This is a genomic window from Mycobacterium angelicum (assembly GCF_002086155.1).
Classification (GTDB): Bacteria; Actinomycetota; Actinomycetes; order Mycobacteriales; family Mycobacteriaceae; genus Mycobacterium; species Mycobacterium angelicum.
The window spans coordinates 1-49,985 of the sequence record NZ_MVHE01000039.1; the positions used below are offsets into that span (position 1 = coordinate 1).

General features: G+C 66.4%; 50 protein-coding genes and 2 pseudogenes. 21 read left to right on the forward strand and 31 right to left on the reverse strand.

Annotated features, from left to right (window positions below; all coding sequences use genetic code 11):
- On the reverse strand, positions 1 to 738 hold a 738-nt coding region (locus tag BST12_RS19510), incomplete at its 3' end, for a PE family protein (RefSeq protein WP_139801784.1).
- A 152-nt stretch (positions 739 to 890) separates the two neighbouring features.
- On the opposite strand from BST12_RS19510, the gene BST12_RS19515 reads away from it, so the two are divergent.
- Entirely contained in the window at positions 891 to 1,199 is a 309-nt protein-coding gene (locus BST12_RS19515) for a hypothetical protein (protein WP_083114783.1), read from the forward strand.
- 35 nt (positions 1,200 to 1,234) lie between these two features.
- Positions 1,235 to 1,618: a hypothetical protein gene (locus BST12_RS19520; protein WP_245850442.1), complete on the forward strand. Its 384-nt coding sequence runs from the start codon at positions 1,235 to 1,237 to the stop codon at positions 1,616 to 1,618.
- Positions 1,619 to 1,643: 25 nt separating this feature from the next.
- On the opposite strand, the gene uppS is transcribed toward BST12_RS19520, so the two are convergent.
- The 3 genes from uppS to BST12_RS19535 all read right to left on the reverse strand — a co-directional run bounded on the left by uppS (position 1,644) and on the right by BST12_RS19535 (position 4,496).
- Positions 1,644 to 2,369 carry a polyprenyl diphosphate synthase gene (gene uppS, locus BST12_RS19525; protein ID WP_083114784.1) on the reverse strand — a complete coding sequence of 242 codons (726 nt, stop codon included), beginning with the start codon at positions 2,367 to 2,369 and terminating at the stop codon, positions 1,644 to 1,646.
- A 7-nt stretch (positions 2,370 to 2,376) separates the two neighbouring features.
- A complete protein-coding gene (locus tag BST12_RS19530) occupies positions 2,377 to 3,948 on the reverse strand; it encodes a DHA2 family efflux MFS transporter permease subunit (RefSeq protein ID WP_083114820.1) in 1,572 nt (523 codons plus the stop codon).
- 113 nt (positions 3,949 to 4,061) lie between these two features.
- Positions 4,062 to 4,496 (reverse strand): hypothetical protein, encoded by a 435-nt coding sequence (locus BST12_RS19535; RefSeq protein WP_245847228.1) that lies wholly within the window; start codon positions 4,494 to 4,496, stop codon positions 4,062 to 4,064.
- Positions 4,497 to 4,693: 197 nt separating this feature from the next.
- Here BST12_RS19535 and BST12_RS19540 point away from each other — a divergent pair, with 197 nt between their 5' ends.
- Positions 4,694 to 5,080, forward strand: coding sequence for a hypothetical protein (locus tag BST12_RS19540; protein WP_083114786.1), 387 nt, complete (start codon positions 4,694 to 4,696; stop codon positions 5,078 to 5,080).
- 39 nt (positions 5,081 to 5,119) lie between these two features.
- Positions 5,120 to 5,383 carry a hypothetical protein gene (locus BST12_RS19545; RefSeq protein WP_083114787.1) on the forward strand — a complete coding sequence of 88 codons (264 nt, stop codon included), beginning with the start codon at positions 5,120 to 5,122 and terminating at the stop codon, positions 5,381 to 5,383.
- On the opposite strand, the gene BST12_RS19550 is transcribed toward BST12_RS19545, so the two are convergent.
- The 3 genes from BST12_RS19550 to BST12_RS19555 all read right to left on the reverse strand — a co-directional run bounded on the left by BST12_RS19550 (position 5,380) and on the right by BST12_RS19555 (position 8,689).
- Entirely contained in the window at positions 5,380 to 6,243 is an 864-nt protein-coding gene (locus BST12_RS19550; RefSeq protein WP_211281310.1) for an alpha/beta fold hydrolase, read from the reverse strand. The genes BST12_RS19545 and BST12_RS19550 overlap by 4 nt on opposite strands.
- 34 nt (positions 6,244 to 6,277) lie before the next feature.
- A complete protein-coding gene (locus tag BST12_RS32105) occupies positions 6,278 to 6,439 on the reverse strand; it encodes a hypothetical protein (protein WP_170062159.1) in 162 nt (53 codons plus the stop codon).
- Between the two features lie 222 nt (positions 6,440 to 6,661).
- Positions 6,662 to 8,689 carry a serine/threonine-protein kinase gene (locus BST12_RS19555; protein ID WP_083114788.1) on the reverse strand — a complete coding sequence of 676 codons (2,028 nt, stop codon included), beginning with the start codon at positions 8,687 to 8,689 and terminating at the stop codon, positions 6,662 to 6,664.
- Between the two features lie 182 nt (positions 8,690 to 8,871).
- On the opposite strand from BST12_RS19555, the gene BST12_RS19560 reads away from it, so the two are divergent.
- Positions 8,872 to 11,931: a patatin-like protein gene (locus tag BST12_RS19560; protein WP_083114789.1), complete on the forward strand. Its 3,060-nt coding sequence runs from the start codon at positions 8,872 to 8,874 to the stop codon at positions 11,929 to 11,931.
- Between the two features lie 103 nt (positions 11,932 to 12,034).
- On the opposite strand, the gene BST12_RS19565 is transcribed toward BST12_RS19560, so the two are convergent.
- Positions 12,035 to 12,724 (reverse strand): GAP family protein, encoded by a 690-nt coding sequence (locus BST12_RS19565; RefSeq protein WP_083114790.1) that lies wholly within the window; start codon positions 12,722 to 12,724, stop codon positions 12,035 to 12,037.
- A gap of 93 nt (positions 12,725 to 12,817) precedes the next feature.
- On the reverse strand, positions 12,818 to 13,741 hold the full coding sequence (locus BST12_RS19570) for a DUF3800 domain-containing protein (RefSeq protein WP_083114791.1): 924 nt from the start codon (positions 13,739 to 13,741) through the stop codon (positions 12,818 to 12,820).
- 226 nt (positions 13,742 to 13,967) lie between these two features.
- On the opposite strand from BST12_RS19570, the gene BST12_RS19575 reads away from it, so the two are divergent.
- The 4 genes and pseudogenes from BST12_RS19575 to BST12_RS19585 all read left to right on the forward strand — a co-directional run bounded on the left by BST12_RS19575 (position 13,968) and on the right by BST12_RS19585 (position 17,826).
- Positions 13,968 to 14,153, forward strand: coding sequence for a hypothetical protein (locus BST12_RS19575; protein WP_211281311.1), 186 nt, complete (start codon positions 13,968 to 13,970; stop codon positions 14,151 to 14,153).
- A 145-nt stretch (positions 14,154 to 14,298) separates the two neighbouring features.
- A pseudogene (locus BST12_RS34925) lies at positions 14,299 to 14,852 on the forward strand (IS1 family transposase); the annotation flags it as partial.
- 324 nt (positions 14,853 to 15,176) lie between these two features.
- The gene (locus BST12_RS19580) at positions 15,177 to 16,421 is read left to right on the forward strand and encodes a multidrug effflux MFS transporter (protein WP_139801785.1); all 1,245 of its coding nucleotides are present in this window, start codon (positions 15,177 to 15,179) and stop codon (positions 16,419 to 16,421) included.
- Positions 16,414 to 17,826, forward strand: coding sequence for a guanine deaminase (locus BST12_RS19585; protein WP_083114793.1), 1,413 nt, complete (start codon positions 16,414 to 16,416; stop codon positions 17,824 to 17,826). Before BST12_RS19580 ends, BST12_RS19585 begins: the two co-directional genes overlap by 8 nt.
- Here BST12_RS19585 and BST12_RS19590 read toward each other — a convergent pair whose 3' ends face one another.
- Positions 17,827 to 18,975 (reverse strand): TDT family transporter, encoded by a 1,149-nt coding sequence (locus BST12_RS19590; protein WP_083114794.1) that lies wholly within the window; start codon positions 18,973 to 18,975, stop codon positions 17,827 to 17,829. It lies immediately after the preceding gene.
- A gap of 111 nt (positions 18,976 to 19,086) precedes the next feature.
- Here BST12_RS19590 and BST12_RS19595 point away from each other — a divergent pair, with 111 nt between their 5' ends.
- On the forward strand, positions 19,087 to 19,269 hold the full coding sequence (locus tag BST12_RS19595; RefSeq protein WP_372511104.1) for a hypothetical protein: 183 nt from the start codon (positions 19,087 to 19,089) through the stop codon (positions 19,267 to 19,269).
- 36 nt (positions 19,270 to 19,305) lie between these two features.
- Here the strand turns inward: BST12_RS19595 and BST12_RS19600 are convergent, their stop codons facing one another.
- Positions 19,306 to 20,052, reverse strand: coding sequence for a DUF2510 domain-containing protein (locus BST12_RS19600; RefSeq protein ID WP_083114795.1), 747 nt, complete (start codon positions 20,050 to 20,052; stop codon positions 19,306 to 19,308).
- Positions 20,049 to 20,705, reverse strand: a complete 657-nt coding sequence (locus BST12_RS19605; protein WP_083114796.1) for an LppP/LprE family lipoprotein — start codon at positions 20,703 to 20,705, stop codon at positions 20,049 to 20,051. Before BST12_RS19605 ends, BST12_RS19600 begins: the two co-directional genes overlap by 4 nt.
- A 275-nt stretch (positions 20,706 to 20,980) precedes the next feature.
- Here BST12_RS19605 and BST12_RS19610 point away from each other — a divergent pair, with 275 nt between their 5' ends.
- Entirely contained in the window at positions 20,981 to 22,522 is a 1,542-nt protein-coding gene (locus tag BST12_RS19610; protein WP_083114797.1) for an LCP family protein, read from the forward strand.
- Positions 22,523 to 22,538: 16 nt separating this feature from the next.
- Here the strand turns inward: BST12_RS19610 and BST12_RS19615 are convergent, their stop codons facing one another.
- The gene (locus tag BST12_RS19615) at positions 22,539 to 23,309 is read right to left on the reverse strand and encodes an SDR family NAD(P)-dependent oxidoreductase (RefSeq protein WP_083114798.1); all 771 of its coding nucleotides are present in this window, start codon (positions 23,307 to 23,309) and stop codon (positions 22,539 to 22,541) included.
- 48 nt (positions 23,310 to 23,357) lie between these two features.
- Between BST12_RS19615 and BST12_RS19620 the strand changes: the two genes are divergently transcribed.
- Complete coding sequence (locus BST12_RS19620; RefSeq protein ID WP_083114799.1) at positions 23,358 to 24,257, forward strand: NAD(P)-dependent oxidoreductase; 900 nt, start codon at positions 23,358 to 23,360, stop codon at positions 24,255 to 24,257.
- On the opposite strand, the gene BST12_RS19625 is transcribed toward BST12_RS19620, so the two are convergent.
- The 5 genes from BST12_RS19625 to BST12_RS19645 form a co-directional block, all read right to left on the reverse strand.
- A complete protein-coding gene (locus BST12_RS19625) occupies positions 24,240 to 25,073 on the reverse strand; it encodes an SDR family oxidoreductase (RefSeq protein ID WP_083114800.1) in 834 nt (277 codons plus the stop codon). The genes BST12_RS19620 and BST12_RS19625 overlap by 18 nt on opposite strands.
- 389 nt (positions 25,074 to 25,462) lie before the next feature.
- A complete protein-coding gene (locus BST12_RS19630; RefSeq protein WP_139801786.1) occupies positions 25,463 to 26,347 on the reverse strand; it encodes an enoyl-CoA hydratase in 885 nt (294 codons plus the stop codon).
- Between the two features lie 74 nt (positions 26,348 to 26,421).
- Positions 26,422 to 26,682 carry an acyl carrier protein gene (locus BST12_RS19635; protein WP_083114802.1) on the reverse strand — a complete coding sequence of 87 codons (261 nt, stop codon included), beginning with the start codon at positions 26,680 to 26,682 and terminating at the stop codon, positions 26,422 to 26,424.
- A complete protein-coding gene (locus BST12_RS19640) occupies positions 26,679 to 28,325 on the reverse strand; it encodes a fatty acyl-AMP ligase (protein WP_083114824.1) in 1,647 nt (548 codons plus the stop codon). Before BST12_RS19640 ends, BST12_RS19635 begins: the two co-directional genes overlap by 4 nt.
- 102 nt (positions 28,326 to 28,427) lie before the next feature.
- Complete coding sequence (locus tag BST12_RS19645; protein WP_083114803.1) at positions 28,428 to 29,675, reverse strand: aminotransferase class I/II-fold pyridoxal phosphate-dependent enzyme; 1,248 nt, start codon at positions 29,673 to 29,675, stop codon at positions 28,428 to 28,430.
- A gap of 110 nt (positions 29,676 to 29,785) precedes the next feature.
- Between BST12_RS19645 and BST12_RS19650 the strand changes: the two genes are divergently transcribed.
- The 5 genes from BST12_RS19650 (at position 29,786) to BST12_RS19665 (ending at position 34,756) form a co-directional block, all read left to right on the forward strand.
- Complete coding sequence (locus BST12_RS19650) at positions 29,786 to 30,145, forward strand: FAD-dependent oxidoreductase (protein WP_083114825.1); 360 nt, start codon at positions 29,786 to 29,788, stop codon at positions 30,143 to 30,145.
- Between the two features lie 194 nt (positions 30,146 to 30,339).
- On the forward strand, positions 30,340 to 31,302 hold the full coding sequence (locus tag BST12_RS19655) for a flavin monoamine oxidase family protein (protein WP_170062162.1): 963 nt from the start codon (positions 30,340 to 30,342) through the stop codon (positions 31,300 to 31,302).
- Between the two features lie 23 nt (positions 31,303 to 31,325).
- Entirely contained in the window at positions 31,326 to 31,490 is a 165-nt protein-coding gene (locus BST12_RS31015) for a hypothetical protein (protein WP_139801788.1), read from the forward strand.
- Positions 31,490 to 32,941: an alpha,alpha-trehalose-phosphate synthase (UDP-forming) gene (locus tag BST12_RS19660; protein ID WP_083114805.1), complete on the forward strand. Its 1,452-nt coding sequence runs from the start codon at positions 31,490 to 31,492 to the stop codon at positions 32,939 to 32,941. Before BST12_RS31015 ends, BST12_RS19660 begins: the two co-directional genes overlap by 1 nt.
- Before the next feature lie 114 nt (positions 32,942 to 33,055).
- A complete protein-coding gene (locus BST12_RS19665) occupies positions 33,056 to 34,756 on the forward strand; it encodes a PE family protein (RefSeq protein ID WP_083114806.1) in 1,701 nt (566 codons plus the stop codon).
- Here the strand turns inward: BST12_RS19665 and BST12_RS19670 are convergent.
- Positions 34,753 to 35,541, reverse strand: coding sequence for an ABC transporter permease (locus BST12_RS19670; protein WP_083114826.1), 789 nt, complete (start codon positions 35,539 to 35,541; stop codon positions 34,753 to 34,755). The genes BST12_RS19665 and BST12_RS19670 overlap by 4 nt on opposite strands.
- Positions 35,538 to 36,194 carry an ABC transporter ATP-binding protein gene (locus tag BST12_RS19675; protein WP_083114807.1) on the reverse strand — a complete coding sequence of 219 codons (657 nt, stop codon included), beginning with the start codon at positions 36,192 to 36,194 and terminating at the stop codon, positions 35,538 to 35,540. Before BST12_RS19675 ends, BST12_RS19670 begins: the two co-directional genes overlap by 4 nt.
- A gap of 131 nt (positions 36,195 to 36,325) precedes the next feature.
- Between BST12_RS19675 and BST12_RS19680 the strand changes: the two genes are divergently transcribed.
- On the forward strand, positions 36,326 to 36,754 hold the full coding sequence (locus BST12_RS19680; protein WP_083114827.1) for a DoxX family protein: 429 nt from the start codon (positions 36,326 to 36,328) through the stop codon (positions 36,752 to 36,754).
- On the opposite strand, the gene BST12_RS19685 is transcribed toward BST12_RS19680, so the two are convergent.
- Both BST12_RS19685 and BST12_RS19690 read right to left on the reverse strand, forming a co-directional pair.
- Positions 36,755 to 37,270 carry a hypothetical protein gene (locus BST12_RS19685; RefSeq protein WP_083114808.1) on the reverse strand — a complete coding sequence of 172 codons (516 nt, stop codon included), beginning with the start codon at positions 37,268 to 37,270 and terminating at the stop codon, positions 36,755 to 36,757.
- The gene (locus BST12_RS19690) at positions 37,263 to 37,817 is read right to left on the reverse strand and encodes a TetR/AcrR family transcriptional regulator (protein WP_170062163.1); all 555 of its coding nucleotides are present in this window, start codon (positions 37,815 to 37,817) and stop codon (positions 37,263 to 37,265) included. The genes BST12_RS19685 and BST12_RS19690 overlap by 8 nt, the downstream gene beginning before the upstream one ends.
- A 183-nt stretch (positions 37,818 to 38,000) precedes the next feature.
- On the opposite strand from BST12_RS19690, the gene BST12_RS19695 reads away from it, so the two are divergent.
- The 3 genes from BST12_RS19695 (at position 38,001) to BST12_RS19705 (ending at position 40,990) form a co-directional block, all read left to right on the forward strand.
- A complete protein-coding gene (locus BST12_RS19695) occupies positions 38,001 to 39,443 on the forward strand; it encodes a multicopper oxidase family protein (protein ID WP_083114810.1) in 1,443 nt (480 codons plus the stop codon).
- A gap of 62 nt (positions 39,444 to 39,505) precedes the next feature.
- Positions 39,506 to 39,808, forward strand: coding sequence for an Rv3488 family transcriptional regulator (locus BST12_RS19700; protein ID WP_083114828.1), 303 nt, complete (start codon positions 39,506 to 39,508; stop codon positions 39,806 to 39,808).
- 600 nt (positions 39,809 to 40,408) lie between these two features.
- Complete coding sequence (locus BST12_RS19705) at positions 40,409 to 40,990, forward strand: hypothetical protein (protein WP_083114811.1); 582 nt, start codon at positions 40,409 to 40,411, stop codon at positions 40,988 to 40,990.
- On the opposite strand, the gene BST12_RS19710 is transcribed toward BST12_RS19705, so the two are convergent.
- From BST12_RS19710 to BST12_RS31020, 9 genes and pseudogenes are all read right to left on the reverse strand, one after another.
- Positions 40,987 to 41,481 (reverse strand): mammalian cell entry protein, encoded by a 495-nt coding sequence (locus BST12_RS19710; RefSeq protein WP_083114812.1) that lies wholly within the window; start codon positions 41,479 to 41,481, stop codon positions 40,987 to 40,989. The genes BST12_RS19705 and BST12_RS19710 overlap by 4 nt on opposite strands.
- Positions 41,481 to 42,242 carry a mammalian cell entry protein gene (locus BST12_RS19715; protein ID WP_083114813.1) on the reverse strand — a complete coding sequence of 254 codons (762 nt, stop codon included), beginning with the start codon at positions 42,240 to 42,242 and terminating at the stop codon, positions 41,481 to 41,483. Before BST12_RS19715 ends, BST12_RS19710 begins: the two co-directional genes overlap by 1 nt.
- Positions 42,243 to 42,252: 10 nt before the next feature.
- A complete protein-coding gene (locus tag BST12_RS19720) occupies positions 42,253 to 43,923 on the reverse strand; it encodes a virulence factor Mce family protein (RefSeq protein WP_083114814.1) in 1,671 nt (556 codons plus the stop codon).
- A gap of 21 nt (positions 43,924 to 43,944) precedes the next feature.
- On the reverse strand, positions 43,945 to 45,099 hold the full coding sequence (locus BST12_RS19725; protein ID WP_083114815.1) for an MCE family protein: 1,155 nt from the start codon (positions 45,097 to 45,099) through the stop codon (positions 43,945 to 43,947).
- Complete coding sequence (locus BST12_RS19730; protein ID WP_139801789.1) at positions 45,096 to 46,520, reverse strand: virulence factor Mce family protein; 1,425 nt, start codon at positions 46,518 to 46,520, stop codon at positions 45,096 to 45,098. Before BST12_RS19730 ends, BST12_RS19725 begins: the two co-directional genes overlap by 4 nt.
- Positions 46,517 to 47,581 (reverse strand): virulence factor Mce family protein, encoded by a 1,065-nt coding sequence (locus BST12_RS19735; protein WP_083114816.1) that lies wholly within the window; start codon positions 47,579 to 47,581, stop codon positions 46,517 to 46,519. The genes BST12_RS19730 and BST12_RS19735 overlap by 4 nt, the downstream gene beginning before the upstream one ends.
- Entirely contained in the window at positions 47,571 to 48,623 is a 1,053-nt protein-coding gene (locus BST12_RS19740) for an MCE family protein (RefSeq protein WP_083114817.1), read from the reverse strand. The genes BST12_RS19735 and BST12_RS19740 overlap by 11 nt, the downstream gene beginning before the upstream one ends.
- The gene (locus tag BST12_RS19745; RefSeq protein ID WP_083114818.1) at positions 48,623 to 49,825 is read right to left on the reverse strand and encodes a virulence factor Mce family protein; all 1,203 of its coding nucleotides are present in this window, start codon (positions 49,823 to 49,825) and stop codon (positions 48,623 to 48,625) included. Before BST12_RS19745 ends, BST12_RS19740 begins: the two co-directional genes overlap by 1 nt.
- 35 nt (positions 49,826 to 49,860) lie before the next feature.
- A pseudogene (locus tag BST12_RS31020) lies at positions 49,861 to 49,985 on the reverse strand (ABC transporter permease); the annotation flags it as partial.

Genomic DNA, 49,985 nt, shown 5'->3' on the forward strand with positions numbered 1-49,985 from the left:
CCCACCGGCACCGCCATTGCCCAGGAACAACGCCTGTCCCCCGGTGCCTCCGGTACCGCCGATGCCCCCGATGCCGCCGTTGCCCATCAGCCAGCCGCCGGTGCCGCCCATGCCACCGGTACCGCCGCCGAAGCCGGCACCACCGGCACCGCCATTGCCTATCAGCCCGGCGTTTCCGCCGCTACCGCCGGCCACCGCGCCGCCGCCGGTAGGGCTGTAGCCGGCTCCACCGTCGCCGAACAGGATTCCGCCGGCACCGCCATTGGGGCTGGCCGCCGTTCCCGCAACACCGTTGCCGATCAGTGCCCGGTGGAACACGAAACCGGTGGGCGCATTGATGATCGGGTCGAGCGCCTGGCCGAACGGGCTGCCGATCCATGCTTGGCCGGCCGCGTGAATCGGGCCGTAGACCGCCGTCTGGAACCCGTCGGCAACGGCCGACCCCAGGCCAGCAGCGATGGTCGCCTCGGCACCGGCATACGACGCCGCCGCCGCACCCAGATTGCGTACGAATTGCTCGTGATAGGTCGCCGCCTGCGCCGCCGCCGCCTGGTACTCCGCAGCATGCCCGCCGAACAGCGCCGCGATGGCCGCCGAAACCTCGTCGCCGGCCGCTGCTGCCAGCTCAGTCGTCGGGATGACGGCTGCCAGATTGCCGGCCCGCACCGCCGAACCGATCTGCGCCGCATTCGCCGCTGCCGTCTCCAACAGATCCGGCGTCACCAGCACTAGTGACATCGCCCTACTCCCCGTGTTCTCGAGTCCTAGCAATCATGGCGTCCGAGGCCGCAAAAAGAGCGGAAATCAACCGACGATTTTGAGATCGGTAGCAGTCGCCGCGGCCTTCACTGATTGCAATGTCAACAGGGCGCCACCTGAAGGGAAAAACTATGAACCGGATTTCGCGTTTGGCGGCGACGGCGGTGGTGTCGGCCGGTTTGAGCCTGGCCGGTTTGGCGGTTGGCGCGGGTATCGCGCATGCGGGTGGCCCGCGTCAGTGGTGCCCGGGGGACGACCCGCGCGGTGAGCCCGGTGGCGCGTTCGTGACCAGCCCGCCGGATTGGGACTGGAATGTGTGCCACACCTACTACATAGTTCCGGCGGGGCAGGGCAATGTGAGCCCGGGCATTCTGGCCGACGCTCCCCCGCCCCCGCCGCCGACGGTCTGCTGGACACTCTTCCTCCCGCGGCCCTGCTAGGGGTTTCCGCGAAAAAAGGGGGTATCCGGAAGGCCATGGCGAGCGAACACGAGGTATCCCTGCGGGGCGAGATGGCGGCCGAGCGCGCTGCGGAGTTGCGTGAGCGACACAGCGAACTTGCGACCGGGGAGCCCATTACCGCCGACGACGTCGAACTCGCCGAACACCGCGCCGATTTGGCCCGACAGCGCGCCGCGCATGCTGGGCTTTTGGCCGCGCGCAGCTTCAATGAGTCGGCGCGGATGCACGAAAAGGTCGCACGCACCCAAGATGAGGCGGTCGCCCAGGGCGTCTCGCACACGGCGGAGCACGAGAAGTCGGCGGCATGGCATCGGGAAGCGGCCGAAGTCGATCGCACTTTGGCGAAGCTGAAGATGATTGAGGCCGAAGCCGACCTACGTCCGCAGACCGATCAGTGATGTGCGCCGCGGCGTGGGTGTCTAGTTACAGCAGCACCGAATCGGGGGCGCGGCCGCCCAGCCTGCGCTCGCGCCGCGCGTAATCCGCGAGCGCCAGCTCGAGGGTCTGACGGTTGAAGTCGGGCCACAAGTCGTCGAGGAACAGCAGTTCTGAGTACGACGATTGCCACAGAAAGCAGTTGGACAGCCGACGCTCACCACCGGTACGGATGACGAGGTCGGGGTCGCGCATCTCGGGCGCGTAGAGCAGCTGCCGAAATGCTTCCTCGCCGCCACCGTTGTAGCGCTGTGCAGCGTCGAGCAACTCCTGCCGGCCACCGTAGTTGAACCCGACGAACAGGATCATTCGGGAGTTGTGCGCGGTCAGCGCCTCGGCCCGGTCCACCGCGTCGAGCACCGCTTGCGGCAGACCGTCACGCGACCCGACTATCCGGAGCCGGATGCCGTGCGGCTCCAGCTCTTCGGCGGCGCGAACCAAGTAGTGCGCGAACACCCGCATGATGCTGTCGAGTTCGCCGGCAGAACGTGTCCAGTTCTCCGTCGAAAAGCAATACAACCCCAGCTGTTCGATACCCAGCCCGCAGGCATCGCGGGCAAGCGGGATCACCAGTGCGGCACCGGCAACATGGCCCTCCTCCAGCGACAGCCCCCGCGCCCGGGCCCAGCGTGAGTGGCCGTCGGTCATGATGACGACGTTGCGCGGCAAGCGGTCGGGCTCGAGGCCAGGCAGTCCCTGGGTCAGATCGTCCATGGTGTCCTCATCGGGTCGAAATTCGGATTGCTGGGTCCTGGGTTCTGGTGCTGCCGCGCGACGGCAACACGACGGCGACGGCGATTGCGGCGGCGACTGCGATGCCCGCGCATGCCAGGCAGCTCACCCGGACCCCGTCGAGGAAGGCGGCTTCGACGGCTTGGTGAATGCTCTGGGCCTGCGCTGCGGGCAGTTGGGCGAGCACGTGCTGGGCTTGGGCCATGGACTCACGCATCGAATCGTGGGTGCGGGGCATCGTGTCCAGGACCGCGCTGCTGCCGTCCAGGCTGTGGGTGTAGACGGACGCGAAAACGCTGCCGACGATCGCGACGCCGAAGGCTCCCCCCAATTGGCGGGTCGCGCCGGTCACCGCCGCGCCGACGCCCAAGGTGGCCTGTCGCAACGAGCCCATGATCGCATCGGTCGCGGCGGCCAGTGTGAGCCCGAGGCCGGCGCCCAGCAGGGTCATTGCCGCTCCGATCGCCCAGTACGAAGTGGCGCTGTCGAAGTAGCCCGACCACGCGATGGCTACGGCGAGGCCCGCCAGTCCGCCGGTCACGACGGACGTCGCACCGAACCGCTCGGCGAATCGCGGGGCTAGCACGCTGGCCGCGGCAACCGAAAACGCTAACGGCAATAGGCGCACACCCGTTTGCAGCGGCGTGTATGCGGTGACGAATTGCAGATATTGAGTCGCGACGAAAACGAATCCGCACATTGCCAGAGCGGCCGCCGCGATTGCGATGGTGCCGCCGGTGAACCGTCGATCGGCAAATATCGACAGATCGAGCATCGGGTGCGCGGTACGCAGTTCCCGCCAGATAAACACCCCGAGCAAGATGGCTGCGGCAATGAATCCCGCGCAGGTTCGGGCGCCGCTCCAGCCGATTTTGGGTGCTTCGATAATCGTGTAAGTCAGTAGCGTGATGCCAATCGCGGACAATGCCAGTCCGGCGAAGTCGATCGGCACCCGCTCGGGGTCTTTCGAGGTGGGCACGAATAGCACCGCCCCGACGAGGGCCAGCCCGGCGATGGGGACGTTGACCCAGAAAATCGATCCCAGCGAAAAATGGCCGAGCAGCCAGCCGCCGGTGATGGGGCCGGCAATGACCCCGAGGCCCGTCATCGCCGACCACACCCCAATTGCCTTCGCGCGCTGCGCCGGACCGGGGTAAATGTTGGTGATCAGGGCCAGCGTCGTCGGATAGATGATCGCCGCGCCGAGTCCCATCGCTGCCCGCGCCGCGATGAGGGTTCCCGGCGATGTGGCGGTCGCGGCGACGGCCGACGTCGCGGCGAAGATGGCCAGGCCAATCGTGAGCCAGCCGCGCCTGCCGTACCGGTCGCCGAGGTTGCCCGCCGAAAGCAGCAGCCCGGCGGTGGTTAAGGCATATGCATCGACGATCCATTGCAACTCGCCGTTGTCGGCATTCAAATTGCGCGACAACGTGGGCAGCGCAACGGTGACGATCGTCAGATCAATGCTGGCGACGAAGTTGCCCAGACACATGACGGCAAGGGCGATTTCGGGACGAAACCGCGCCTGCGCGGTTGTTCCAATCGGTTCCGGCCCGCTCATCACCTGAAAAGCGATACCAGATGCCATCCCGATTTTCGGCAAAAGCAGACAACATGAGGGTCCTCAATTGCCGAACTCAGTTGGCCGGCGCTAACCCGCCAGGCGGGGTACAGCTAGCCGGTCTGGGCCGGCGGGTCGTCGACCGACTTGAACCGTGGGTCGACCCCGGCCATCTTGAGGATTGCGTTCGCCACCGGATAGTCGCCGTCCTTGCGGGATTCGATGTACTGCCGAACCCGCTCGTTGGCGAACATCGAAACGCCGGCCTGGTCCATGTACTGCCGCATCTCCTCTAGGTCGAGCAGTACCAACTCGTCGTCACCGCGCCAGCCGAAGGCGATCTGCAACACGCGGGCAGACAGCCCGAACTTCTCCCCGATCGCTATCAGTTCGGCATAGCTGGGGAAATCCTCGGCGTCCTTGCGCCGGGAGTAGGTGGCCTTCGGCAGGTTGAGCGCGGTGGCGATCTCGCCATCTGGAATGTCGCGATTCAGCAGCCACTCCAACACGCGACCGAGGTCCTTCCCGGACCTCGTCAGTCTCGGCATCCCACAAACGGTAGTAGGTGACCGAAAACCAGTCAAACGACTCCACCTTCGGATCTTCAACTCACATCCAGTCCTTTCGAGTTAATTTATGCCCAACTGTTCCATTTGTGAAACAGTTGGCTTACGATACAACGCAACAGCCCTATTTCGGCACAGATGACCGATTCAGGAACGGGCCTTGGACACCGGGAGAAGCCATGACGCACCCACTCACCACCGAGGACCACCCGCGGCCGGCGCGCCGCCGCTCGGCCGCCAAGCTGGCGTGGGCGCTGGCAATCGGCTGCGCACTCGGGGCAGGGTTGGTGGCAACCGGCGTCGCCCAGGCGGACACCGCAGCCCCCAACACCCCGTCCTACGACCTCGGCTTCACCAAGGCGTTCAACGACGGCCAGCTGACGGCCACCCGCATGCGCGCGGAGGGTTTCTCGCTGCAGCACATCGTGGTGTCCAACCGGATCCCCACGATCTGCGCCAAGGAGGCGGCGTCGGTGCAAGCCTTCCCAGGCCTGGACCGGCCCGAATTCATGCAGGGCTGCGCCGACGGAATGAACAGTCTGATCGAAACCGGCGTGGCGTACTGAACGCGGGCTTATCCGCACCAAACCGCCTACGATTCCGACGTGGCCACCCCAGATGATCTCGACGGCACCCTCCGAAATCTCCGCGCGCGCATCGCGGCGTTAGAGGCGTCCCAGTCCGACTTGGCGGCGATGGCCGACGCCATCAAGGCCTTCGGCAGCACCCAGCAAATGCTCGCCGATGTTCTGCGCGGTTTCGGCGGCGGCATGAGAGATACCGCCGACGATTCCAACCAACGGATCCGCGCCATCGAAGCATCGGTCGCCGAGATCAAGGACCTCTTAGGGCGGACAACCGGCCGCTAGCCGACGTGGCGGGCCAGGAAGTCCTGGACGGCCGCGGCGAACACGTCGTTACGGTCGCCGGCGACCATATGTCCCGCGCCGCGCACGTCGGCGAACTCGACCTGCGGGAAGCGCGCGAGAAACTCGTCCGCGCTTTCCTGCCGCACGAGGTCGCTCATCTGGCCCCGAATCAGCAGCATGGGCACACCGTCGCGCAGGATCGCCGCGACCGCCGCGTACAACCGGTCGCGGTCGGTGACCTCGATCGGCGGAAGCGCCGCGGTGCCGCTGATGAACTGCGGATCCCAATGCCAATACCAGCGGTCGCCACGGCGGCGCAGGTTGGTGGTCAAGCCCTCCAGGTCGGTGGGCCGGGGGCGATGCGGGTTGTACTCGGCGATCATGTCCGCGACCTCGTCCAGCGAACTGAACCCCGATTCGACTCGGTCGGCCATGAACGCGTGGATTCGATTCGCCCCGGACTGGTCCATGTTCGGCACGATGTCCACCAGCACCACCGCGCCGGCGATACCCGGCGCGAGTTCCCCGGCCAGCAGCATCGAGGTGAACCCGCCCAACGAGGCGCCCACCAGCACGGGCTTGGGCGGCAGATCGCGGAGCACTTCCTGAATGTCCCGGGCGAAACTGACGACGCGGTAATCGCCGTCGGCCGACCAGTCGGATTCGCCGTGGCCGCGCAGGTCGATGGTGACGGCCTGCCAGCCGCGCTCGGCCACCGCCGCCGCTGCCCGGCCCCATGACCTGCGGGTCTGTCCGCCGCCGTGTAAGAAAACCACGGCCCGGGCCGTCGGATCCCCGAGCCGGTCGGCAACGATGCGCACGCCGCCCGATCCCTGGATCGAGAACAGCTCAGGGGTCATCAGCCGATACTAGAACCGAGTTCAGCTCTCGGGATCAGCCGTCGTCGCGAGAACGGTGCTCGCCCTTCCACAGCTGGGCGAACCGATGGGCGATCCTGCCCAGGCCGCCCCGTCGCGAACTCTTGATCCGGCTCAGCGCCTGTTGTCCCTCGGCGGCGTAGTCCTGGACGGATTCGTCTCCTTCTTCAGCGCGCATGGCACTTCCCCCGTTCTGTCGGTGTGAGCCGTTCGGGTGGTTCCGCGGGCAGCAGCCGTTCCGGCGGTTCGGACGGCGTGAGCCGTTCGGGTGTTTCTGACGGGGTCAGCCGCTCCGGCGACTCGTCGGGGGTGCCGCGCTCGGGCACCGCGGTGGCAAACATGATGTCCTTCCGATCGACTCAGTCCTGGCTACCCGGTCGACCCGAGGACCCAAACGGGCTCAGCCGCCGGTGCGGTTGAACTTCATCTCGTAATTGCCGCCTACGCAGGCACTTCCCGATTCGTCCTTGAAACCTGTTCCGGTGAGCAGCCCGATCGGGTCTTGGGCCGGGTTGGGCAGCGGGAAGGTGCCGTTGATCTTGACGTGCGAGGTGCCGCCGGCCGGACACGATGCGTCGTACTCGTCGTTTCGTGTCCACACGTTGTCGGCGAACGCCAGCAGCTGGGTACCGCTGCTGCCGTCTGTTCTGACGAAGCGGCTTATGCATCGGTCGCCGGTGCGCAGGCACACGGTTTCCACGCTGTAGTCGGCTTCCTGCGGCTTGGGCGGCTGCGCGCCGCTGGTGTAGGTGGTCACCAGGTGGTACGTGCCGTGCAGGGACAGCGCCGGGGTCAGCACCCGAGCCGGCTGGTCAGCGGGGTTGGCCAGCTTCGCGATGTCCGCATCGCCGGTTCGGGTGAACGTCACGTTGCGTTTGCTGTAGCAATTGAGCGAATCCGAGATCCATTCGCCGGCCAGCGAGCCGTCCGGGCGCGGCTGCAACCAGATGAAGTTCCACTTCTCCACGGGTTTGTCGTTGCACTTGGTTCCGGACAGGGCGACCCCGGTCCAGCGGCCACGGACGTCGTCGAAGATCAGACTGGTCGCGTGGATGAAGGTGCCCGACATTCTCGATGCGGTGGCCACACAGCCTTCTCCGCTACAGCTCGACCGGATGACCCAGGTCTCCCGGCCCGGCGGTTCGCCGCCTTGCACTTCCTTGCCCGTCAGCGACAGCTTTGGCCCGAAGTCGGCGGTGAAGGTGCCGGTGAACGGCCCGGAGTTCGGCCCGGCCCGGCTGGGCTGGCTGGTGGGCGGGTGAGCGGGCTGGTCGCCACCGCCGCCGTTGCTCAACACAACCGCGACGACGACGCCGACGACGGTCAGCACCGCCGCCGCACCCCCCAGGATGAAGGGTGTGCGGCTGCGTTTCCTGCGGGTCGGAGTCGCGGGGCCCGACGGCGGAGTCGCGGGCCAGGCGGGCTTGGCGGCCGGGACGGCCGGGACGGCCGGCCATGCGGCGTTCGGCCGGCGATCGCCCGGCGGTGGGCCTGGGGCGGGGCGAGGGCCGCTGTTGTGCGCCGATTGATAGTTCTGCGGCATGGTGGGCGGGAACGCCTGCCGGGTGTCGGGCTGCATGGGCGGCGGCCGGCGCTGGGGATACGGGATCGCGGCCGTTCCCGTGATCGCCTCGCGCGCCGCGACGGCCATCTGCGTGACGGTCGGATAGCGGTGATCGGGGTTCTTGGCCATGGCCGTGGCGATGACGCCGTCGAGTTCGCGCGGCACACCGCGCCGCATGGTCGAGGGCCGCGGCGGCGGCAACGAGAGATGACCGCCGATCTGTTGTTCGAGGCTGTCCCCGGGGAACGGCTGGCTGCCGGTCAGACATTCATGCAGCACACATCCCAGGGCGTAGGTGTCGCCGCGCGGATCGGTCTGGCCGGTGGTCACCCGTTCCGGCGCCATGTAGGCCCACGTCCCGATCACGTTGCCGGTGCCGGTCATGCTCGGTTCCCCGGTGGTGCGGGCGATGCCGAAATCGATCAGGTAAGCGAAGTCGTCCTCGTCGACCAGAATGTTGGACGGCTTGACGTCGCGGTGCACCAGGCCGATCCGGTGCGCGGCGCGCAGCGCGGAGGCCACCTGCTCGATGATCTTGACGGCACGTTCCGGGTCCAGCACCTCGCCGGCCAGGATGGCCTGCAAATCCTTGCCGTTGACCAGCCGCATGTCCACGTAGAGGCGGCCGTCGATTTCGCCGAAATTGTGGATCGGTACCACGTGCGGGTCATTCAGGCCCGCCGCCGCCAGCGCCTCCCGGCGAAATCGCTGCTCGAATACCGGGTCGTGGGCCAGGTTCGCCGGCAATACCTTCACGGCGACCACCCGCTGGGTTTCGGTGTCGTAGGCGCGCCACACTTCGCCCATGCCACCTCGGCCGAGCAACGCGATCAGCCGGTACCGGCCGAAGGGCGTACCTTGCACTTCGCCCCCTGGCGAATGTCGGGTAATACCAGCAAACACATTAGAACCGTGCGGCCGGTCGGCGACAGAAAATCACGATTGTCCCCGGGTCCGCCAGGATGCAGCGCAAATGGGCGGCATTCTGGCAATCTAAGCCGGGGACCCGGCGGTATCTGCGGTCCTCGCTAGGCGAGGGGGTGCGCATGGCATTCGATGAGCCGTCACCGGTGACGGAGTTGACCCAGGAACTGCGACTGGCTACCACCATGACCGGCGGCGTCAGTCTCGCGATCTGGATGGCCGGAGTGGCCCGCGAGATCAACCTGCTGGCCCAGGCGTCGCAGTGGCGCAGAGCCGGTGGCGCCTTTCCAACGGACAACCCGCTCAGCAAGGAGTCGACCGCTTCTCTCAAGCTGTACGCGCAACTGCTCGACCTGCTCGACACGATCGCCGATGTCGACATCCTGTCCGGCACCAGCGCCGGCGGCATCAACGCGGCGTTGCTGGCCCACGCACGCATCGCCGGGGCCGATCTCGGCGGGCTGCGCGACCTGTGGCTCGACCTCGGCGCGTTGACCGACCTGCTGCGCGACCCACGCGATAAGCACACGCCGTCCCTGCTGTATGGCGACGAACAGATGTACGCCGCGCTGGCCAGGCAAATACCCAACCTTCAGATCGGGCCGTTTCCGCCGACGAAGTTCCCGCCGCAGGCCCGCACCCCCTCGACCACCCTCTACGTCACCACCACCCTGCTCACCGGCGAAACCAGCAGGTTCACCGACTCGTTCGGCACCCTGGTGCAAGACGTCGACCGCCGCGGCCTGTTCACCTTCACCCAAGACCAGCTGGCCGAGACCAGCACCGCCGCGGCCCTGGCACTGGCCGCCCGCAGCTCGGCCTCCTTCCCGCTGGCCTTCGAGCCCTCGTTTCTGCCCTTCAACCAGGGCACCCCCGCACACGGCCCCAAGCAGCACGAGGTGCCGGCCCGGCCGCCGATGGAGGCCTTCACCAACATCACCCGCGCGCACTGGGTCGCAGACGGCGGGCTGCTCAACAACCGGCCCCTCGGCGTGCTGCTGCGCCGCATCTTCGACCGTCCCGCCCGGCGAGCGGTGCGCCGCGTGCTGCTCTTCGTCGTGCCGTCTTCGGGGCCGGCGCCGACGCTGGTGGACGCGGTCCCGCCGGACCGGGTCGACGAGCCGCTGGGGCTGGTCGACGCGTTGCTCAAGGACCTCGCCGCGATCACCAACCAGTCGATCGCCACGGATCTGCGCGAGATCCGCATCCACCAGGACCGCATGGAAGCGCGAACCGACACCAAGTTGCGCCTGGCCGAGCTGGCCGCGCGACTGCCCGACGGCGTGCGACTGCTCACCGAGCAGCTGCTGGCCGACTACGCGACACGGGAGGCCACCCGCCACGGGCAGTCCCTCACCGATGCCCTGTTGCGTCAGCTCAGCACGTGGCCGCCGGAGTCGGGACCGTCAACCGAAAGCATCCCGGCGAACTGGCAGCCCGACCTCTCCATCGGCGGCGCCGAGAAGATGTGCCGGCGTCAGGTCACCGCGGCGATCCTGAGCCGGTGGTCGCAGCCACCTGCACAGCCACTGCCGCAGACCGCGGCCGACCTCGGCCGGTACGGGCAACCGGCGTACGACCTGGCGAAGGGATGTGCGCTCAACGTCGTCCTAGCGGCCTACCAGCTGGCGCGCACTGAAGACGATGTCGCCGCCCTGGCCGAACTCACCCAGGCCATCCATCTGGCCTGCCCGCCGCCGGACCCGGTCGGTCTCGCTGAGCTGGTGCGCAGTACGTGCACCAACGAGGCGGTGCGGCGAGGTTCGCTGGCCAATGCCGCCCGCGTACTGGCCGCCGATTATCTGCAGCGGCTGAAGGTGCCCGAGGACGCCTGGGCCAAGCTGGGCGGGGCCCTGGTAGTCGGCTACCGGAAGCTGAGCGGGCTTGGCGCCGGCGTCCCGGCAACCGATCCGCTGAATATCTACCTCGACTACCTGGGGTCCGACGACGATCCACCGACCATGGCGGGCAAGCTGTTCGATCTGGCCGCCACTCAGCGGTCGATGCTTCCGGCCGAGGCGGACATCGAACAATCAGTGGAGCTGGTGCAGGTGAGCGCCGATTCTCGCAGCCTGCTCTCGCCCGATTGGGAGACCGCGCAAAAGAAGCTCACCGGGATGCAGTTCCACCATTTCGGCGCGTTTTACAAACGGTCGTGGCGGGCCAACGACTGGATGTGGGGCCGGCTCGACGGATGCGGCTGGCTGGTCCACGTGCTGCTGGATCCGCGACGGGTGCGCTGGATGGCGCAGGCCCGCACCGCGCCCGACGCAGCGCAAAGCAATGCGCAATGGTTTCTTGAGAAGCTGCAAAGCCTTGCCGCACTTGATCTTCCGGCATCGGAGGAAGCCCGCCAACAGCTACTCGACGAGCTGGCGTTCCTGGACAGCCCGACCACGCCGACCCCGGCGAGCCTGCCCAGTACGTCGATGTGGCTGGCGCAGGCGTGGCAGCAGCGGGTGCTCGACGAGGAACTGGACGGGCTGGCGGAAACGGTGCTCGACCCGCAGCCGGGAAAGCCGCCGGACTGGAGCCCGACGACGTCACGCAGCTGGGCGGCCAAGGTCCTGGCCGCAAATCCGGGCAAGGCCAAATATGCGCTGCTGAACCAGAATCCGGTCGCCGCCGAGACTTTCGCCAGCGACAAGGGATCGCCGCTGATGGCACATACCGTCGCCAAAGCCGCGGCGACGGCCTCCGGTGCGGCCGGCTCGGTGCGGCAACTGCCCAGCGTCCTCAAGCCGCCGGTGGCCACCTTGCGAACATTGACGCTGGGCGGATATCGGGTGGTGTCCTGGACCAAAGGCGTTGCCCGGTCGATCATCATCGCCGGCACCATGCTGCTGTTGCTGGGTATCGCGGCCGCGATTCAATCGGTGACCGTGTTCGGGGTGACGGGCCTGGTCATGGTGGCGACGGGGAGCTATCTCGTCGTCCTGGGGACGTGGCAGATCTCCAGCCGGCTGTTGTTCGCGCTGCTGTCGACAACGCTTGTGGCAGCGCTATTTTTCCTGGCGACGCCCGTGGTACGGCAGTGGTTGTTCGGCGACGAGAAACATCCTGGGCTGGTGAGCGCGCACGTGTACTGGCTGGGCTCCCAGTGGTGGCACCCGCTGATCGTGGTGGGTGCGCTGGCGCTGGGCATCACTGTGATCGCGGTGGCCAAGCCGGGCCGGCGCTAGCAACGCGCTAGTTCGCGGGCATGCGCTGGGCGCGAAAGAAGTTCGTAGCCGAGGGTTGCAGGATCAAGACCAGGATCGGCACCGCGAAAAGCAAACCGATGATTCACAGAGCGCGAATTCCGTTGTAGAGCACCATCAATCCGATCAGCACCAGCACGGCTGCCAGCATCGCCGCGTGGTTTTTCTCCATCCAGTCCTTGAGCCGGGTCAGCGGCTCGTCGAGGCGGTCACCGGCACTGGCGAAGGCCAGGACGGGGATGGCGACCGTGGACGCGGCGACCACGACGAAGATTGCGGCACAGATCAACTTTCCGGCGGACTCCAGGCTGCTGGTACCGATGGCCAGACCACCCGCGACGCAAATGATCGATACCTCGGGCCGCAGCACCGACAGCACCACCGCGGTCACCCCCGCCCGCACCGGAGAGATGGTGGAAAAGGTCCGCATCCAGCGTGGCGATTCGGCGTGGCCGTGACGGGTCGTCCACCGGTACACACCGAACGCGATCAGCAGCGAACCGAGCACCACCCGCACCCAGGAAGCCCACGTCGGCGGACCCTTGTGCAGACCGCCGAGCAGGCCGGAGGCCGCGACGAAGATCGCCGTCAGCGCGGCCAGTCCCAGCACCCAGCCGCCGAGGAAGGCCAGGGCCGTCGGCCGCGGTCGCGGTGCATGCAGTACCAGCACGGCGGGGATGATCGTCAAGGGCGAGACGGCTATCACCAAAGCGAGCGGAATCAACGCGGCCAATACGTGGCCCCAATTTCCTGTCACGGGCAGCAATCTTCGCATTGCCACCGCCGCCGCGGCCGCCAGACGCCCCCTAGTGAGCCATATTGACGGTAGTGGGTCAGTTTCAGCGTGTCGCGAGTGTCGGGATCTGGCCTATCTCAACTTGGTGGCTTGCTTGGCGGATGCGCGTTCCGCCGCTGCTTTGATTCGGCGAAATATCTCTGGGTCGCGGTCTCCGATTAGGTGACCAGCCGTTCGCGGATGCAAGGGGCGCTCGCCCCGGAAGATCTCCACATGGTTCAGGTCTGCCAGCGAACGCTTCCAGAGGTGGACTTTTGACTCGTTCGTGAAGGAGCCACGCACAGCCTGCAACTCCTTGCACGTCGCCACCCATCGGTAGGGCGAGTCCCTGATGAGCTGGTACTCGATGGCCCGGGTGACACAGGCAGCGACCCAGTCGGCGAACTGGATATTGGAACTTAGCTGGCTATCGACATGCATCGGCGGCTCGATGATCCGCTTCATTTCGGGAAAATCAGCTGCGCGGCCAAGAATATGGCTATACATCCTCGGAAGCCGCTCAGCGCGGGTCTTCTCGTTGATCTGGTCGATCATCACCAAGACATTGGCGTCCTGGGAATCTGCGTGCCGCGCAATCCGGTTGAGAGCTTCACGCATTGCATGCGTCTCACGCTCATCGGTATCGAGCCGCGTCTGCTTGGGCGTCCCCAGCGGCTTCTCGTTCGCGTAGTAAAACAGCCACCCTCCGCACTCGCGACGCAGACGCTGGACAAGCCCATTGAATACGCGGACCTGGTTGTCGTAGAGCTCCAAGGACTTGGGCCTGAAGATCTCCGAGCCCTTGCGTTCCCAGCGCCCCGGATGTTCGGCTTCGGCGATCTCCTTGGCGAAAATTTCTCGCTTGCGTTCGGTGAAGATCCGACCGAAGGTTCGCGCCTTGGTAGCCGGCACAATAAACCCCGCATAGCCGAAGGCGGGGCTGGTATTGAAGCGGTTATGGTCCCGCGACACGAACGCACCCGTCTCGCCAACTTCATCGATGTAGGCGAGCAGCACGGAGAGATTATGACCCAAACCACAGAAGCCCACGTCAAGACGTGGGCTTCCCGGATTAGCGCTCGGGGAACTATTCCATCCCTAGCTACTGACACCGAAGCATAGCTACGTATACCCGGGGCGACAAGTGGACATTCCAGGGTGTACAGCGCTGTGAGCGGATGGGTTTATGCCTGAGCGGTCACGCAAGCGTCCACGGGACTCGAACGCGCTCGCCGCAGCCATCGTGAACCAAGCTACCGACGAGACGCCAGAGCCAGAGCCCGACGACGGAAAAGATCCCGCTCTGGTAGCCCTGGGCCGGAAGGGTGGCCTCAAAGGCGGTAAAGCCCGCGCTGAGAAGCTGACGCCCGAGCAGCGATCAGCCGCCGCTAGGAAGGCCGCTGCCGCGCGGTGGCACTCGGAGGCGTGAACCAGCCGCCAATACCGGAGCGCCGCCCGATCAAAGACTGCGGGTTTGCGACTCGCGTTGGCTCGCTCACGAAACCTGACGCTCGCTGGCCCGGCTGATCTGACCTACCTACGCGCTTTCGCGTGGTCGGGGTGAAGCTGCCGTTCAGCATCGCGGCGAGTTCGGTTACGGCGACGTGTGGACCTGGACGGCGCTGTGCGTCGACACCAAGCTTGTGCCGAGCTGGTTGGTTGGTGTGCGCACTGCTCTCGACGCCGAAGTCTTCATGCGCGATTGGCATCTCGACTCGACAACCGGGTCCAGCTCACAACGGACGGGCTGCGTCTCTACGTGAATGCGGTAGAAACGGCTTTCGCTGGCGACATCGACTACGCGGTGCTGCACAAGCTCTACGACGCGCCCGGCGGTGCCGACAACGAGCGTCGCCCGCCGTCTGCACCGGAATCGAGATTCGGAAGATCAACGGCGAGCCCAATATGGATAAGGCCAGTACGTCATACGTGGAGCGCCAAAACCGGGTTCAGCAAAAAGGTGGAGAATCTGGCGCACGCCGTGTCGCCGCACTACATGAACTACAACTTCGCTCGACCCCACGCCACACTCACCAAAGACGCGGGAGGGCATAAGGTTACGCCCGCGATGGCAGCTGGAATCGAAAATCGCCTTTGGACCGCCCATGACATCGCCGCGCTACTCGACTGGGGCGCGTTAGTCTATTCGACTTCGCCTGTGGCGGACTTCCCGATAGGTAGCCAGCATGTCAGCTCACCATCCGTCGCGTTCTTGGCGCGGCTGCGCAATGTGCAAACCACACAAACGGCGAGGTGCCGGTCGCGCCGCGACAGAACCCACCGCAGTGCTACGCAAGCTCGGCAAGAAACGCCGCATCACCCGCCGCAGCCTCGGCACTTAACGCGCCGCGCGGTCGGCCTCCCCGATTCAAGCTGACCTTTCAAACTGACCCACAGCCATATTGACGCAAAAGTAGATCGCGGTCGGTCCGGCGTGCAATGATCCGGCTCTGTGGCGGAACCTCTCGAGAACGAAACGTTCGCGGCGCCGCGGCAGCTGATTGCGATCTTGCTGTTTGTGGTGCCGCTGAGCCAGATTCCGCTCGACCTCTATACACCGGCGTTGCCGCAGATGGCCCTCGACCTGCGCGCCTCATCGGCTGCCATGCAGAACACGGTCACGGCCTACGTCCTGGGCATGAGCCTGGCGTTCTTGCCCGTGGGAATCATCTCCGACGCCCGCGGCCGCAAGCCGGTATTGCTGAGTTGCCTGGGCATCGTCATCGCGATGAGCCTGGTGTGCGCGCTGACCACCAGCGTGCCGCTGCTGCTGGGCGCGCGCTTTGTCCAGGGCGCGGCGGCGTGCGCGTGCATGGTGGTTTCTTTCGCGATCGCCGCGGACTGCTTTCGCGGCAGCCGGCTGACGTCGGTGTCCGGCCTGCTGGGCACCGCGTGGGGGCTGGCGCCGGTGCTGGCGCCCGCAGCCGGGGGCGTGCTGGTCCAGTACCTCTCCTGGCGGCTGGTGTTCGTCGGCATCGCCGTGCTCGCGTTGCTGGCCGCGGTGCTGGTCGCGCTGGCCCTACCCGAAACGCTTGCGCGCGAACACCGTTCACCGATCAATATCGCCGCGACCGGCCGGGTGACGGCCGACGCGCTGCGGCACCCGGTGTTCGTCAGCTTCGTGCTGGTGTTCGGCCTGATCGCCGCCGCACAGCTGGCCTTCGGTGTGGCCGGTCCGTTTCTCTATCAGGAAAACCTCGGGTTCTCCCCCGCGGCCTACGGGATGATGGCGCTGATCGTCGGTGCGGCCAACCTGTGCGGCGAGCTGGCCTGCGGCATCCTGGCCGTGCGGCTGTCGACGCGCCGGCTGGCCATGAGCGCGCTGACGGTGTACGGGATCGGCACCGCGGTGCTGCTCGGTTCGAGTTTGCTGATTGGCAACAACGCCTGGGCGCTCACCGTCGGCGCGTGCCTTGCGCTGTTGGGTTGCGGCGAGCTCTGCCCGCAGATGTACGGCGAAGCCATCGGTCTGTTCACCCGCAACCTCGGGTTGATCGGCGGCCTGGTCAGCGCCGGCAGCTACCTGATCATCACCGTCGGAATGTTGGTCGTCGGCGCCCTGCCCGAGTACTCGCCGGCCCCGATGGGATGGCTGTATTTGGGTTGCGGCGTGATTTCATTCGCGCTGCTCGCCTGGGCCACGGCCAGGCACCAACAGAGCCGGCAACAATCATTGGAAGGGGAATCGAATGGCTAGTCACATTCACCTGGGCCACGTATTCCATATCGCCGGCGCCCCCCTGGTCACCGGCGCCGCCGACGCTCTGGTGTCAATTCCCGACGGCGCGTTGGTCATTGGCGACGACGGCCGCGTCGAGTTCTGCGGCGAACGTGCGGAGATTCCGGCCCGGTATCAATCCGCACCCACCTCCGACCACCGGCCGGGCTTTCTGCTCCCCGGCTTCGTGGACACCCACGTGCATTTCCCCCAGATCTATGCCGGCGACTCCTACGGCGGCGGCCAGCTGCTGGAGTGGCTGACCCAGTGCGTGTATCCGTCCGAAGCCCGCTTCGCCGACCCCGATTTCGCCCGGCAGGCAGCCGTCACCTTCTGCGATCGGCGCATCGCGGTGGGGACCACCGCGGCCATGGTCTTCGGCTCCGCCTTCCCGCACGCGCAAGACGCCTTGTTCACCGAGACGCAGCGCCGCGGACTGCGGATGGTCAGTGGCCGCGGCATCCAGACCACCGGTCCCGACGCCGCGGCACGGCTGATCACCTCCGAGGACGATGCCGTCCGGCTGACCCGCGAGGAGATCGAACGATGGCACGCCGCGGACACCGGTGCGGCGAATACCGCTCGGCTGCACGTGGCGATCGTGCCACGCTTTTCCCTCGCGGTGAGTACCCAAACGCTGAAAAGCCTTGGCGAGCTTTATGATTCGGTGCGCCACCGCGGGGTTTACTTCCACAGCCACCTCAACGAGAACAATCGTCCGGGCACCGGTGAGGTGGACGAAACCAAACAGAGGTTTCAGGTCGACTCGTACCTGGACACCTACGACGGCAAGTTCCTGCCCCGTTCGGCCGTCGGCGGATCCAGCCTGCTCGGGCGGCGCACCATCCTGGCGCACGCGGTGCACTGCCAGGACGTCGAGCTACAGCGCATGGCCGAGACCGGCACTTCGATCGCGCACTGCCCGATCTCGCAGCAGTTCCTGGGATCGGGCACCATGCCCTGGTTGCGCACGGTGGCATCGGGGGTGAACATCGCTGCCGGAACGGATTTCGGCGGCGGCGACGAGTGGCTGATTCCCAAGGTGATCGGCGCGGCGTTCAAGGTACACATCTCCGAACCGGGCGAAGCCGGGGTCTCCATGCACCCGGCCGAGATGCTGTTCCTCGGAACCTTGGCCGGCGCAAGGGCTTTGGATATGGAGGACCGCTTCGGCAATTTCGACGTGGGCAAGGAGGCCGACTTCGTCGTCATCGATCCCAGCCGGACGCCGGCGCTGAAAGCGGCGCTGACGTACGGCGCGCGCTCGGCCGACCCGGTTATGGCCCGCGACCAGACGCTGTTCGGGCTGCTGATGGGAATCCGCGAGACGTCGGTGGCCGAGACTTACGTGCATGGCCGCCGGCTGGAATCCATCGGCGACTGATCAGGGCGCCGCGTCCTTTTTTGACCTGACCGGTTGAGCACTGGGCTGCTGCCGGATCAGGTTGCCGCGCAAGCTTCCTCCCGCGGTTCGGAAGGCCACCAACACCCAAGTGGACAACAGGCCCAGGTAGGCGACGGCCGCGGCCACCTTGAAGGCCGGCAGATGGGTGTGCGCGGCCAGTTGCGAGGTGCCGGTGACGAAGGTGCCGACGGGAAACGTCAGGCTCCACCACGTGAGCGCAAACGGCATCCCGCGGCGCAGGGTCCGCACCGTCAGCGAGGTAGCCAAGGCGATCCACAAGACCGCGAACCCCCACACCGGAACTCCGAACAGGATGGCAAACGCATTCATGTCTTCGGCGATCTTCGGGTCGATCGCCCCGTACGCGGCGGCGGCACCGAGCAGCCCTGCGGCCGTTATCGATTGGCCGAGCGGGCCCAGCACGATCCACAGCGTGGGCACCCGCGCGGTGCCCGAGGTGCCGAAGTGCGTCAGCCGGGACCAGATCATCGCGATGATGTTGAAAGAGGCCACCAGCGACAATCCGAACATCGCGTAACAGCCGTAGAGCATGGTCTCGCGCCCGGTGCCCGGCGGCATGTACGGCAGCAGCAGCGCACCCGTCGCGGCCGACACCATGGGCGGCACCACCGGCATCAGCCAGCCGCCGAAGGCCGCATCGGGCTCCACCTGGTACTGGGTGAACATCAGAAACGGGATGCTCACCGCGGTGAACAGGCCGCCGAGCGTGCCGAGTGTCCACAGCGCCCAATCGAGGTCGACGGCCAAGCGGGTACCGATGAGGTCGCGGCCTATCAGCACCGCTCCCCCGCCGACCGTCATCAGCGCCATGGGGGCGGCGCCGTAGAAGTGGGCCATCTGCGGATTGCGGGCGTGGGTGCGCGCCACGGTGGGGTGGCGCAGCCAGTGCCCGCCGACCATGACGATCAGCACCGCGAGCATGGCGGTGGCGATGACCCACACCATTTCGGCGAATCCGCGCAGCCCCGGCACGTGGACGGGCAGGGCGGCACCTGCGGTGGCCACGATCCCGGTACCCATCACCGAGGCGAACCAGTTGGGACCGATGTTGCCCAGAACCTCGACGCGCGTGTGCGGGGCGGCGCCGTCGGTGCTTGCGGTGGCCATAGTTGACAGACCCTACTGCCGGTCCGGTCGCCTACACTGCCATCCGTGTTGCATCCCAGAGCCCCGCTGGTTATCGGGGTCGCCGTCGTGCTGGTGATCGCCGCGCTGGCCATGCCGATCAAGCAACGCTGCGGCACGCCGGGCCGCACCTGTGCGGCCGCGCTGGACGCGCACGGCTACGCGCATTACTACTACGAAGTGGAACCGCTGGGCGTCTTCATCATCGAAAACGTGTTCGGCTCCGATGTCGGGCTGTACTACACGTCTGGAGAAGAAGTCGTAAAGGTGCGTTAGCAATACATGTATTGCTAACCGGCAGAGCGGTTTTCGTTAACGACACACTTGCTTGGCGAACTCCACGGTAGTGGTCGACGGTGTGTTGAACTGAGATTCGAGGGTCAGCTCCGGCACCACCCGTTGATTCACGACGCCCAGTCGCTTGAGTTCGAGCATGATCTGCAGGGTGTCCGGCGCGATCCGGCGGGCGTTGGTATCGCGGTCCGGGCGCATGGATGCGTCGCCGGTGGCCAGCGTGGCGTTGATGGAAAGGTCGTCGGTGTCCTCTTCGGGTCCCAGCTCGACGAACTTCTTGCCGTTGTTGGCCACGCTGTAGTCCAGGACATAGCCGACGAAGCCCGAGGCGTGCGAACCCGTCGGCGAGTGCGGCAGCGGTTGGGCGAAGCGAATGACGAGCTCCAGCACCCCGGTGCGCGGGTGCTTGACCGCGACGGAGGCCACGGTGATGGCGTCCGGCGGCTTGGGCCCCTCCTGCAGCCGGCAGTTGAGTTGCTTGGGCAGCCGCGCCCAGTCGTCGTCGCGCGGCGACTGCGTCCAGAGCATGAACCCGACTCCGACCACGATCAGCACCAGCGCGATGGGCAACACCAGCCGCAAGGCCGCCGGCAATCCGAACCAGGTCCGCCGCGCCCCGTCAGCAAATGCCGCCAGCCGCGAGCGGGGCACCGACGGGTCGCGGCGGCGATGCTTGGTCCAGCGCTCACCGTCCCAATAGCGCTGGCCCCCGGAGCCGTCCGGATCGGGATACCAAGCCGCCGGGGGCGCGGTCGGCGCGGTCACGGGCCGACACTTTCCGGGAGCGGATCGAGGACCTGAACTCGATCACCCTTCCACTGGAATCCCACCGTCGTGAGCGTGCCGTCGTCGCACGCGTCGCAGCTCTGCCGCGACCGATATGTCAACACCACGAGGTCGACGGTGGAGGCCGGATCCTCGATCTGGGTGAACGGGTAGGCCTTGGGCGTGGCGGTCCCGACGAACGCGCCGCGATGGAACATCAGCGCCTGATCGGGCGAACTGCGGGTGGCGTCCTGCACCGTCACCACCACCGCGGACAGGTCGTCGCACGGGCCGTAGTTACTGGACTCGGGGTTGGGGTTCCACGGCTTGCCGGTTTTGCTGTCCGGAGGAATCTTGGCCAGCGCCGCAGATACCGCGGTCTTCTCGTCGGGTCCGCACCCGGCCGGGTCGGCCGCAGTGGGCGTCGGGGAGGCCGTCGGGGCGGGCGACGTCGCCGCGGGCGGCAGCGGCCGGCCTTCGGGACCCCCGCCGGTGAACATCACAACCACCGCGACGGCTACCGCAATCACCACCGCCGCGGCCAGTATCCAGCGGATAATCCCGGGCTTGCCCGACGGCGGAGTCGTGTCGAGAACATCGGACGGCTCGTAGGCAGGCGGGGGCCAGTTGGGATCGATGTCGTCAGACGCCATGCTTTCCTGAGAGCCTCCCCGTACCTCCCCGGACCGTGCCGGGCCTTGCGAGCATGGCGAATTGTAGCCAGAACATGCTGGTAGCGGAAACGCTCCGGGTGCGTGGCGGGCCGGCTGACCAGGTGCCGGGGCGGGGTGAATCTGCCCACATCACAGGTTCTGGAGTGGGGGCTTCACAGCAATCTGCCGCATACTGGACGGCATGCTACAAGCGACATCACCGCAAACCGCCGGCTGGGTGCCGGCTGGTCGGCTGGTGATCGGTCAGGCTTGTAATGGCAGGTAATCATCGCCTCCGCGCAGAACGTCAGCCGTCGCGGATGCGAAGACGGCTGACGCGCAGCTTCATGACGCTGGTATCGGCCGTCGCCCTGTTGATGACCGGAGCGGGCTACTACGTGGCCCACGGTGCACTGGGCGGGATCACCATTTCGCAGGCGCTGACCGCCGACGATCCGCGGTCCACCGGCAACAACATGAACATCCTGCTGATCGGGCTGGACTCGCGTAAGGACCAGGAGGGCAACGACCTGCCCTGGTCGATTTTGAAGCACCTGCACGCCGGGGATTCGGATCAGGGCGGCTACAACACCAACACGCTGATCCTGGTGCACGTGGGCGCCGACGGGAAGGTTGTCGCGTTTTCGATTCCCCGTGACGACTGGGTGCCCTTCACCGGGGTTCCGGGTTACAACCACGCCAAGATCAAGGAGGCGTACGGGCTCACCAAGCAGTACGTCGCCCAGCAGCTGATCAACCAGGGCGTGAGCTCCCAGCACGAACTCGAGGCCCGGGGCCGCGAAGCCGGCCGGGCCGCCACCCTGCGGGCGGTACGCAGCCTGACCGGGGTGCCGATCGACTACTTCGCCGAGATAAACCTGGCCGGTTTCTACGATCTGGCCCAAACCCTGGGCGGCGTCGACGTGTGCCTCAACCACGCCGTCTACGACTCCTATTCGGGTGCCGACTTCCCGGCCGGACCACAGCGCCTGGACGCCTCTCAGGCACTCGCGTTCGTCCGGCAGCGGCACGGACTGGACAACGGCGACCTGGACCGCACTCACCGCCAGCAGGCCTTCATCTCATCGGTCATGCATGAACTGCAGGATTCGGGCACCTTCACCAACTTCGACCGGCTCAACAGCCTGATGGCCGTGGCGCGCAAAGACGTCGTGTTATCGGCCGGCTGGGACGAGGACCTGTTCCGCCGTATGGGCGAACTGACCGGCGGGAACGTGGAGTTCCGGACGCTGCCGGTGGTGCGCTACGACAACATCGACGGCCAGGACGTCAACATCGTCGACCCGGTCGCGATCAGGGCCGAGGTGGCCGCGGCGATCGGCACCGCTTCTCCGACGACGGCACCCACCACCACCTCGGTCAAGCCGAACCCGTCCACCGTCGTCGACGTGATCAACGCCGGCAGCATCAGCGGCATGGCCACCCAGGTGTCCAGCGCGCTGCGCAAGCGCGGCTTCACCGCGGGTCAGGTTCGCGACCGCGAATACGGCGACCCGTCGGCCACCACGATCGCCTACGGCACCGGCGCGGACACCGACGCCCAGAATGTGGCCACCCTGCTTGGCATCGACGCGCCCGCGCAGCCGAATCCCAACATCGCGCCCGGACACATCCGGGTGGTGGTGGACACCAACTTCTCGTTGCCCTCACCCGAGGAGCTGACGACCACTACGTCGACGACGAGCACGACGTCCAGCAAACCCAACTCGTACTACTACAACGGCACGACCACGACCTACCCCACGCCCGATCGAGGAAAGCCGATCGATGGCGGCGGGGTGCCGTGCGTGAACTAGTGGCGACCCGCTTCGCCTAGGCGTGCGTTCCGCCGTCGATGCGGATTTCGGTGCCGGTGATGAACGCGCCGTCCTGAGACACCAGCATCGCGATCACGCCGGCGACCACCGCCGGGTCGGCAAATCCAGTGCCACTGGTAGGCAGGATCGGCAGCAACCGGGAAAACAGCTTCCAGTCCGCGTCCGGCGGAATGTACCCCGCAGTGGTGTCGGTGATCCCGGACTTGATGCTGCCCGGAGCCACGCACACCGCACGCAGCCCCCGGCTTGCGTACTCGAGCGCCAATGAATGGGTGAAGGCCTGGATCCCGCCCTTGCTCGCGGCATAAGCCGCCATGTATGGATGCGCGAACGTGGCTGAGGTGGAGCTGAAGTTGACGATCGTGCTGCGGGGGTTGTCGAGCAGTGTCGGCAGCGCTTCCCGCACCACCAGAAAGGTGCCGGTCAAGTTCACCGCGATGATCTGATTCCACATCGCGGCGCTGGTCTGGTGGGTGTGCGCGGCGCGCAGCATGCCGGCCGCGTTGACCAGCGAATCCAGGCCGCCGAGCGTGTCGACCGCGCGGCGCACCCCGTCGATCACCTGTTGTTCGTCGGCGACGTCCATCGCCAGCGCCGTGAATTGCGCACCGGCGGGGGCCTTGGCTTGCGTGGTGGCCAGCCCGTCGGCGGCGATGTCGGCGCCCACGACTGCGGCGCCCTCGTCCAGCAGCCGCAGCACGGTGGCCTGGCCGATGCCGGACCCGGCGCCGGTCACCAGAATCCGATCACCCTCAAGTCGTCGCATCCATCACATCTTTCACCAAGGGGTTCCGGACAAGGCAGGGTGAACGCCATGGACATCGGATTCATCGGCCTGGGACAGATGGGCGCGGGCATGGCCGCCAACCTGCTGCGGGCAGGTCACCGCCTCACCGTCTACAACCGCTCGCCGCAGCGGGCACAGCCCCTCGTCGAGCAGGGCGCCACTGCGGCGCGCACCGTAGCCGAGGTCGGGGGCGCCGAGGTGGTGTTCACCATGCTCGCCGACGACCAGGCCGTCTCGGACGTAGCGTTCGGCGACGGCGGTCTCACCACCTGGCTGGCGCCGGGTGCAACGCACGTGTCCGCGAGCACCATCAGCGTGGGCCTGTCCCAGAGTTTGGCCGCGGCGCATGCCGAAGCGGGTCAGCAGTATGTCGCGGCTCCGGTGTTCGGCCGGCCCGCCGCGGCCGCTGCCGCCGAGCTATTCGTTGTCGCCGCCGGCGCGCCGCAGGCGCTGCAGCCGCTGCTGCCGCTCTTCGATGTGGTGGGCCAGCGCACCTTCGTGGTGTCCGACCGGCCGCACGCCGCCAACCTGGTGAAGCTCAGCGGCAACTTCTTGTTGGCGTCTGCCATCGAGTCGATCGGCGAAGCCGTCGCGCTGGTCGGCAAGGCCGGGGTCGACGCGGGGCAGTACGTCGACATTCTCACCTCGACGCTGTTTCCGGCACCGACCTACAAGTCCTACGGCGGGCAGATCGCGCGACGGGATTTCGAGCCGGCCCAGTTCGCGGCGACCCTGGGACTCAAAGACATTCGGCTGGTGCTGGCCGCCGCCGAGGACCTGCAGGTGCCGCTGCCGGCGGCCAGCCTGTTGCGTGATCGCTTGCTGACTTTGGTCGCAACCGGTGGCGGGCAGCTGGACTGGTCGGCGATCGCGACGCTCGCCGAGCGCGACGCCGGTTCCGGTTCAGACTCAGACCACTCCGCGTAGGCCGTCGGCACCGAACACCGGTTCCAGCATCGCCGAGAAGTCCGGTCCCCGGCGGAGCATCTGGCCGCCGTCGACGTTGATGATCTGGCCGGTGATGTAGCCGGCGGCATCGCTGAGCAGGAACATGGCCAGGTTTGCGACGTCTTGGACCTCGCCGTGCCGCGGCAGCGGCGTACAAGCCAGGTAGTCTGCGCTTAACTCTGGCGAATCAGTAACGGGCGCAACAAGTTCCGTGCGGATCAGGCCCGGGCGGATGCTGTTGACCCGGACCCAGGACGCACCGAGTTCGTCGGCGGCCAACTGCATCATGTGGTCGACGGCCGCCTTGGTTACCCCGTAGGCGCCGAACCAGCGGTGAGTGTTACTGGCCGCGATCGACGAGATTCCGACGAATGACCCGCCGCCGCCGCGCACCAGCTCCCGGGCGGCGTGCTTGAGGACGTACATGGTGCCGTTGACGTTGAGGTCGACGGTGCGGCGCCACGCCTCGGAATCGATGCGGGTGATCGGTCCGATGGTCTCCGAGCCACCGGCGCAATGCACCACGCCGTGCAGCCGGCCGTGCCAGGCGGTGACGGCGTCCACCGCCCGCGCGGTCTCGTCCTCGTTGGTGACGTCGGCGGGTTCATAGCGGATGTGGCCGCCGTCGGTCGGTTGCGCTTCGATTTCTTCGACCGCGGCCGCCAGTTTGTCCGGGTTGCGCCCGACGATCATCACCGAGGCGCCGGCGGCGACCAGCCCGGCGGCCACCCCCTTGCCGATTCCACTGCCACCGCCGGTGACGAGGTAAGTCCGGTCTTGGAAGGAAAGCTGCATGGGTGTCATCGAACCACGCGCCCCGACACCGGCCACACTGCGAGGCGGGCAAACAGGCATATCACCTGCACAGAGGCCGGCACAGAAACACGGAAGCTCTTGTGGCAGAAGTGAATTCGCGAGCCCGGGCCCAGAACCGCTGTCACTTCGAGATGCCGAGCGCGCAGCGAACCGCCGCCCCGGGGTGCCGACTTGGCGGTCGGACGCTCAGACATTTTGGCGCTCTAGTCACACCGGCCACACCAGCCTCTGGCAGGAGTGTATGTATTTTTGCCCACCTCACAGCGACACCCTGCGCTGTCGCTGCGAGGTGGGCAAACAGGCATATCACCTGCACAGAGGCCCTAACCCGACGGCAGCGACTTCTAGACCGCGCAGAACAGCGCCGGTTACGGCGTATCCCGGCGGGCAATCTGCGTCGGCCGCGCGGTACGCCAGTCTTCGACATCTGGCGGCAAGCCGACCGGAAACCTGTTCTCGTTGTGCGCCGCCCAGTGCGCATGCCCCAGCTCGTGAACGTGAAACGCGTGCCGCAACGCCTCGGTGAAGCCCATCGCGTCGGACGCGGCGTTGACCGAATCCTTGACCAGCAACGAGGCCATCGTCGGACGCTCGGCGATGCGCCGGGCGAACTCCAGCGTCTTGTCGGCCAGCTCGTCGACCGGAAAAACCTTGGATACCATGCCAAGCCGGTAAGCTTCGTCGGCGTCCAGCGAATCACCGGTCAACAACAGCTCTTTGGCCTTGCGCGGCCCGAATTCCCAAGGGTGGGCGTAATATTCGACGCCGGGCATACCCAGCCGTACCGCCACCACGTCGCTGAACCTCGCATTGTCGGCGGCGACGATCAGGTCGCAGGCCCAGATCAGCATCAGCCCCGCCGAGATCGCGTTGCCCTGCACCGAGGCGATAGTAATCTTGCGCAGATCCCGCCAGCGGCAAGTGTTTTGGAAGAAGAAGTGCCATTCCTGGTGGTACAGCTTCTCCACGATCGGCTCCAGGGTGGCGCCGTGCGATCGATAGGTTGGGTGCTGATCGGGCCCGGGTTTGCGCTCTAATATCGCCGCATCGGAGCCGAGGTCATGGCCGGCCGAGAAGTTCTTGCCCCGCGCGGCCAGAATCACCACCCGCACGGTGTCGTCGGCCTCGGCACGGGCGAACGCCTCGTCAAGCTCAACCAACAGGGTGCGATTCTGCGCGTTGTGCTCGGCGGGCCGATTGAGCCAGATCCGGGCGATGCGCCCCTCGTCGAGGGTTTCGTAGTCCACCGTCATTGCGCCCACCTTGTTCTCCTCAGCTCGGCCGTCTTTACAGATTACGGCCGGTATGTAAGCCATGCGGCGGTGGGCTAGGCGTTATCGCTGACGGTGAGGTTGGCGGTGAGGTTGGCGCTGACCCATTCGATGACCTCACCGACGGTCTCCAGTGGAGAACTCGGGTCGTGCAGCCGCGTCTGCAAATGGGATTCCAGGGTGGCGACCAGCTCCATTTTGCGGGGCGAGTCGTAGCCGAGATCGTCGACGAGGTGGGACTCGACGCTCACCGGCGCCATCCGGTCTGGCGCCAGCCTGGCAACAACGGACAGTACTGATTGTTCGACTGAGTTCACCCGAAAAGTTCCTTCGCTGCGACATGGCGGATTTTGCCCGAGGGCGTTTTGGGGACCTTCCCCTTGCCGACCAGCAGCACGTTCGGGCTCAAACCCGTTGCGCTGCGCACCCGCTGGGTGACCTGCCGGCGTATCTCATGACTGACGTGGCTCGGATACTCCTCGTTGGTTTCGGCGACGATCCTGATCTCCTCGCGTCGGTCCGGCAGCGTGACACCGAAGGCAACCACCCCGCCGCGTCGGATGCCGTCGGCGGATGCGGCCAGGCGCTCGATGTCGGAGGGAAAGATGTTGCGCCCGGCCACGATGATGACATTCTTGCGGCGCCCACACACGACGATTTCGCCGTCGTCGGTGAGGTAGCCGAGGTCACCGGTGCACAACCAGCCCTCGGCGTCAACGGCGGCGACTTCACCTTCGACGGTCAGGTAATACGGGGACACCGCGTCGCCGCGGATCGCGATCTCGCCCATGTGCCGCGCCGGCAGCGTGCCGCCGTTCTCGTCGGCAACCCGAACCTCGATCCCGGACATCGGCGCTCCCAGCAGCACGACGTCGCGCTTCGGCGCCGCGCAGTCGCAGCCCGTCGCCGCCCGGCCATGATTCTCCAGCTCTGCGGTGCACACCGTCTCGACCGCAAGGGGCTGGTGTACGGGGGCAAACGACACCGCCACCGTCGCCTCGGCGAGGCCGTATGCCGCGCCAACCGCCGAATCCCGCAGCCCGAAGCGGGCACCTTGCCGGGAGAACTCGTACATGGTGGCCGGATCGATGGGCTCGGCGCCGGAGACGACGAGTCGCAGCGCGCTGAGATCGTAGGCGCCGTCGGCGACGGCATTGAGCCGGCGGCTGACGATCGAGTAGGCGAAATTGGGGGCCGCGGTGATGGTGGCCCGCTGGTCGCTCAGCACCTGCATCCACTTCAGCGGCGACCTCACGAATTCGGTCGGCGGAATGCACACCGCACTGTTGCCGGCCCACATCGGCGAGATCAGGTAGACGATCAACCCCATGTCGTGCGACAGCGGCAACCAGCTCATCGTGACGTCGACGTCCGGGTCGATCTCCACCACGGCCACCATGGCCTCGACGTCTGCGAACAGATTGCGATGGGTGATCGCCACGGCCTTGGGGTCGCCGGTCGAACCCGACGTCAACTGGTAGAGCGCGACGTCGTCCTCGTCGGTGCACACCTCTGCCGCGTCGGCGGCCGGCTCCACGTCGCGCCAGGTCTCGGGAATTTCGATCACCCGGTACCCCGACGCCCGCAAGGTGTCGGCGAGCGGCAGGAAGGGCTGGCCGACGACGACGCAGTGGGCACCCAGCAGGCTCAGCGCGCGCAACGTGCCGGCATGCCATTCGGCAAGGTCTGCATTAGGGGTCGGCTGCTGCAGCATCGTGACGGCCGCGCCCGCCTTCCAGATGCCCTGCAGGACGGGAGCGACATCCTCGGCGTTGACGGCCAGCACGCTCACCTTGCTGCCGCGGGTGACGCCGTCGGCGGCCAGCCGGGCGGCCACCCTGGATGCCGTCTGATGGATGTCGCCCCAGCTCGCGAAACGCAGCTCGTCCGCGGCGCCGAAACGCAGACCGTTGGAGGAATTCGCGGCCACTTTGGCAATACCGTCGGTAAACCTACTCATTTGATTGACGAGTCCTATCTGCAAAGTCAGCGGCATTGCTGACGGGTCGATAATGGCGCTCGATAATTGAGGGTTTGTTGAACGTGCTCAGCCGTCCGTGCATCAGCCGGGTGATTGCGCGCTGTGCACGGCGGCGGCGATGACGTCGACGGCTCGCTCGATCTGAGCGGGCGTGTGAGTGGCCACTACGCTGCACCGCATCAGGGCCTGGTTCTCCGCGACCGCGGGCGGCAGTGCCAGCGAACAGAACACGCCGTTGTCGAAGGCGTGGTTCCAGGCAGCGATCGCGTGGCTCTCCTGTCCGATCCATACCGACACATGCGGGCACACCGTGTGTGACCCGTCGCCGCGAACGATCGCGCCGCGCACCGTCAGCCCCCGAGAGACCAGGCCGTCCCGCAAGGCCTCGGCGTTGGCCAGTACCGCGGCCGCACGCTGTGCTCCCTCCTGGCTGCGGATGATGCCGATCGCGGTGGCGCTCGACGCTATGGCCGCCGGCGCGGCCGTCGCGGTGAACATATGGGATCCGGAGTACAGCTTGAGCACATCGATCAGATCCCGCGATCCCACGATGTATCCACCGGTGGAGGCGAGCGCTTTCGACATGCCGCCCATCAACACGTCGACGTCTTTCATGCAGCCGAATTCCTCGGCCATACCGGTTCTTTGGGCTCCGAACACCCCTACGCTGTGCGCCTCATCCACGTAGAGGCCGACGTTGTATTTGTTGGCAAGCGCGGCGATCTCCGCCATCGGCGGCACGTCGCCGGACATCGAGTACAGTCCGTCGATCGCGATCAGCTTGTTGCCGCCGCGGTCGGCGGTGCGAATCAGATTGCGTTCCAGCGCGTCCAGGTCATTGTGCGGAAAATATCGAGAACTGGCGCCCGACAGCCGGATGCCGTCGTGGATCGACGCGTGCGCTTCGGCGTCCGGAAAGGCTAGGTCGGCCGCACCCAACAGCGCCGAAAGCGCGCCGAGGTTGGCCATATAGCCGCCGGTGTAGACCAGGGCCGCCTCGGTGCCGTGCCAGGCGGCGAGCAACTCTTCGAGCTCGACCTTGATCTTCAAGGTGCCGCAGAATGGCGGTGCGCCTTCGCACGACGGCCCGTATAGCTCGGTCGCCCGATGCGCGGCCTCCTTCAACCGGGGATCACCGCCCAGGCCCAGCGAATTGTTCGAGCCGAACATTAACCGGGTTTGTCCTTCCATGACCGCGGTCGGTCCCGGAGCGGCCTCCAGTACCCGGAAGAACGGCAATTGATTGCGAGCGCCGTAGGCGCGCAGACTGGCCAGTCGACGGTCGTGTTCTGCCCGGGTGTGAATATTCAGCTTCGACGTGTGCAACACGCGATCATTAGACACCTCGTTTAGGCCCGCTAACAATAGGATTCGCGGAAAGGTTGTCTCAGCGCAACAGTGAATACATCCGAAGTACCGGGCAATCGTCCCAATTCGCCATGCCGGCCGACCCGACGCGCGTAGCGTCCAGATCTTCGAGTCGCCTTGCAAGGAGGACGATCATGGCTCCGATCGAATCCGATTTCTATGTCGTCGGCGCCGGATATGCCGGAATGACCGCCGCGCACCGGCTGCATAGAGCGGGGAACTCGGTGACCGTGCTGGAAGCCGGACCACGCATCGGCGGCCGCACCTGGACGGCGACGATGTCGGATGGCACGCTTTTCGAGATCGGCGGTCAATGGGTGGCCGACGCCGAAGCCCAGCCCGACGTGCGCCGGCTCATGGACGAATTCGGCATCGAGGCCTACGGGCAATGGGATCGGGGCAATACGACGCCCATGATTCGAATCCGCTGAAATCGCTGCCACCGATTTCCATGGGCGCGAAGCTGGATCTGGGCAAAGCCATACTCAGCATGGAAAAGATGTCGGAGGCCGTCGACCCCGAAAAGCCATGGGACGACGTCAAATTCCCGTTCACGGTGAGCTTGGGGCCCAACACCACCCGAGAGGCCGACCGCATAACCGTTCAGTCGTGGTTCGACCTGAACATGATCACCAAGGAAGCCGCAGCACTGCTAGGAGCGGCGATAGTCGGATACACCGGCGTGGAACTCGGGGCCTGCTCGCTGCTGCACTGGCTATTCGTGCTCAAGACCTACCGGAGCAAAATTTTCAACATGAGCGGCCAGGCCGCGGGGCAAGCGCAGCAGTACCGGGTTCGTGGCGGCATGCAGCAAATGGCGGATCGGATCGCCGAGGAGTTGGGTCCCGGCGGCGTACAGCTCAACACGCCGGTCCGCCATATTGCGCAGGACGGCAATGGCGTGACGGTGAGCGCGCAGAACATCATCGTCCGGGCGCGCCGCGCCATCGTCGCGACGAATATCTCCATGACGAACTTCATTCAGTTCGACCCGATCCTGCCGCCCGACCGCGCTCAATTACAGCACCGCGTGCCGACGGGCTCGTTCTGGAAGATTTGGCTCTGCTACGACGAGGCGTTCTGGCGCAAGCGCGGCCTGGTCGGTGAATCCATTTCGATCTACCCCGGCGACTACAGCCCGAACGCCCGCGAATCCGGATTTGACGAAAAAAGTGACAAGCCGGGCCTGATGAGTGTTTTTCTGGCCGGCGATAAGGCTCGCGAATTCAATCAACTGACCCGCGCCGAACGCAAGTTACAGGTGCTCAAAGAGATGTCTCATCGATTTGGTGCCGACGGCGGGCAACTCTCGGAACACATTCACTTCCCCGCTGTTTTGCCGCAGAATCCAGAGCCGGATTCCTACTTCGAATTCAACTGGTCGATGGACGAATGGACCCGCGGCGATTTCGCCGGCTGCATGCCGCCCGGAGTGTGGACCGGTACCGGATTCGGCCCTGCGGTGCGCGAGCCGGTTGGCCGGGTGCACTGGGCGGGCGTGGATACCGCGACGTATGCGTACCACTGCGTCAGCGGCGCCGCGCAATCGGGCGAGCGTGCGGCAAACGAGGTACTGAGCGCGGATTGAGCCGCTTGGCTTACAGTTGTGTAATGCCCACCAAAACTGACCATGGTGAAATCGGCGACGTGGAACCGCTGGCCGACAGCACCGCGAGCCAGGCCAGGCGTGTTGTCGCCGCGTATGCGAACGACGCCGATGAGTGCCGTGTCTTCCTGTCGATGCTTGGTATTGGGCCGGCGAAGCTCGAGAGCTAATGGCTCCCAAGGGGAGCCCCAAAAGCCCTAAAGGGGGCGACTCCGACTTCGTGGTGGTCGCCAACCGTCTGCCCGTCGATCAGGAACGCCTGCCCGACGGCACCACCACCTGGAAACGCAGCCCGGGCGGACTCGTCACGGCGCTCGAGCCGTTGCTGCGCAAACGCCGCGGCGCCTGGGTGGGCTGGCCCGGTGTGGTCGATGCCGACGAGGATCCGATCGATCAGGACGAACTGCGGCTGCAGCCGGTACAGCTATCCGCCGACGACGTCGCCGAGTATTACGAGGGCTTCTCCAACGCCGCGCTGTGGCCGCTCTACCACGACGTCATCGTCAAGCCGATCTATCACCGCGAATGGTGGGACCGCTACGTCGACGTCAACCGCCGATTCGCCGAGGCCACCTCCCGCGCGGCCGCCCAGGGCGGGACGGTCTGGGTGCAGGACTACCAGCTGCAGCTGGTGCCGAAGATGCTGCGCGAGATGCGCCCCGATCTGACGATCGGGTTCTTCCTGCACATTCCGTTCCCACCGGTCGAGCTGTTCATGCAGATGCCGTGGCGCACCGAGATCATCGAAGGCCTGCTGGGCGCCGACCTGGTTGGGTTCCATCTGACCGGCGGAGCCCAGAACTTTCTGTTCCTGGCTCGACAATTGTTGGGCGTCAACACTTCCCGTGCATCCGTGGGCGTTCGGTCCCGATTCGGTGAGGTGGAGCTGGCAACGCGCACGGTTCGGGTGGGCGCCTTCCCGATCTCCATCGACTCCGGCGCGCTCGACCAGGCGGCCCGCGACCGCGACGTCCGGCGCCGGGCCCGGGAGATCCGCGCGGAACTGGGCAATCCGCGCAAGATCCTGCTCGGCGTCGACCGGCTGGACTACACCAAAGGCATCGACGTCCGGCTGAAGGCCTTCAACGAGCTGCTGGCCGAGGGCCGCGCCAAGCGGGACGACACGGTTCTCATCCAGCTGGCCACCCCAAGCCGCGAGCGGGTCGAGAGCTATCAGCTCCTGCGCAACGACATCGAACGTCAGGTCGGCCACATCAACGGCGAGTACGCCGAGGTGGGCCACCCCGTGGTGCACTACCTGCATCGGCCGGTGCCGCGCAACGAACTGATCGCGTTCTTCGTGGCCAGCGACGTCATGCTGGTCACCCCGCTGCGCGACGGGATGAACCTGGTGGCCAAGGAGTACGTCGCCTGCCGCAGCGACCTGGGCGGCGCGCTGGTGCTATCCGAATTCACCGGCGCCGCAGCCGAACTACGTCAGGCCTATCTGGTCAACCCGCACGACACCGAAGGGGTCAAGGACGCCATCGAGGCCGCGCTCACCCAGACGCCCGAGGAGGGCCGGCGCCGGATGCGCGCGATGCGCCGACAGGTGCTGGCCCACGACGTGGACCGCTGGGCGCGGTCATTTCTCGACGCGCTCGGCGAAGCGCATCGCTGAGGACCCGACAAGCCCGTGTGATGGAGTCAAATGACTCTATGGGGACGCCCCATCCGCGAAGACACTTGACGCTGGATTGCGGTGCCGCCGTTCTCCCGAATCTTAGGGAGTCAAATGTCTTTTGTAAGTGCCTCGCCTCAGCTAATGGCAGCTGCGGCTGGGGAATTGACGAGCATCGGTTCCATGATCGAGACAGCGAGCGCGGCGGCCCTGGCACCGACCACCGGCATGTTGGCAGCGGGCGGCGATGAAGTCTCCGCAGCCATCGCGGCGGTGTTCGGCACACACGGGCAGACCTATCAGGCGCTAAGCGCGCAGGCAACGGCGTTCCACAGACAGTTTGTTCAGGCCTTGACCTGGGGAGCGAATGCGTATGCCGCCGCCGAAGCCACGAACGCGTCGCCGTTGCAGAACCTCCAGCAAGGCATCCTCAATGCGGTAAACGCGCCCACGGAGTTTGCGTTGGGCAGGCCCTTGATCGGCGACGGCGCCGCCGGAGGGCCCGGACAGAACGGTGGCGCGGGGGGACTGCTCTACGGCAACGGCGGGGCCGGCGGAGCCGGCACAGCCAGCCATCCCGACGGCGGCAACGGCGGGACCGCCGGGCTATGGGGCAACGGCGGCGCCGGCGGGACCGGTTACACGTCCACCGTCGCCGGCCACACCGGCGGCAACGGCGGACACGGGGGCGGCGCCGGGCTGCTGAACGGCAACGGCGGCGCCGGCGGTCTGGGCGGCAATGGCGGCCCGAGCGGCGGCCACGGCGGCAACGGCGGCGCCGGCGGAAGTGCCGGGCTGGTTGGCAACGGCGGCCTCGGCGGCAATGGCGGCCAGGGCACTATCGGTAGCAGCGGCAACCCCACCGCCCACCAGACAAGCCAGGCGGCCGCCGGCGAAGACGGCACACACTTCGCCACTATCGGGGGTGGCGGCGGCAACGGCGCCGACGGCGGCGTCACCGGGCAGGCGGGCGGCAACGGCGGCGCCGGCGGCGAGGGAGTTGGCACGACCAACGGTACGTACACCGCCGGCGGCGTTGGTGGCAACGGCGGCGACGGCGCGGCGGGCGCGCCAGGCGGCAATGGCGGCACGGGTGGGGCCGTCATCAACGGCGGCGGTGGCGGACAGGTGGTCGGCGGCAACGGTGGCAACGGCGGCAACGGCGGCGACGGCGCCCCCGGTGGCAATGGTGGCGACGGCGGCCAGATGTACTCGACAGGAATCGACGGCGGCCAGGGCGGCAACGGCGGCGCCGGCGGCAAAGGCGGTGTAGGTGCCAGCGGCGGCAATGGCGGCAATGGCGGTGCGGGTTACCCAGGCGCAGGCTCGTACGGCGGCTGGGGTGGCCCGGGCGGCCCCGGCGGCCCCGGCGCCTCGGGTGGCAACGGCGGCGGTGGTGGCATCGGCGGAGCGGGCGGCAGCGGCGGGATGCTGTACGGCAACGGCGGCAACGGCGGTATCGGAGGTTTCGGCGGCGCCGGCGGTAACGGCAGCGCGGGCGGCCACGGTGGCAACGGCGGTAACGCCGGCACCGGCAACGACAACTTTTCCGCTGGCGGCCCTGGCGGTGCCGGTGGTAGTGGCGGCAACGGTGGCGACGGCGGCGACGGCGGTAACGGGGGCGCCGGCGGCGGACATGGCCTCTTCGGCCAGTCCGGCCAGGCCGGCGACGGCGGCAAGGGCGGCGGTGGCGGCGGATTCGGCAACGGCGGGGCCGGTGGCGAAGGCGGCAAGGGCCACTTTTTCGCCAACCAGGGCAGAGACGGCACCTACGGTGTTGTGGGCAACGCGGGCAGCGACGGCCTTTCCGGCTAACCGCGGGCTTCGCGGCGGCTGCCGAGCGGCAGCAAGCGGTGGTCTCGGGTGAACACCAGACCGACCAGTCCGAGTGCGACGACGACGGTGGTGGTCGCCACCGAGCCGAGGATGAGGAACATCACCACCGCCTGCACCAGCACGGCCTGAACCGGGGGCACTCCGGCGAGGATGAGTCCGGTCATGGCGCCCGGCAAAAACACCAGCCCGGTGGCTTTGGTGGTTTCGATCTGTGGGGATATCGCCGATCGCAATGCGATCCGCAAGTAGGGGGCGGCGGCCTGGCGCGACGGCTGGCCGAGGGCGAGCCGCGCTTCGACCTCGTCACGCTTGTCGCGCAACTCGTCGACCAGACGGCGGGCGACGAGCACCATCGCGGTCATCGAGTTGCCGATCATCATCCCGGCGATCGGCACCAGGGTTCTGGCCTGCAGCGGGAACACCCGCAGTCCGAAGATCACGCCCAGGCTGATCGCGGCCGCCGCGGTGAAGGCGACGATGGCCAGCGGCGCCAGTCGCGGCACCTCCGGCGCGCGCCGGCGCGCGACGTCGCCGGCATAGGCGATCATGGCGGCCGTCCACGCCCAGGACCACCACAGCGACCGGCCCGGCTCGAAGATCAGCGTCAGGGCACCGCCGACGAGCAACAACTGCACCAGCGCGCGAGCTGCCGCCCACAGCACTTGACGCTCCAGGCCCAATCGCTGCCACAACGAAATGGCCGCGGCCAGCACCACCAGGGCCAGCGACGTCGCCAGGCCCACCCAGCCGACTTGGCCGTTCACCGCGACCCCCGACCGTTGGGCACGCACCGGCCCTGCTGGATGTGCAGCACGCGATCGGCGACCCGCTCCACCTGGGCGGGATCGTGCGTCACCCACAGGGCCGCGATTCCCTCGCCGGCCAGCTCGCGTACCGCGCGCTCGATCACTTCGGCCGCTTCGGCGTCGACGGCTGAGGTGGGCTCGTCGAGCAGCAGCACCTGTGGTTGGGCCATCAGCGTGCGGGCCAGACACATCCGCTGCGCTTCGCCGCCGGACAGCGCTGACGCGTCGCGGTCCAGCCACGATCCGCTTAGCGCCACCCGCTCCAGCGTTTCGCGCATCCGCGGTTCGTCAGCCTCCGGCTCGGCGACGCGCAGATTGTCAGCCACGGTTCCGGGAAACGGCGTCGGCCGCTGGAAGCACATTCCCACCCGGCGGCGCAGCCACAGTGGGTCGATATCGGCAATGTCCTTGCCGCAGAACGACACTCGCCCGCTGGTGGGAATCTCAAGACGATTACACAACCGCAGCAGGGTTGACTTCCCCGATCCCGACGGCCCGAAGACCGCCGTTATCCCGCGCGCCGGAACGCTGGCGGTGAATCCGTCCAGGGCACGCACCCGGTCACGTTCGACGACGACGTCGTCGAAACCGAACACCGGGTCGTCGTCCACCTGTCCGCCTCTCCACCTGTCCGTCTGTTGGCATGTTCGCCTGTCCGCGACCGGGTAGGCTCGGTTCCGAAGACTATCGGAACACGATATCGGAGTCCGAGTTGGCGGTTACAGGTTCGGCCCGGCGCCTGCTGCGTGCCGAGGGGCCACCCGCGGTGATCTGCATACGGCTGTTGGTGGGCTTGGTGTTTCTCAGCGAAGGCATCCAGAAGTTCCTGTATCCACATCAGTTGGGGCCGGGCCGCTTTGAGCGGATCGGGATCCCCGCCGCCACGTTCTTCGCCAACCTGGATGGGGTGGTCGAAATCGTCTGCGGCACTTTGGTATTGCTCGGGCTGCTGACCCGGCTCGCCGCTGTTCCGCTGCTCATCGACATCGTCGGCGCGATCGTGTTGACCAAGCTCCCGGAGTTGCGGCCCGGCGGATTAATGGGCGTGTCGGGCTTTTGGGGCATGGCCCATGATGCGCGGACAGATCTGTCCATGCTGCTCGGGTTGATCTTCCTGCTGTGGGCCGGCCCCGGCCGGTGGTCAGTGGATGCGCGGCTGGCCTCGCGATAGTTATCCCGGGTTCCGATGCCGCAACAGCGCGACCAGAGCCCAGACGGTGCTCACGAAGACCAGACCGAAGAAAGCTCCCCGGACGTAGACGCCCCATACGGTGAAAACCTGAAATGCGTTGTGCAGTGTGCTGATATCGCTGTCGGTTACAGTCCCCACATGTTGCATGATCGGGGCGGCGATGACCGTCGACCCGATTGCGCCCAGCACCGATCCCACGGCCAGGTAGATCGGATACCTGGCCGTGCGCGGTGCCGCCGCATCCCGTCGATAGGCGATGGCGGCGCCGATCACCAATCCCCACCACAGGATTGCGCCGACGGGATAGACGAGGTCGCCGTTACCCAGATCGGCCTGGCGACTGTAGTCGGCCCAGGCCGATACGCCAAGGCGCTGCCAGGCGGGAGTGGCGACCAACGACCGGTCCAGCAGCGACCCGAAAAGACCTCCGACCAGAACGGCCGCCATGGTGAGCGTCTCGGTCAGAGACAGGCGGCGCATCGATTGCTCAGTCATCGTCCACTCCTTGGGCGCGTGGTGAATTCACTCGCAAGCCCGCCAGCATCAGGTCGACGACGGTGTCGAGTTCGTCGGCGGGCGCATCGGCGAGCCGCCACATCACCACGGTGAATAACATTGTGCGAGCGGCGGTTTCGGCTTTGTGTTCGCGCAGTTCGCCAACTGCGACCCGGGCTCGGAGATACTGCGCCAGCAACGTCTCGGCCTCCCCCGTCAGCGCCGCCATTTCCGCCCGCATCTCGGGGTGGGTCTGCGAGCGCGCCATGACCACTCGCAGCAGGTCGATTCGCTCGCTCAATCGCGCATAGAGCCCACGGACCAGCGCCGGCAAGAACTCGGATGCGGGCCGGCTCGGTGCGATCGCCGACGCGGCCCGGATCTCGGGAAGGAATCCGTGCTTTTCGACGGCAGCAGCCAGTAGTGCTTCCTTATTAGGGAAGTAGTGATAGATCAGCGCCGGTGCCACGCCCGCTTCCGCGCCGATGTCCTTGATGCTGGCACCGTCGACTCCGCGGCGCGCGAAGACCACTAGCGCCGCGTCCACCAGACGTTCCCGGCGCGACGAATCGGTCCCGCTCGAATGGTTTGATTGATTGATCAATCGAATATCTCACCCAGCGGAGCTCTCCGCAAGAGTCGGCTACAGCGGCGTCGCGGCCAGAGTCCGGCCTGTACGTATCGGACTCCGATATCGTGGTACGAGTGTCTGCTACGAAAGTGCAACGGCGTGACCGTTAGTCGACGCGAGCTGCTCAAGTGGAGTGCCGTTACGGCCGCCGGCCTGGCGGGTTGCTCGGACAACCCGCACGACGGCAAGGCCGATTACACCTTGCACATCGGCCAGTCGGACGTGGAGGTCGCGCCGGGCAAGGTCGTCACGACCACCACCTACAACGGCCAGTTCCCCGGGCCACTGCTGCGCTTCACCGAGGGCAAGCAGACCCGGATCGACGTATACAACGACACCGCCACCCCGCAGCAGTTGCACTGGCACGGTCAGCACCTTCCGGTCGATGTCGACGGCTCCGCCGAAGAAGGCACGCCGTTCATCGCCGCCAAGGGCATGCGCCGAATCTCGTTCACTCCCGGCCCATCCGGGTTCCGCTTCTACCACACCCACCTCAACCCGGGCGCCGACCTGACCGGCGGGCAATACGGCGGCCTGGTGGGCCCCGTCTACATCGGGCCAAAGACCGAGCCCGGCGGTTACGACCACGAAGTGTTCCTGACGCTCAAGGAGTTTGAACCCGCACTGAGCCAGGGCGGTGACATGCCCGGCGGCTTTCTGGCCGGCGACCCGGTCGCCGAGCTGAGGGACAAAGGCGAGCAGGCCATGGACGCCGCCCTGGCCTCCGGACTGCCGCACGGCTACGAGGTGGGCTATGAGGTCTTCACCGTCAACGGCCGCAGCCTGGGCCACGGCGATCCCATTCGGGTGCGTACCGGCGAGCGGGTGCTGTTGCACGTGCTCAACGGCAGCGCCGGCGAAAGCCGCAGCCTGGCATTGCCCGGACACACCTTCACCGTCGTCGCGCTGGACGGCAACCCGGTGCCCAAACCCGTTGCGGTGCCGGTGTTATGGCTCGGAGCGGCCGAGCGCATCTCGGCGACCGTGCAGATGGACAACCCCGGCGTCTGGATTCTCGGCGACCTGTCCGACGGGGATCGCCAGGCCGGGATGGGGATCGTCGTCGAATACGCGGGCCGCACCGGCGAGCCCCAGTGGACGCCACCGCCACCGTTTCAATGGGACTATCGCGTGTTCGGCACCGGCGCCAATCCCCCGGCGCCCGATCACGTCATCGACCTGCTCATCGAGAAACGCAACGCCGCAAGCAACGGGTTCAATCTGTGGACCCTGAACGGCACTCCGTTCGCCATGGACTCCAACCGGCCCGTCCTCGACATCGTGCACGGACAGCGCTACCGGCTGCGCTTCCGCAACGCCACCGACGACATTCATCCGATGCACCTGCATCGGCACACGTTCGAAATCACCAATGTCGCAGGCACTTCCACCGCAGGCGTGCGCAAAGACGTGGCGATGGTGGGCGGCTATCAGATCCTGGAGGTCGACTTCGTGGCCGACCAGACCGGGCTGTCGCTGTTGCACTGCCACCAGCAGATCCACATGGACTTCGGTTTCATGATGCTCTTGCGCTGTTTCTGAGCGGGCACCCCGTAGAATCGGTACCCGATATCGGTTTCGTCAGTGTGCCCGAGGTGATGTCGTTGCGGGAGTTTCAGCGCGCCGCGGTGCGACTGCACATCCTGCATCACGCCGCCGGCGATGAAGTCCACGGCGCCTGGCTGACCGAGGAGCTGGGCCGCCACGGTTACCGGGTCAGCCCCGGCACGCTGTATCCCACCCTGCACCGGCTCGAGGCCGACGGCCTGCTGGTCTCCGAGCAGCAGGTGGTGGACGGCCGCACCCGCCGGGTGTATCGGGCCACCCCGGCCGGCCGTGCGGCGCTGGAGGAGGATCGCCGGGCGCTGCGGGAGCTGGCCCGGGAAGTGCTGGGGAATGAATCCTGAGTTCCCCCGCGCCAATTTGTAAAGAGGATTTACATTACCCATTGCATTCATGGATTTTGCGACCCTGGAATTGTTCCGCTTCGCGGAATATCGCGGTAGCATCCGTTGCACTCGATATTTGTAATCCCGGTGTAGTTCCGGGCAAATGATGGGAGCCGTCTGGTGAGCGCACCGAAGAACACGACGACACGAATTGCCCGCGTGGCCGCAGTGCTGGGCGCTGCGCTGGCATTTCTGCTGACTGGCTGCACACAGCAGCAAAGTGGGGACCTAGGTCCTGCTCGATCGCCGTTGACCGGCATGTCTTCACACCCACTCGACATGGCGACGCCATTGGCCGCAGTTAGTCGACAATGACGTCTAGCGCCACCAGTTCGCGCGGGTTGTCTAAAGGGTTGACAATGGCGAAAAATAATTGGTCTTGGTAAGACCGATTGCGAATTGCCGAAAGATTCGAAACGGTCTGTATTCGTATCGCCGCCTGACCTCTCTTGCCATTTCATTCGATCGGAGGATAAACGAAGCGCCCGCACTCCTGGTGTTCACGCCCAAACGCTGTGATACTCAGACGACAGCGCTTGGCCTGGAGGGAGAACCGGCATGAAGATCCGTCGCGGGTTGGCCGCTGGCGCCGGCATCGTGTTGGCCGTCGGCACCGGCGTTGCCCTGAATTCGGGCGAACCGGCGCGGGCGCTGGGACCGCCGGCGGACGGCGCCTACGCGTTGAACGAATCGGGCGTCTCGGGATCGACGTGGACGATCACGGCATTGTGCGATCAGCCGTCGGGAACCCGGAACATGAACGACTATTCCGACCCGATCGTTTTCGCGATGAACTGTGCGCTGAACGTGGTGAGCTCGACGGCCGCCGCGCCGATCACCCGCCAAGACCGGTTGAACAACTTCAGCGGCCGAGCGCGGATGTCCAGCATGCTGTGGACCTTCACGGTGGACAAGTCAGAAGGTGTGATGTGCCCCGGTGGCGGCACCGCGCCCACCACCGACACCTACGCGTTCAGCGACGAGACCATGAGCGGTACCCACACCATCTTGCACGGCGCCGTGTGTGGCCTGCAGTCGGATATGAAGAAGGAACCGTTCTCCTTACAGATGACCGGGCCACCGCCCAGCCCGGTCGAGCGTTATCCGTTGTACTGCAACGGCATTGCGATGTGCTACTAGATCGGTGTGATGTAGGCGATCAACCACTTGCCGTCGATCCGCTTGAAGTCCACCCGCAGCCGGCTGCCGTCGTAGAGCGGCTGGCGCGACTTGTCGGTAACGGTGCGGTTCATGTAGACCATCAGCGATGCCGAATTCCGTTTGGCCGCAATGACTCCCACGCCAACCACGTTGGCCTGGACCACCACTTCGCGCTTCTTGGCCTCCGGAATGATCTGCGCGTTGGCGCTTTTCTGGAATTCCTGGCGATAGTCGGGCGTCAGCAGCGGATACGCAGCGTTGAGGCTGCGTTCTACGGTCTGGTAGTCGTAGGCGAAGACCTGCGGTATCTCCTTGGCGGCCAACTGGGGCAGTACCGCGCGCGCCGCCGCTTCACCCTGGGTCTCCACCCGGTCCCAGTAGAGCCAGCCGCCCACCGCGGCCAGGCCGACGATGGCCGCGACCAGTAGGGTGCCGACGACCCTGAGCAGGCCGCGCAGCAACCATCGCATCAGTTACCCCCGTCGGGATACTTCAGGTCGTATCCGCTCATGTGTCCGGCGTCGTCCTCGTGCACGATCACCCGCAGCCGGTAGGGCATGGACGGCTTGTTGACGCCGTCTATGTCCGCGACCGTCACCCGCACCGATACCAGTACCGACGCGTTGTCGCTGACGGTGTCGATGCCTTCCAGCGCGGCTCCGTTGACGACGGCTTCCGAGGTGGCGTTGGTGGCGCGGAACAGGCTCTTGAGGTTGTCGACGTTGTTGTTGGCGCTCAGCATCCCGCGCAGCGGGCCGCTGGTGCCGTTGACGAACCGGTTGACGGCATCGTCGATGTTGTCCGGCGTGTGGCTGAACATGTTGACCACCGTCTGCGTGGCGGTGTCGACGAAGCGCTGCTCGCGTGCCTGCTCGGCCTCGGCGTGGCGGCGCTGCACGACCATCGCGGTCACGCCGGCCGCCAGGGCGCCGACCAGTAGCAACGCCGCGGCCAGACCGACCCAGCCGACCAGTCTGCGGTGCGCCGGCCGCCGTGGCGGCGGGCGCACCGCCGTCAGTGGCTTGGCCGTTGTGGGTTTGGCCTTGGACTTCTTCTTCGGCTCCTTGGCGTCCGCGGGTTCCTCCGCCGGGATACCGGCCTCGATATCGGCCTGGACATCGGCCTGGACATCGGCGCTGCTCGGCTCGGTCTTGGCGGGGCCGGCCGGGCGGGACGCCCGTCGGCGCACGCGTTGAGTTGTCGATTGCTCTTCTGCCACTACTGAATCCACTGAATAGGCTCTACATCGGCTTGGGTGCGAGCATCAGATCCACCCAATTCTCGGCAGAAGATGCAGTCGCGAAGATACCAGTGCCGCCCGCCGGGTCCTTGAAGACGCCGGTGACCGGGTCGTACGTCGTGTACGACGTGCCGCTGGCCTGCGGTTCCGGTCCAGGCGCCGGGCCGGTGCCCAGCGGCGGGCCCGGCGGCTCCACATACCTGGGGAACGGAACCTGCGGCGGCACCGGCGGAACGCCGGGCGGCTGCCACGACGTGAACGGCGGCGGCGGCCCGTTGTTGTTGGGCGGCGGCGGGTCATACGCCGGCTGATTCGGTGCCGGGCCCGGGCCCGGCACCACACCCGGCGGCGGCGGCCCGACGATCGGGATCCCCGGATCCGGATCGGCACCCGGCGGGATGAACGGGAAATGGTTGGGCGGCAAGATGTTCAGCCCATTGGTCACCGGCGTGCCGTACGGGATTGGCGGACCGCGCCACGGATTCGTCCCGGTCGGAACGTAGCCCTTGGGGTCGCGGCACAACGCGACCGTCGGCGCGCGCTTGCCGGGGAATTCCTGGCAGGGGTAGTTACGCGCACCGCGCACCGCGCTGGGATCGTTCTGCGCGGTCTTGCAGTACATGTCCGTCGGGATTTCGCGAACCCCTTCGTCGGCCGGCGTCCGCATCAATGGCGGCGGCAGGAAACCGGTGCTGCATGGCGGCGGGTCGTTGAGGTCGAGCTTGAAGTCGAGCTTGGCGCCCTCGTCCTGGGGTTGGCCACCGGCCGAGGTGGTGATGGCCGCGAACAGCGCCGGAAAGACGACCAACAGCTGCTCGATCGTCTTGTGGTAGATCACGCCCACCCGGCCCAGGTTGGCCAGGCTGGCCGCCAGCGCCGGGAACGAGGGCCGGATACCGGTGAACGCGGTGTTGGCTTCGTCGATCGCGTCGGGGGCGGTGGCCAGGGTGTCGCGCAGCTGCGGGTCGGCCTGGCGCAGCTCGGAGGTGAACCGCGCCAGCCCGTCGGCCAGCGACTTGATGTCGCCGCCGGCGCGAACCTGGGCCTGCAGGAACGGACCGGCCTGATCGATCAGCTGCGAGACCTGCGGGTAGTTGGTGTTGGCCTCGTCCACCAGCAGTCGCGCCGATTCGACCAGCCGGGCCAGTTCCGGGCCGGTGCCGTTGGTCGCGGTGAACGCCTCGTGCAGCACCTCGCGCAGCCGGGTGTCGCCGAGGCTGTTGACCAGCACCTCGGCCTGGTGCAGCAGTTGGGCGACGTCCTGGCCGATGCGGGTGTTGTCGCGCGCGATCTTGGCTCCGTTGGTCAGCTTGTTCGGCGACGGGTGATCCGGCGGAACCAGGTCGATGTACTGCTCGCCGATGGCCGACACACTCTTGACGGTCGCGGTGACGTTCGACGGGATCGCGGTTCCGCTGTTCAGCCGCATGTCGGCGGTGACGCCGCTGGGGTTCAACTCCACCGATTCCACGCGCCCGACCGCGACCCCGCGGTAGGTGACGTTGGCGTTCTTGTACAGCCCGCCGCCCGCGACGAAATCCGCACTGACACCGTAGGTTCCGATGCCGAAGGTGGCGGGCAGGCGCAGGTAGAAGATCGCCATCACGGTCAGGGTGATCACGGTGATCACCGCGAAGATGGACAACTGGATCTTGGTAAGTCTGTCAATCATCTAATCAAGCCCCTCCTGCCCCTACTGCGCAGCCGTGCCGGGCGGGATCTTGAACGGGTCGGCCGCTTGGCCCGAGAGGTTGGCCTGCTCCCCCAGCAGGAAGGCGGGCGGGTTGAGGACCTCGTCCATGTGCGCCATGTTCGGGTCGAAATACGCTGTGGTGAAGAATGTTTCACCGATCCGGCGCAAGGTCAGGTCGAAGGTGGTGAACACGTTGAGGTAGTCGCCTCGCACCGCCTGCTTGATGCCGAAGTTGGGGAACGGGAAGGTCAGCAGAATCTGTAGCGAGGTGATGAAATTCTTGCGGCTGTCGTTGAGCGCCTTGACAACTGCGTAGGCGTCCTTGAGGTCGGCGGCGAAATCCACCTTGGTCTTGGCCAGCACGTGGGAGGTCACCAGGCTCAGCTTCTTGAGCGCGGCGAAGGCGTCGACGATATGGCCGCGGTTCTTGTTGAGTACCCGGACCGCCTCGGGCAGGGTGTCCAGCGCCCGGCCCAGGTTGTCCTTGTCGCGGGCCAGCATCGCCGAGAACCGATTCAGCCCCTCGACCGCGGCGATGATGTCGTTGACCTGTCGGTTGAGCCCGGCCGTCAACTCCGCGAGTCGCGGGACCAGATCGACGAACTGGCCTTTGCGGCCGACTACCGCCTTATACGTCTCATCGGTAATCTCTTCCAGCGCAACGACATTGCCCTTGTTGACCACCACTCCGAGAGCCGAGAACACTTCCTCGGTGGTGGGATAGCGGCCGGTGTTGGCCTCGGCGATCTTGGATCCGTCGACCAGCCTGCCCTTCGCCGGTGTGCCCGGCGGCGGCGGCGCCAGATCGATGTGCAGCGAACCCAGCAGTGACGTCTGGGACACCTTGGCGACCGCATTGGCCGGCAGTACCACGTTCTTGTCCAGCGCCAATTTCACTGCGGCGTAGAAAGATCCGTCCGGTCGCTGCTCGGCGGAGATCCCGGCGACACTGCCCACGGTGACGTCGTCGACCATGACCGGCGAGTTCTGCGGCAGCGTCGCCACGTCGGGCAGTTCGACGGTGATCGAGTACGCACCACCGCCGTGGCCGGCGGTGCCGGGCATGGACAGCGAGTTCAGTCCGCCGAATGAGCAACCCGCGAGGAGCACGGCGCCGGCCGCTAAAGCGCTGCCGCGCAACAGGATTCGGTTCATCCACCGGCCCCCTGTTCGGCGGGCAGCGGGCCGGGCACGGGCGCGCCGGCCGCAGGACCCGGCGCGGGCGCGCCGGCCGCAGGACCTGGCGCGGGACCCGGGAGAGGCCCGTAGCCTGGCGCGGGTCCGGGTGCCTGCGGGACGAACAACGCCTGCAGATCCGTCTGATTCGAGGTCGCCGGCTGGGTCGGCTTGGCCGGTATCCAGGTCAGCTCCGGAACCGGCGTCTCAGACTTGGCCTGGGTGGCCGGGGTGTCGTAGATGACCTGTCCCTTGTAGGCGGTGATGGTGTTGATCGGGTGGAACAGGATCGGCGGGTAGTTCACGGTGAGCCGGCGCAATACCGGACCCAGCCGTTCACGGCAGATCTCGGCGCGCCGGAAATAATCGGGCGCCTTGGGCCCGCCGGCCGTCTCGTAGGAACCACCGCAGATGAATTGCACCGGATTCATGAACTCCGGCAGGGAGATCAGTCCGTTCAGCGTGCCTTGGGCAGGGTCGTAGATGTTGTAGAAGTTGGTGATGCCCGGGCCCGCCACGTGCAGCACCTGCTCGATGTTCTCGCTCTGGTCGCTCAGCGTCTGGGCGAAAGTGTTGAGCTGGTCCACCGTTTCGATCAGCGTCGAGTTGTTCTCGTGCAGGAAGCCCCGGATATCGGAGAGCGCCTGGTTGAGGGTGCCCAGCGTGTGGTCGAGGCTGCGCGAGCTGTCGGCCAGCACCTGCGACACCGAGGCCACGTGGCCGGCGAACTGCACGATCTGCTCGTTGCTCTGGGACAGCGCGTCGACCAGCACCTGCAGGTTCTTCACCGTGCCGAAGATGTCGTTGCGCGAATCCCCAAGGCGCCCAGCGACTTGCGAGAGTTCCTGCAGTGCGTTGTGGAACGAGTCGCCGTTGCCGTCCAGGGTGTCGGCGGCCTGGTTGATCGCTGCACCCAGCGGCCCCTGCAACTCCCCGGCCGCCGGGCTGAGCTGAACCGACAGCTTCGTCAGCGCCTCTTTGACCTCGTCCCACTCGACCGGAACCGCGGTGCGAGTGAGGTCGATGCTCGCGCCGTCGGGCAGCGTGCCACCGCCGGTGTAGGCCGGCGTGAGCTGAATGAAGCGCGCCGCCACCAGGTTTGGCGACATGATGACGGCCTGCGCGTTCGACGGGATCTTGACGTCGTTGGACACCGACATGGTGATCTTGACGTCGGACGGGCGCGGCTCGATGCTGTCGATCTCGCCTACCGGAACGCCGAGGATGCGGACCTGGTCGCCGGGGTACAGGCCTACCGCAGAGGTGAAGTAGGCGGTGATCTTGCGCCCGCTGGTGCCCGCGGAGAACAGCGCGTAGGCGCCGCCGATCAACCCCACCACCAGCGCGATGATGGTGACGGTACGCATCCCCTTGGTGCCGAAACGGCGCGGCGTCGTCATGGCGACTTCGGCCTTATGATCCAGCGCTCCTGAATCATCCCGCGCAGGTAGTCGGCGAGGCTGGCCGGCAGCTTGCCGGGCTGATAGAAGAAGTCGAACATCGCCGCCATCAACGGCGCCGGGATGGCGCCGAACACGTTGACGTTGAAGCCGGGTCCGGAACCGACCACCTCGCCCAGGGTGGTCGCGTACGGTGGCAGCCGCTTGAGCGCCTCGGTGATGTAGTCCTTGCGCTCGTTGAGGTTGCCCAGCACCAGGTTGAGCTTGCTCAGCGCCGGGCCGAACTCCTTGCGGTTGTCGGCGACGAAGCCGGAGATCTGCGCCGAGACGCCGTCGATCCCGGAGATCAGCGCATCAAGTGCGGCGCGGCGTTCGTCGAGTGCGGCGAACAACTGGTTGCCGTCGTCGATCAGCTTGTTGACCTGCGCGGAGCGTTCCGACAGCACGCCGGTGACCTGCTTGGCATGCGCCAACAGGCCTTGCAGGGCCGCGTCGCGGCTGTTCAGGGTGCGCGACAGCGTGGTCACGCCGTCCAGCGCGCCGCGCAGGCCCGGGGTGGCGTCGTGCAGGGTCTCGGTGAGCACCTTCAGGGCCTGCTCGAACTGCGGCTTGTTCAGGTTGCCGGCGTTTTGGCCCAGGTCTTCCAGGGCGCCGGCCAGGGTGTACGGCGTCGTGGTCCGGCTCAGCGGAATGGTGGTGGCGTGGCCGCTGCCGGCCGGGCTCACCGAGATCGAGCGCTCGCCCAGGATGGTGTCGGTGCGGATCGCGGCCAGCGACTGATCGCCGATGACGACCTTGCGGTCCACGTTGAAGGCGATCTTGGCGCTGTTTCCGGCCAGGCTCACCTCGGTCACCTTGCCGACCTTGAAGCCCGCCACCAGCACCGAGTTACCGGGCACGATGCCGCCGGCGTCGGCGAAATAAGCCTCGTAGGTCTTGCCCTGCGGCCAGAACGGCAGCCCGCTGTAGCCGAACGCGATGAGCACGACGCAGATGACTACCGCCAAGCCGATGATGCCGGTGCGCAGTGGGTCGCGCTCCCGCTTGCTGTTATTTGGCAAAAGCGCACCTCCCCTTGCTGGGATCCACCGAGCCGCCGAACGGGATCAGGATGTCGCTACCGGCGGGGCCGTTGATCTTGATGGTCACCGAGCAGAAGTAGATGTTGAAGAACGATCCGTAGGCGCCCAGCGCGGCCAGCCGCAAATAGTCCTCGCCGAGTTGCTCGACGTCGTTATTGATTTCGGCCTTGCGGTTGTCCAGCTCGGTGGCCAGCGGCCGGGCGTTTTCCAGCACGCCCTGCAACGGCCGGCGCGAATTCTTCAGCAGCTCGGTCAGATCCGTCGTCGTCGACGACAGCGGTCCGATGGCGCCGGCGATCGAGTCCTTGTTGTTGGCCAGCCCGGTGATCAGCTGCTGCAACTGGTCGACGCTGGCGCTGAATTGGGCGCTGCGCTGGTCGATGGTGCCCAGCACGGTGTTGAGGTTGGTGATCACGTCGCCGATCAGTTGGTCACGCTTGCCCAGCGCCGAGGAGAAAGCGCTGGTATCAGCCAGCACGTTGGCCAGCGCGCCGCCCTGGCCCTGCAGCAATTCGATGACGGCGCTGCTGATCGTGTTGATCTTGTCCGCGTCCAGACCCTTGAGTACCGGCTTCAGACCGCCCAGCAGCGCGTCCAGATCCAGGGCGGGCTGGGTGTGGGAAGAGTTGATCGTCGCGCCCGGCGCCAGCTTGCGCAGCTCGCCCGGACCCGAGGTGATCTCCAGGAAGCGGTCGCCGACCAGGTTTTCGTAGCGGATCACCGCACGCGTCGACGAATACAGCTGGTAGCGCTTGTCGATGCCGAACTCGACGTCAATGGTGTTGTCCGGGTTGAGTTTGACGCCCTTCACCGCGCCGACGGGTACGCCGGCGATCCGCACCTTCTGGCCGGCCTTGAGCCGCGACGCGTCGGTGAAATTGGCGTGGTAGGTGCTTTCGGGGCCGAACCGGAAGTCGCCGAACACCACCACCAGGGCTGCCGCCACCAGCAGCATGACCACCGCGAAGACGCTGACCTTGATCACCATCGACCGGTGCGACGGCATGCCCCCGCCGGCCATCAGAAGTCGTCCCGTTCGGCGAAAGCGCCGTGGAACAAGAACTGCAGCGTCGACGGCGCATCGACCTGCACTTCGGTGAACGGCTCGTACGGGATCAGGGCGTTGTCGGTGACCAGGAACGGTGCGCGGTAGAACGACCCGCCGGTCTGTTTGGTCGGGATGTCAGGCAGGCCGCGGCAGTTGGGGCCGCCGGAGGCGTTGACGATCGGCAGGCTCTCCGGGTACGTGTACGCCGGCGCACCGAGCACGAAGTTCGACGAGGTGAACAGGCCGGCCTTGCGGACACCGATCAGCGGCGCGAACTCCTTGACACCGCGATCGATGCCGGCGAACAGGCAGCCGAATTCCGGTGAGTACTCGGCGGCCACTTTGAGCGGCGCGCGCAGCCGGTTGATCGCGTCGATGAAGTTCTGTTCGGCGGGCTCCAGCGTCTCGTAGGCGTTGTTGGCCAGACCGATGGTGGCCAACAGCGTGTTGTTGAGGTTGTTCTGCTGGTCCACGACGGTTCGGTTGATGGTCGGCAGATTGTCGAAGACGGTGTTGAGATCGGGCGCGGCGTCAGCGTAGTAGCCGGTGACGATGCCGGCCTTGCGGAAGTCCTCCTGCAGCGTGGGCAGCTTCGGGTTGGCCTGGCGCGTCAGCGTATTCAGGCCGGTCAGCAGGGAGCCCAGATCGTCGCCGTGGCCGCGCAGGCCTTCCGACAGCGCGCTCAGGGTGCCGTTGAGTTCCACGGGGTCGATCTTGTGCAGCAGGTCGATGAGCGACTGGAACAACGTGTTGACTTCCAGCTGCACGGCCGAGGCCTCGACCCGGGCATTGGGGCGCAGTGAACCCGCGGGAGCCCCGGTGGGCGGGAGGAACTCCACCGACTTGGCGCCGAAGATGGTGTTGCCGGCGATGTGCACCGTCGCGTTGGCGGGGATGTAGTGCAGCTCGCTGCTGTTGATGGCCAAGGTCAGACGGGCCTGGTCGCCGCTGTAGCTGATGTCCTCGACCTGGCCCACCTGGATGCCGCGGTACTTGACCTTGGCGCCCTTCTCCATGACCAGCCCGGCCCGCGGCGATGACACCGTGACGGTGTCCGTCGGCGTGAACGCCGCTGTGTACGACAGATACGTCAGGAGCACGAACGCCACGATGAGGCTGGCCAGCACTGCTGCTGCCACCCGCACCGCAGTGCGTCGAGATCCGGTGTCTGCCATATCCGTTTAGCGGGTCCTTTATCCAGAGAGGTTCTTTATCCAGAGAGGTTGAAGTTACCTTGCGCGCCGTATACCGCCAGCGAGATGAACAGCGTAATGACCACCACGACGATCAGTGAGGTCCGCACCGCCTGTCCGACGGCGATGCCCACGCCGACGG

What these genes read in the sequence shown, in the direction of transcription:
- BST12_RS19610 (WP_083114797.1), top strand. Translation starts at nt 20,981, where the DNA reads ATGGCAGGTAATCATCGCCTCCGCGCAGAACGTCAGCCGTCGCGGATG.
- BST12_RS19540 (WP_083114786.1), top strand. Translation starts at nt 4,694, where the DNA reads ATGACGCACCCACTCACCACCGAGGACCACCCGCGGCCGGCGCGCCGC.
- BST12_RS19520 (WP_245850442.1), top strand. Translation starts at nt 1,235, where the DNA reads ATGGCGAGCGAACACGAGGTATCCCTGCGGGGCGAGATGGCGGCCGAG.
- BST12_RS19585 (WP_083114793.1), top strand. Translation starts at nt 16,414, where the DNA reads ATGGCTAGTCACATTCACCTGGGCCACGTATTCCATATCGCCGGCGCC.
- BST12_RS19530 (WP_083114820.1), bottom strand. Translation starts at nt 3,948, where the DNA reads ATGAGCGGGCCGGAACCGATTGGAACAACCGCGCAGGCGCGGTTTCGT.
- BST12_RS31015 (WP_139801788.1), top strand. Translation starts at nt 31,326, where the DNA reads ATGCCCACCAAAACTGACCATGGTGAAATCGGCGACGTGGAACCGCTG.
- BST12_RS19745 (WP_083114818.1), bottom strand. Translation starts at nt 49,825, where the DNA reads ATGGCAGACACCGGATCTCGACGCACTGCGGTGCGGGTGGCAGCAGCA.
- BST12_RS19650 (WP_083114825.1), top strand. Translation starts at nt 29,786, where the DNA reads ATGCCGGCCGACCCGACGCGCGTAGCGTCCAGATCTTCGAGTCGCCTT.
- uppS (WP_083114784.1), bottom strand. Translation starts at nt 2,369, where the DNA reads ATGGACGATCTGACCCAGGGACTGCCTGGCCTCGAGCCCGACCGCTTG.
- BST12_RS19640 (WP_083114824.1), bottom strand. Translation starts at nt 28,325, where the DNA reads ATGAGTAGGTTTACCGACGGTATTGCCAAAGTGGCCGCGAATTCCTCC.
- BST12_RS19725 (WP_083114815.1), bottom strand. Translation starts at nt 45,099, where the DNA reads ATGAACCGAATCCTGTTGCGCGGCAGCGCTTTAGCGGCCGGCGCCGTG.
- BST12_RS19705 (WP_083114811.1), top strand. Translation starts at nt 40,409, where the DNA reads ATGAAGATCCGTCGCGGGTTGGCCGCTGGCGCCGGCATCGTGTTGGCC.
- BST12_RS19665 (WP_083114806.1), top strand. Translation starts at nt 33,056, where the DNA reads ATGTCTTTTGTAAGTGCCTCGCCTCAGCTAATGGCAGCTGCGGCTGGG.
- BST12_RS19655 (WP_170062162.1), top strand. Translation starts at nt 30,340, where the DNA reads ATGATCACCAAGGAAGCCGCAGCACTGCTAGGAGCGGCGATAGTCGGA.
- BST12_RS19615 (WP_083114798.1), bottom strand. Translation starts at nt 23,309, where the DNA reads ATGCGACGACTTGAGGGTGATCGGATTCTGGTGACCGGCGCCGGGTCC.
- BST12_RS19535 (WP_245847228.1), bottom strand. Translation starts at nt 4,496, where the DNA reads ATGCCGAGACTGACGAGGTCCGGGAAGGACCTCGGTCGCGTGTTGGAG.
- BST12_RS19685 (WP_083114808.1), bottom strand. Translation starts at nt 37,270, where the DNA reads ATGACTGAGCAATCGATGCGCCGCCTGTCTCTGACCGAGACGCTCACC.
- BST12_RS19595 (WP_372511104.1), top strand. Translation starts at nt 19,087, where the DNA reads ATGCCGATCAAGCAACGCTGCGGCACGCCGGGCCGCACCTGTGCGGCC.
- BST12_RS19590 (WP_083114794.1), bottom strand. Translation starts at nt 18,975, where the DNA reads ATGGCCACCGCAAGCACCGACGGCGCCGCCCCGCACACGCGCGTCGAG.
- BST12_RS19565 (WP_083114790.1), bottom strand. Translation starts at nt 12,724, where the DNA reads ATGCGAAGATTGCTGCCCGTGACAGGAAATTGGGGCCACGTATTGGCC.
- BST12_RS19515 (WP_083114783.1), top strand. Translation starts at nt 891, where the DNA reads ATGAACCGGATTTCGCGTTTGGCGGCGACGGCGGTGGTGTCGGCCGGT.
- BST12_RS19630 (WP_139801786.1), bottom strand. Translation starts at nt 26,347, where the DNA reads ATGACGGTGGACTACGAAACCCTCGACGAGGGGCGCATCGCCCGGATC.
- BST12_RS19710 (WP_083114812.1), bottom strand. Translation starts at nt 41,481, where the DNA reads ATGCGATGGTTGCTGCGCGGCCTGCTCAGGGTCGTCGGCACCCTACTG.
- BST12_RS19720 (WP_083114814.1), bottom strand. Translation starts at nt 43,923, where the DNA reads ATGATTGACAGACTTACCAAGATCCAGTTGTCCATCTTCGCGGTGATC.
- BST12_RS19620 (WP_083114799.1), top strand. Translation starts at nt 23,358, where the DNA reads ATGGACATCGGATTCATCGGCCTGGGACAGATGGGCGCGGGCATGGCC.
- BST12_RS19660 (WP_083114805.1), top strand. Translation starts at nt 31,490, where the DNA reads ATGGCTCCCAAGGGGAGCCCCAAAAGCCCTAAAGGGGGCGACTCCGAC.
- BST12_RS19605 (WP_083114796.1), bottom strand. Translation starts at nt 20,705, where the DNA reads ATGGCGTCTGACGACATCGATCCCAACTGGCCCCCGCCTGCCTACGAG.
- BST12_RS19625 (WP_083114800.1), bottom strand. Translation starts at nt 25,073, where the DNA reads ATGCAGCTTTCCTTCCAAGACCGGACTTACCTCGTCACCGGCGGTGGC.
- BST12_RS19560 (WP_083114789.1), top strand. Translation starts at nt 8,872, where the DNA reads ATGGCATTCGATGAGCCGTCACCGGTGACGGAGTTGACCCAGGAACTG.
- BST12_RS19740 (WP_083114817.1), bottom strand. Translation starts at nt 48,623, where the DNA reads ATGGCCGGCGGGGGCATGCCGTCGCACCGGTCGATGGTGATCAAGGTC.
- BST12_RS32105 (WP_170062159.1), bottom strand. Translation starts at nt 6,439, where the DNA reads ATGCGCGCTGAAGAAGGAGACGAATCCGTCCAGGACTACGCCGCCGAG.
- BST12_RS19550 (WP_211281310.1), bottom strand. Translation starts at nt 6,243, where the DNA reads ATGACCCCTGAGCTGTTCTCGATCCAGGGATCGGGCGGCGTGCGCATC.
- BST12_RS19730 (WP_139801789.1), bottom strand. Translation starts at nt 46,520, where the DNA reads ATGACGACGCCGCGCCGTTTCGGCACCAAGGGGATGCGTACCGTCACC.